This window comes from bacterium, assembly GCA_023150945.1.
Lineage (GTDB): Bacteria > Zhuqueibacterota > Zhuqueibacteria > Zhuqueibacterales > Zhuqueibacteraceae > Coneutiohabitans.
Genome location: JAKLJX010000006.1, coordinates 173,015 through 230,685, shown reverse-complemented (window position 1 = coordinate 230,685; position 57,671 = coordinate 173,015). Strand labels below are relative to the sequence as shown.

The window sequence follows — 57,671 nt, the reverse complement described above, 5'->3', positions numbered from 1 at the left end:
GCTTTTTGATCTCGTGCGCGAATTGCCGGACACCCCACTGGGTCTGGAAGCGGACAGCAGCCACCGCTTGACCATTCAAACCGATCGCGGCAACTACAAGATCGCCGGGGAATCGAGCGATGAATATCCCCATATCGCCACGGAAAAACAGACGACGCAATTGATCTACCGCGGCAGCCGTTTTGTGAATCTGGTCGAAAAAGTGATCTTCGCAGTCAGCGCCGATGAACTGCGCACGACCCTGATGGGCGTCCTGCTGGAGATTCGCAAGGATGAGTTGCGCCTGGTGGCCACCGATGGTCATCGCCTGGCCAAGGTCAGAGATCTCAAATTTACGCATGACGGCGCCGCCGATCAGGTCGTCATTCCGGTCAAAGCGCTGCATCTCCTCGGCCGCAATCTCGATGGTGTTGACGACATGACGATCGGGATGAGTGCTGAGCACATCACCTTCCAAGTGGGACAGTCGACGATCTACTCCAAGCTGATCAGCGGCCACTACCCCGCGTATGAGCGCGTGATTCCGACAGCGAATCCCCTGACTATGACCGTCGACCGCGAGCTGCTGAGCGCCACGGTCAGACGATCGAGCATCTTTGCGAACCAACACACGCGCCAGATCAGATGGGAACTGCAGCCGGGCAGTCTGACGATTCATGCCCAGGACGCCGAAATGAGCGGGGATTCCCATGAAACCATCGCCGTGGAATACAGCGGTGACCAGATGGAGATCGGCTACAACGCCAACTATGTTTTGGAAATTCTGCGGCATATTGACACCGAGCAGGTCGTGTTCAAACTGAAGGACACCAGCAGCGCCGCCATCATCGAGCCGTTACCGCAGCCGCAGGATCTGGACGTGATGATGCTGTTGATGCCGATCCGCATCAATGAATGAAATATGATCCTGCGCCGGATGTGCCTGCGCCAGTTTCGCAACTACGCCACGCTCGATCTTGAGTTTTGCGACACCCTCAACTTCATCTGTGGCCGCAACGGCCAGGGCAAAAGCAATTTTCTGGAAGCCGTTCATCTGCTGGGTGTGACCCGCAGTTTTCGCGCCAGCCCCGATCGCGAACTGGTCCAGTTTGACGGCCGCGGTTTCGAAATCATGGGAGAGTTCTTTGACGAAGCGATGGTCAAACGCCAGGTGGCAGTGTGCTACAGCTTTGCGGCCGGCAAAGAGATCAGCCTCGACCGCAAACGCCTGGCGAGCAGCGCTGCGTTGATCGGCAAGTTTCCCGTGGTACACTTTGCTCCGGAAAGCCATCGCATCACCAGCGGGGCGCCGGCCGAGCGCCGCCGATTCGTTGACATGTTGCTGTCGCAAAGCTCGGCGGCCTATCTGGCGGATTGGCAGGCATATCACCGCGCGCTGAAACAGCGCAATGCGCTGCTCAGCCAGAACCAGGGCAGCAGCCCAGACTTGTCAGCGTGGAATCAAACCCTGGCCATTCACGGTTGCAGGATCATCGCCGCGCGGTACCAGTTTGTCGAATCATTCGCGACTATCGTGTTGCAGGCCTATCGAGACATTTCGGCATCTTCTTCCTCCCTCCATCTGAGGTACCACAGCCAGCTCGCGGTTACCGAGGTGACGCCTGACCACTATCACAAAATGCTGGCCGGCTCCCGCGTGCTCGAGAAGCGCCGCCGACAGACCCAGGCCGGGCCGCACCGTGATGATTTTGGTTTCATCCTCGACGGCCATGATCTGCGCGGATTCGCCTCCCGCGGCGAGCACAAATCCACGCTGCTGGCGCTTAAAATGGCGGAAGCCACCTATCTCGAAGAAAAATCCGGCACCGCGCCCATCATTCTGTTGGATGATCTGCACTCTGAGCTGGATGCCACGAGATTTGCCGCAACGCTCGAGCACTTTCAGCGGCGCGGTCAGTTGTTTGTCACCTCGCTCGCACCACTGCCGGAAAACGTCGCGGCGGCGCGCTTTGAAGTGACGGAAGGAAGGATGACGAAAGTGAGTCACCGGCAGGCGGCGGAATCTTGACCAGCGGGCGGCCAATCAGTTGAGGGAACGCGAATGGCGAAATCCCTGGGAGATGTGCTGCAGGAATTGCTGCATCAGTACGGTCTGGCGCAACGCGTGAAAGAGTTCGAAGCCATGAATCTCTGGCCGGAGGTGGTCGGCGAGCAAGTGGCAAAAGTCTCTGCGGCCTGCGATGTGCGCGACGGCTGTTTGTACGTGGAGGTCACCAACAGCGTCTGGCGCAACGAACTGTACTACATGAAGCCGGAGATCATCGCCAAAATAAATCGCAAGATTGGACAAAATCTCATTCACGACATACTGTTGGTCTGAAGCCGGCGGCGATGAAAACGAGGTCAAGACCATGGCCACAATCAAAAAGAAATCGTCTACCCCCAAAAATGTGAAGCGGAGCGATGGCAGGACAACCGCCGCCCAAGTCATGCCGGAAATGGCCAGCAAAACGGCGGCACCGAATCAGCAACCCAAGCCCGAACCCAAGGTCAAGGACATCAAGACGAAGCAAAATCAGGAAAAACCCATGAAAAAAGTGGAAGTGTTGGAATACAAGCAGGCAAGTGCAGAACCGGAAAACGGAACGGCGAAAACAGGCAGTGACAACTACACTTCGGAAGCCATCACGGTGCTGAAGGGGTTGGAAGCTGTGCGCCGGCGGCCGGCAATGTATATCGGCGACACCTCGGTGAAGGGCTTTCATCATCTCGTTTATGAAGTGATCGATAACTCCGTTGATGAAGCGCTCGCCGGTTTTTGTGACACCATCGAGGTCACCGTCAACAAGGACGGCAGCGCCACGGTGGAAGACAATGGCCGCGGCATCCCGGTGGACACCCACAAGGAAATGAAAAAATCCGCCCTGGAAGTGGTGATGACGGTGCTGCACGCGGGCGGCAAGTTTGACAAAAAATCCTACAAAGTCTCCGGTGGTTTGCACGGTGTCGGCGTGTCAGTGGTGAATGCTTTGTCGGAATGGCTGGAAGTTTATGTCGCGCGCGATGGCAATCTCTATCACCAGAGATATGAACGCGGCAATGCCGTCACCCCGGTGAAAGTCGCCGGCAAGCGCAAGACCACCGGCACCAAAGTCGTCTTCTCTCCCGACCCCGAAATCTTCGGCAAGCGGAAATTCAGCTTCGACATTTTGGCCGAGCGCGTGCGCGAACTGGCGTTCTTGAACAAAAACCTCAAACTCGCGATCACCGACGAGAACACCGGCAAGGCCCACAAGTTTCAGTACAAAGGCGGCATCGCGGAGTTCGTCAAGTATCTCGACGAAGCCCGCGAGCCGATCATGAACAAGCCGATCTACCTCGAGGGCGAGCGCGAGGGCGTGCCGATCGAAGTTTCGCTGCAATACAATGACGGCTACAACGAAAACATCTTCACCTACGTCAACAACATTCACACGATCGAGGGCGGCACGCACATGGTCGGCTTCAAAGCGGCGCTCACGAAAACGATCAACACCTACGCCACCAAGAACAACCTGCTGAAGGAAAAGGACAACATTCAAATCAGCGGTGACGACGTGCGGGAGGGCTTGACCGCGGTGGTGAGCATCAAAGTAGCGGAGCCGCAGTTCGAAGGCCAAACCAAGACCAAGCTCGGCAACAGCGATATTCGCGGTATCGTGGAATCGTTTTGCAATGAAGGATTGGCGGCGTTCTTCGAGGAGAATCCCTCGATTACGCGCAAGATCGTGGAAAAGTGTAAAGTCGCGGCGCAATCGCGCGAGGCGGCGCGCAAAGCGCGGGAATTGACGCGCCGTAAATCCGCGCTCGACGGCGGCGGCCTGCCCGGCAAGCTGGCCGATTGTTCCATCACCGATCCCGAGCATTGCGAAATCTACATCGTCGAGGGCGACTCCGCCGGCGGCTCCGCCAAGCAGGGCCGTGACCGCCGCTTTCAGGCGATCCTGCCGATCAAAGGCAAGATTCTGAACGTCGAGAAGGCGCGCCTGGACAAGATTCTGTCGAACGAAGAAATCCGCACGCTGGTCACGGCGCTCGGCACCGGCATCGGCAGCGACGATTTCGACCCGGAAAGATTGCGCTACGGCCGCGTCATCATCATGACCGATGCTGACGTCGACGGTTCGCACATTCGCACGCTGCTGCTCACCTTCTTCTTCCGCTACATGAAGCAGCTCATCGAGCAAAGCCGGATCTACATTGCGCAACCGCCGCTCTACCGGGTCTGGAAGGGCAAGGAAGAGTATTATTGCTATGACGACGACGAAAAGGACGCGGTGCTGAAACGCTTCGACAACAAGGACAACGTCAACGTGCAGCGCTACAAGGGCCTCGGCGAAATGAATCCTGAGCAATTGTGGAAAACCACCATGGATCCCGAGCAGCGCGCCATGAAGCTGGTCACCATCGAAGAGGCGTATCAGGCGGACGTGCTGTTCTCGACGCTGATGGGCGACAAGGTCGAGCCGCGCCGCAAGTTCATCGAGGAGAATGCGAAGTATGTGAGGAATTTGGACGTGTGAGGAAAGTTAAGAATTCGCCAAAGTCAACGCCTGTCATAACCACGCCGGACGAAGCCCTCCCAATGATTACTGATCCCGATGGTAATCCGGTGGGGATGATTCAAAAGAAGGAATAGATTAACGAAATGACAGCCAGTGACCTGTCCTCTCTGAAAGTCGATCGCAACGCCTTTGCTGTGGGTTCATTGACTGAAGACTCTGATGAAAAGTCATACTGGCGCTCGCGCACGCCGGCTGAACGCCTGCAGCACATTGAGCTTTTACGCCGGATAAACTATGGAACTGCGGCTACCGCTCGACTTCAAAGAGTTCTTGAGTTTGCTCAACGCCAAGAGAGTTGAGTATTTATTGATTGGGGGATATGCCGTCGGGTATCACGGCTATCCGCGCGCCACAAACGATATTGACGTTTGGGTTGGCATTAGCCCCGAAAATGCCGAGCGCATCGTGGCGGCTTTGCGTGAGTTTGGTTTTCATGCGCCAGAACTGTCCGCCAGCCTGTTTCTCAAAGAAGATAGCATCATACGCATGGGTATTCCTCCCATGCGAATCGAAGTGATAACCGGGATTTCAGGAGTTCGTTTCGATGAGTGTTACGCGGAACGAGTCGTCGATACGCTGGAGGGCGTTCGCGTCGATATCATAAGTCTACACCACTTAATGAAAAACAAAAAGGCCAGTGGAAGGCACAAGGACTTGAACGATTTGGAAAATTTGCCGGGAGCCTGAAGCAATTGCAGCCAACCAGAAAAGCGATGCGTATTCCAATAATCACCTTAGGCCACGCCTTCGCGATGATCTCTGATCCCGAACGTAATCCGGTGGGGATGATTCAAAAGAAATCATAGAGTTTTGAAATGAATGCCGATATTTTTTCGCCTGTGCAAGATGACACCGAGTTCAAGACAAATGCACTGCGAATGGAAAGAGTGATTCATATCCTTCAGGATCATATCCAATCCCATGATGCTGAGCGGCACAGTCACTCGCTATAATGGTAGAATTGCTTTTTGAAATTTGAGAATCAGCAGGGAATCATGGACCTCAAACGCGACAAAATCATCCCGGTGTATCTCGAGGAAGAGATCAAGGATTCTTATCTCGATTATTCCATGTCCGTCATTGTGGCGCGCGCGCTGCCCGATGTCCGCGACGGTTTGAAGCCGGTGCATCGCCGTGTGCTCTACGGCATGCACGAGTTGAGTCTGCGGCCGAATGCGGCCTACAAAAAGTCCGCGCGCGTGGTCGGCGAAGTGCTGGGCAAGTACCACCCGCACGGCGATCTCGCGGTGTACGATACCATCGTGCGCATGGCGCAGGATTTCTCGCTGCGCTACCCGCTGGTCGACGGCCAGGGCAACTTCGGTTCGGTGGACGGCGATTCGCCGGCGGCCATGCGGTACACCGAAGTGCGGCTCACGGCGATCGCCGAGGAAGTGTTGCGTGATCTCGAAAAGGACACGGTGGCGTGGAATGCCAACTTCGACGAAACACTGAAAGAGCCGGCGGTGATGCCGACGCTGCTGCCCAATTTGCTGGTGAACGGCTCCTCCGGCATTGCCGTGGGCATGGCCACCAACATTCCGCCGCACAACCTCGGCGAAATCATCGATGCGCTGCATGCGATGATCAAGAACCCCGACCTCAGCATCGACAAGTTGATGAAGATCGTCAAAGGCCCGGATTTTCCCACCGGCGGAATCATCTATGGCACCGAGGGTATTGACGAGGCCTACCGCACCGGCCGCGGCCGCATGCAAGTGCGCGCGCGCACCGTGCTGGAAGAAGTGCGCGGCGGCCGCCAGAACATCATCGTCACCGAGCTGCCTTATCAAGTGAACAAGGCCTCGCTGCACGAAAAGATCGGCGAGCTGGTGCGCGATAAGAAGGTCGAAGGCATTCGTGACGTGCGCGACGAGAGCGACCGCGACGGCATGCGCCTGGTGATCGAGCTCAAAGGCGATGCCGTGCCGGAAGTGGTGCTCAACAATCTCTTCAAGCACACGCAAATGCACGTCACCTTCGGCGCGATCATGCTGGCGCTGGTCGACGGCGTGCCCACCGTGCTCAACCTCAAGCAGATGCTGCAGCATTTCCTCGATTTTCGCCATGAGATCGTGGTGCGTCGCACCAAATATGAACTCGACAAGGCCGAAAAGCGCGCGCACATTCTCGAAGGCTTGCGTATCTGCATCAACAACATCGATGAAGTCATCGCGCTCATCAAGAAGGCCAAAGATCCCCAAACCGCCAAAGAAGGCTTGATGAAGAAATTCAAGCTCACCGAGATTCAGGCGCAGGCGATCTTGGACATGCGGCTGCAGCGTCTCACCGGCCTGGAGCGCGAGAAGATCGAAGCCGAATATCGCGAAGTGCAAAAGCTCATCAAGGACCTGAAAGCCCTGCTGGCGGACAAGGGCAAGCGCATGGAGCTGATCGCGAAAGAGCTGAAGGAACTGCGCGACAAGTATGCCGATGAGCGCCGCACCGAGATCGTTTCGGAAACCAGCGAGTTCACCATCGAGGACATGATCGCCGAAGAAGACATGGTGATCACCATTTCGCACGGCGGCTTCATCAAACGCTTTCCGGTGTCGAGCTATCGCCGGCAGAGCCGCGGTGGCCGCGGCGTGACCGGCGCGAAAACCGGTGAAGAGGACTGGGTCGAGCATCTCTTCATCGCCTCGACGCATCACTACGTGCTGTTTTTCACCACCCAGGGCAAATGTTACTGGGTGAAAGTGTACGACATTCCGCAGGCCAGCAAGGGCGCCAAGGGCCGGGCGATTGTGAACATGCTCTCGCTGGCGCCGGAGGAAAAAGTCGCAGCCTTCGTCTCGGTGAAGGAATTCGACGAGAAGCATTTCGTGGCGTTTGCGACCAAGAACGGTATCGTGAAGAAAACGGCCTTGAGTGCCTTCTCCAATCCCCGCAAAACCGGCATTGCCGCGATCAGCATCGAAGATGGTGATGAGCTGATCGAGGCCAAGATCACCGACGGCAGCATGGATCTGATGCTGGGGACGCACAACGGCCAGGCCATTCGGTTTCACGAGAATGAAGTCCGTGAGATGGGCCGCGGCGCCAGCGGCGTCAAGGGCATTGACCTCGAGAAGGGCGACTTCGTGGTCGGTATGGTGGAGCTCAAGCGCGAAGCCACGATTCTGGTGGTGAGCGAAAACGGCTACGGCAAGCGCAGCGAACTGAAGGACTACAAAGTCCAGCATCGCGGCGGCTCGGGCCTGATTACGCTGAAAGCCACCGACAAGACCGGCATGATGGTGGACATCAAGGAAGTCGTCGATGATGACGATCTGATGATCATCACCGAGAAGGGCGTGGTCATCCGCCAAAAAGTGAAGGACATCAAAGTCATCAGCCGCAACACGCAGGGCGTCAAACTCATCAAGCTGGACAAGGATGATCGCATTGCGGCGGTGGCGCGTGTGGTGGCAGAAGACGAGGAAGAGAGCGAATAGCGAAAACGTTGCGCCTTCCAGCGCCGCGGGCAAATCGCCCGCACAACGTGTCTCATGATTGTGCCCGCGAGGGGTGATTGTGCCCCGCGGGCAGGACGACCATTCATGCCAGAGGACATCCAAAGCTCGGCGGCGCCGGCCGCCGCCAGCCGCACTCGGCGGCGCGCCAAGCGCGATTACTGGGAAAAAGAGCGGGAGAAGCTGGTGATCGCCCTGGAGGAGCGGCTGATCGCCAATCGTGACGGAATTCCCCTGCGCGAGCTGTTGGCCGCGGAGATTCCCGAGATTCTCAAAGGCTTGTTCCGCCAGCGGGCGCACAAGCTCGTGCGCGAAGAAAAGCCGCTCGGATTGCATACGCTGCGGGAATACGAACTGGATGATGCCGAGCTGCGCCAGCAATTGCGGCGGCTCCGCGATATGCTGGCGGAACGCCTCGTGTTTGACCGCTCCGAACTCCGGCCGGTGTTGACGTTTGGCGTGAGCCTGCAATTCGACGTGCTTGCCAAACCGCGCAGCGCGCTCGAACATTTGCTCTATCGCCACGAAGTGGAACGCGAGCGGAATGACATTGTCATAGTCTTGCGCGGCCTGGGCGAGGAGCAGCAGTATTTGCGCGGCCTGCTGGATCGCATTGCCGCCTACCCGCCGGGTCCGGTTACCAAAGAAGCGTTCCATGCCGCCTGCCACCAAGTGGAATTGGAGGTGTATGGCAAGGATCCGGTGCCGGCCCTGGTGCAAGACCTAAAGCAATACCAGCGCTATTGCGCCGCGCTGCTGGGCACCGCTGCGTCGCAAGATGGATTTCTCATTGACAATCAAACCGTACTCGCCATGCTGTTCGAGCGCAATCTGGCCGAGCTCGCGGAAAACCTGCTGCCGGAGTTCACCAAAAAGGAAGCGTGGGAAGTCACTGAAATCGAGTCCCTGGTGGCGCGGCACCTCGAGAATGGCACGGCGACGCTGCCGCTGGCGGCGCGCGAAGGCGCTGCACTGGTGTCGGTGGATATGACCAAGGTTTTGGAAGAGGCCGCCAGCGAAATCGAGAGTCAGCTCGTGCAGGCGGCGGTGAGCGATTTGCAGCACGCGCCCCCGACGACAACCGCGCCGGCTCCGGCCGGCATCGTGATTCGGGAGAAAGCCGATTGGTATCCTGCCGGCACAGAGCCCATTACGGTGAGTCAGGCGGTTGCGCCCGCCGAGGTGACTGTGCCGGTGCCGCAGCAGCCGGAGGCAGCCGCCGAAGCAGCGCCCGCGAACAAGCTCAAGATTCGTTTCGATACGGAAGAGCCGTTGGTGCATCGCGCCAAGATCGAGCAACAACCCGCCGGACCGTTTCCCTCGCTGTATCACCTCATCGACGACAAAAACCGCAAGGCCTTCATTCGAAAGATCTTTCAGCGTGACGCGGACGCCTATCTCGAATTCATCGACCGGCTGGAACCCCTGCAAACCTGGAAGGAAGCCAAAGCGCTGCTCGACGCCGAGCTGGGCCTGCGCAACGTCAATCCCTATTCCAAGGAAGCCGTGCAGTTGAGTGACGTGCTGTTTGGCAGATATTTCAGCAAGCGCTGAAGAAGTGAGCGCCCTGCGAATTTGATCGGTGGGCGAACAGGATAGGAAGAGTTTTCCTTTGCGGTTTTCTGCTTGGTTCTGCACGCATTCCATCGCAACTGCCTGGCCGCACGCGATCATTCTGCCCCCGTCTCCGTCGTCTGCAAACACCTCCTGACGGATTTTCCCTCGGCAACGCCCCCTGCAATCACACCCGTTTTTGCTGTTATGCCGCTGCGCCCTCCGCATTTCCTCGGTTCAGCCTTCGGGCTTTGTGATCAAGGATCTTTTGGAATCTTATTCTGACTTTGATCGCCGCAAGGCTTTTCATCCTTTGCGGCGGCGGCCGCGATTGGCGTCGTGAGCGCGCGGCGTTCCACCGCTCTGACGTGCGGGCCGCGTTCTTTGAATCGCAAATTCGGCTTGCTTTTGTTTCCCTGTGGCCTAGATTGCGGGCATTGCCACGAGGGTCGCGGGCGTGCCCAATGTTGGGAAATGTAAGGGGAAATGAATATGCCGAACTTCTACAAGTATTGTCTGGCGGCTGCCGTGCTTTGTTTTCTCCTTCAATCTCTCGGCTGCTATCGGAAATTTTATGAATCGGCGACGCCAACGATCAACGTAGTGGAGCCGTCCCAGTCGCCTACGCTCAGACGCCTGACAGTCGACATGATTGAATACTATCACGTCACCACGCCGAAGCTGTGGAAATTGAGATACTATCTGGAGAATACACTCATCTTGCAGCACGTCCGGCACGCAGGCAGCAGCACCGTGACTGCCAGCCGCGGGTTGATACTGAATCGGCGAATTAATCAGGATGAAATTGTCTTCAACAACATGTCTCCGGGCAGTGCGGTACAAATAAGGCAGTCGGTTGTTCCCTTCTACCGGTTTCCCTTTGTTCGGCTGGTCTACCGCATTTCTGTTCAATTTGAGCGTGACCGCCGGTACTCCCTGGAATTTGAGCCCAACTTCTGTGGAGAATACGTGCTGCGGAAAACGTTTTGGTGTGAGAAGGTCAATTACGAAGATCGCATGTTCAGCAGCTTGCTGTCCGGCATCGATAATTATCTGATGGTCGATGCCAACGCCATCGACGAGGTCAACCATAGGCGTCGCATCGTTTCCGACATCCGGTCAGACCGCTGAACGCGCTGAAGGTGCGGAATTGAAGCCGTGGAGGAATGCAGTGTCGAAGTACGAACAGATCGATCTCGCTCGCGTCAAAACCTATCCGGTGCAGCAGCGTCTCAGCAAGGTGCATCGTGAGGAGCTGGCACGGCCGTTTCGCCGCGGGGATTTCTTTGAGACTTTCTATGACTCACTGCCGAACATCCTGGCGGCAAAGGATCTGCGTGAATTCGTCGAGCATCTGCTGGCAGCGCGGGCTCAAGGCAAGCCCATCATCGTGATGATGGGCGCGCACGTGATCAAAGTCGGGCTGTCGCCCGTCTTGGTGGACTTGATGCAGCGCGGCTTCATCACCTGCCTGGCGATGAACGGCGCCGGCGTGGTGCATGACACAGAACTGGCACTGTTCGGCCAAACCTCCGAGGAAGTTGCCGAGGGCCTGGCTGACGGTTCGTTCGGCATGGCCGCTGAGACCGGCGAGTTCATCAATGGCGCGGTGGCGCGCGCCCGCGGCCGCGAAGTGGGCTTGGGCGAGGCGATGGGAGAGGCGTTGGTAAAGGCACCGGGCGCAGGCGTGAAACTGAGCTTGCTGGCGAATGCCTACGCACGTGAGGTGCCGGTGACCGTGCATGTCGGCATCGGCACGGACATCATTCATCAACATCCCAATGCTGACGGTGGTGCTTATGGTGAATTGTCATATCGCGATTTCAAGATTTTCGCTGCACACGTGGCGCGCCTCAATCAAGGCGGGGTGGTGCTCAACCTGGGCTCCAATGTTCTCCTGCCGGAAGTGTTTCTGAAGGCGCTGACGGTGGCGCGCAATATCGCGCCGCCGGTCAACAACTTTTTCACCGCGAACTTCGACATGTTCAACCATTATCGGCCGCGGGTGAATGTGGTGCAGCGGCCCACCCTGCAGGGCGGCAAGGGCTACAATTTCATCGGCCATCATGAGATCATGATTCCACTGCTGGCCGCCGCCCTGAAGGAGTTTTCCTGAACAGCGTCTTTCCTCCGCGCTCCGGTTCTTCAGAGCGAATCCCGTCGTGAGCCTTGCCCCAGGTCGGCGCTGCGGCAGGTCGCGCTTCAGGCGCCGCGCAGTTTGCGCACGCCGGCCGCCAGCACCGTGACCGCCCGGTCGATTTCTTCCTCTGTCGTGTATCTTCCCACCGATAGCCGCAACGTGCCCATGGCATACTCACGCGGCACTTGCATGGCCTGCAACACATGTGAGATCACAATTTCGTCCGCGGAGTGGCAGGCGGCGCCCGCCGAGGCAGCCAACTGCTCGCCGATTTCCGCCAGCAGAGTGTTCGCCTGCACTCCCCGGAAACTTACGCTCAGCGTATTGGGCAGGCAATGCTCGGGATGGCCGTTGCGCCGCATCTCCGGCATCCGGCTGTACAAACCTTGCCACAGCCGTTCACGCAACGCGTGCATGCGCGCCATGTTTTGCGCCAAATCCCGCCCTGCCAGCTCGCAGGCCTGGCCCAAGCCCACGATACCGGCGACATTCTCCGTGCCGGCGCGGCGTTGTTGTTCCTGCTTGGCGCCGTGAATCAGCGGCTCAAGCTGCAGGCTGCGCCGCAGCACGAGCGCACCCACGCCCAGTGGCGCGTAAAGCTTGTGTCCCGCCACCGAGAGCATGTCCACGCCCAACGCGTTCATTTTGACCGGAACCTTGCCGACTGATTGTGCGGCATCACAGTGCAGCACCAGGTTGTGGCGGCGCGCGAGCGCCGCAAGGTCTGCCAATGGCTGCAGCGTGCCGACTTCATTATTGGCGTGCATCACGCTGAGCAGCGCGGTTTGCGGCGTCAGCGCGGCTTCCAGCTCGGGCAGTCGCACCCGGCCGTGTTCATCCACCGGCACAAACGTGACGCGATAGCCGCGCCTGCGCTGCCAATAGCGGCAGGCCTCACTCACCGCCGGATGCTCGATCGCCGTGGTGACGAGATGATTTCCAGCTTCCGGATAGGCCTCGAGAAAACCTTTGATAGCCAGGTTGTTGGCCTCGCTGCCACCGCTGGTGAAGATGATTTCCTCCGGCGCACAGCCGAGCAGATCAGCCACTTGCTCGCGCGCCCGCGCAATCGCGCTGTGGCATTGCCGGCCATAAGCATGACTGCTGCTGGCATTGCCAAAGTTGACGGTGAGAAATGGTCGCATGCTTTCGAATACCTCGGCAGCGACCGGAGTGGAGGCGTTGTAATCCAGGTAAATGGGAGGCATGGTTGCTCACAATAGCTTTTTGTGGCGGGAGGGTGCGGCAGATTCCCGTCAATCCGTTGGAAGCTTTGCCCGCCCGCGGGTTTGATGGTTTTGATCGTGACTCGCGCTGCAGCCTGTCATCCCGCAGGAAGCTTGTGAATTGGGCCTCGCGCTTCATCAGATGAACTTGCTCCCGGCGGAATAGACTCATATGGTCGGCCCAGGAGGTAGACTTTGCAGGTATTGCTCACGCCTTTGAGGTTGATTTCAGCGCTGGCCACATTTTCCGGCGGCTGCGGCAGAAGATCAAAAGCCGCGGTAGACACCAGAAAACTGTTGTTGAGCTGTTTGGTGGCGGCTTGAATGCGCGCCGCGACGTTGACGGGATAGCCGATTACGCTGAGCGCGCCGTCCAGGCCGATGCCGACATGGCCGCAGATCACGCGGCCAAAATGAAAGCCCATGCCCACCGCAATATGATGCCGGAAATACGGCTCGAGGTAGTTGCGATTGAGAGCGGCGATCTCAGTTAGAATTTGCAGCCCGGCGGCGACACCATGCTCGGCGGCCGGCGCCGGCTCTTCCTCCAGGCCAAAGACCGCGTACAAGCCGTCACCGGCGACTTCAATGACGCGGCCACGATGGGCTTGGAGCGCGCGCCGCACCACCATGAAGAAGCGGTTGAGAATGTGAATGACATCGTAGGGCAGATGGGTTTCCGCAAAGGGCGTGAAATCGCGGATATCGAGAAAGAACAATCCCAGCAGGCGTTCTTCGCCCAGGCTGTGCCTGGCCTGGGAGGGAGCGCCCGCCGCGATCATGTCATAGTCGGTATCATCGATGATCAAGCGATGCAGCCGCACCGGTCCGCCGGTGACCCGGGTCTGGCAGGCCAGCCGCACTTTCGGCGGGAAGCCCATCTTGGCCGACAGCGCGAGCTCCGCGGGCGTTGGCGGCGTGAGAAATTCGGAACCGCTCTCGACCAGTACGCGACAGGTGGAGCAACGCGCGTTGCCGCCGCAGACGTGGTAGTGCGGCAGACCGGCATCAAGCGAGGTTTCCAGCAGCGTTTGGCCGGGCTGGATCTCCAGCGTGCGTTCGTTGACGAACTCGACGGTATGGGAAACTTCTGCGCTCATGGAGGCGAAGGCAGCGAAAGTGATTTTTGAAAAACTGCCAGAATATTGCTGCGTATGGCCGCAAATCCCGGCAGGCGCGTGAAGGCATACCACAGCCCAAAGAGCATTGCCGGCGCGAGCTGCGAAAACGAAGTCTGTTCCAGCAGCGTAATCGAAACCGCCTGGAGAGTGCCGGCGCCCCGCCGCATGCGGCGAACAGTATTGAAACGATGCTGCGTCGGGAAAACCTCGTGCTCAGCAACGCCGAACATTTTGCACAGCAGCCATTTCTTCCACTTGAATGGCAATAGGCGCGGCAGCAGCACCAGTGGGCTGTGCGCATTGGTTGTCAGCACCAACAGCCTGCCCTCGGGTTTGAGAATGCGTTCGATTTCCTGCAAGTCTTGTGGAATGCGCTCGAGATGCTCGACCACCATGCGCAGCGAGACGAGATCTGCGCAACTCGAGGCCAGGGGCAAATGCCGCAGGTCTGCCTGAACAAATGGTGCATTGGCAGCCGGAATGAGGTCGATGCCCACTGCCAGGCGGCAGTTCCCGCCCAGGCTCGCGGCCAGCGCGTTGCTGCCACAGCCGGCATCAATCCAAACCGTTTCTGGTGCCAGCAGTGAGCGCAGCACGGCCTCGTAGACCTCCCAGCGCGGGCGATAATCCGGAAAGCGGCGGCGGAACCAGCGTTCGAATTTTTCTACCAATAGTCAGAAATTCCGGGCTTGCTTGGCAAGAACTCAACTTTGTGGAGCCTAACTCAAGCGCGCGAGGCGCACGTGCAGAGGCCAGCGCACGTGCCTGGCCTGTTCGGGGTTGCCCCAAAGCGGCGCAAGCCCTCCACCCAATTGCGGCACGGGATCAAAGCCGCGCGCCGCGATGAACCGCTGAGTTGCTGACCAGGTACGGACATAGCCGAGCAAATCATGCAGGCGCCAGTGCGCCGCCATTTCGAACGCGGGTGCGGTGAGCTCAGCGAAGGGCAGGGGCAATTCGGCAAACCGGGCGCCGATCCATTGGCGCTCTGCCGGCCAGAAGGAGCCGACGACATTCAGATTGAAATCATCGAGCAGCGCGTCGATCGCCGGCGCAATGCGGAGCAGATCATAGCTCCACACTGCCAGGGCGCCGCCGGGCTTGAGCGTGCGCCGCACTTCGTCATAAAATGCTTCGAAACGAAACCAATGCAGCGCCTGCGCGACGGTGATCATGTTCACCGCTCGCGAGGCAAGGGCGGCGTGCTCCGCCGCCGACACCAGGTAGGTCACACGCGCATGCGGCTGCGCCTGCGCAATTTGCCTGATGCTGGGATCGGTGGCAATGACGCGGGCAAAATGCCGGGCGAGTGCCAGCGCGGCCTGGCCGCTGCCGGTGCCGCAATCCCAGGCACTGTCATGCTCCGGCACCAGGCCGGCGAGAAAGGCAAACAGCTCGTCCGGGTAGCGCGGGCGATACCTGGCATAATCTTCTGCTTGTTTGGAAAAATGATCTTTGAACGCCATCTCAGTTCGGTAATTGTTTTTCCTGGCGAATTTCGGCGACGCCTTTCAAGTTGAGCGCGGCCACGCCGGCGCGCACTGCGGTCATGAAACGGTCGCCGGGGTCGATCTTTTCCGTGCGATAATTGGGGTCGCGCTCGCGCCACAGCGGATGTCCGACGAATTCCAGATACTCATGATGGCCAATCAGATACTCGAGGGTGGGGAATTTCTGCACCAGGTAGCGCACCAGCTTGATGTTTGCCTCCACCTGCTGGCTGGTAAGATTGTCCAGGCCGTTTTGACCGCCGACATTTTCCACCCCGATCGCCTCATAATTCAAACCGATGCAATGGCGCGCCATCCAGTTTTCCGGCATGAGGCGGAGAATGCTGCCGTCTTGACCGACGAGAAAATGAATGGCGACGTTCACCTCGCCGGCGCTGCGCAACTCGGGGCGTGAAGCCGGCAGCCGCTCCGGAGCAAACGCGGCAAATGATTTTTCGAGATCAGCGATCGCGGTCCAGTGCAGGACGATCACGCGCGGCGTAATCGTGATGTCCGGCACGGTCAGGCCGTAGTGGCCGGCAAGATAATCACGGGTGAGCTGCACGCGTTCTTCCGAAAACGGAATGGGTCGGTCAATGATCTTGATTGCCGGACCGCAACCGCAGAGGGCGCCGATCATCAGAGCGGCAGGGAAAAGGCTGCGAATTCGTGTTGGCATGGTCAGACTCGGATTAGAAATAGCATCGTCGTGAATTTGCCGGCGAAGATGGCAAGAAAATCTCTTGCTTTCAAGGGGAATTCGCGGAATGGCGTATCGCTCCAGGCCGGGGCGCAGGGGCACAGGAAGCGCGCGTGTCTCGTTTGCAGCAGACTTGTTGTCTGCGTTACGCTATGTCACTGAGGCAATTCCGAACGCCGGGGCCATGGCGCGGTGTGTGCCACCGACTTGAAGGACCGCTGGTTGCGAGCGCAGCTCGTCTCCGTCCGGCACCGCAGCCCATTTGCCAAGATGTTTCTGCGGCAGCTTTGCCGGCGGGTCAGAGTCTTCGGAGTTTCATGACACGCGACGTCTTTGCATCCTCGGCGTCGCCGAAGTTGCGAACATTCTCGGACTGGTACTGGCTGTGCTTGAACTTCCCTCTGCATACTCTGGCACGTTTACTGCAGGTTTGTTAGGGCAGTCGTCCAAAAACAGGATTTGCACTTGCAATTGTGGTTGGACTTACAAATCTGAATCACGCTGTCTCAAGGTGTTTCAGATTCGTATGGCAAGCAGGACGCACAGATCACCTCTCGCCGGGCAGTAGAAAGAGCAGCCCGGGGATTCTCAAGGAAGTTTGAACCTCTGCCAGGAGGGCGTCGTTCAAACCAGCAGCGGATCAGGATGATCGCGAAGTTCGCTCTTGATCTTTGTTTCGTTGTTTGGGCTGGCCGGCAGCACAGTCGGCGGCAGGGAAGCCGCCAGGGAATGGATCAAATGCCCACGCATTGCACAGGACAGATTCGGCGGGCGATTGAGCCACGGCGCCAGGCACGGCGCCGCTGCTGATTCCGGCAAGCCAAACAACTTCACAACGGCAGCGCGCAAGCGTTGCCGGGCTCAGGCAGGAGCCCAGGGCCAGGGACGACCCGAACGCGCTTCGGCGCATTCTTGGTACCACAGCTTTGCACTGCATCCGAACTGGCGCGGTGACCCACGGAAGGTGAGCCGCGCCTTTTTTATTTTCTGCACGAATGGCACGCCCGGTTCGGGCGCTTCCTGTGATCATCATACCTCTTGCGCCGGCAAAGCATGGGCGGCTGCGTTATTTTCATTGCAATTCGTGCGCATTTCCTCTATTTTGCACGTTCAAATTCCGGACAATCTTCCTGACTTCACGCGAAATTTCAGCCACTAAAGTGCACGGTTATTGACGGATTCCTATGGGACTTTACCAATCGCCTATCCGCCGTTTCTTGCAATACCTCAGCCTGTTTGCATTCCTGACGTCCACTGCGCTGGCGCAAGACCTGATGCCACTCGACCAAATCAAAGCGGGCATGAAAGGCAAGGGCCGCACGGTGTTCAGCGGCTATCAGCCTGAAGAGTTCGACTTCGAAGTGGTCGAAGTGATGCGCGATTTCTACCCCAAGCGCAATTTGATTCTCATCCGGCTGGACAGTGAGAATGCGCGCTTCACCGGCGTCGCCGCCGGCATGAGCGGCAGCCCGATTTACATTGACGGCAAACTCGCCGGCGCACTCTCTTATTCCATCAGCGTATTCCTGAAACAGCCACTCGCCGGCGCCACGCCGATTCATGAGATGATCGAGATCATGGAGCGCGAAGCCGCGCGCGAGCAGGAACTTGCGGCGTTCACTGCGGCCGGCGACAATCCGTTTTTGGAAATGGCGCTGGGTCTGGCCGAACCGGCGTGGGAAAATTTCATCCCGCAAACGCTCTTCCGCAAGCGCATGCACGCCGCCGACCAGATCAAACCGTTGCCTTTGCCGCTGGCATTCTCGGGCTTTCAATCCGCTTTGGTGCAGCAAGCCGCCGGATTGTTGCAGCCCGCCGGCCTGCTGGCGGTGAATGGCGGTGCCGTGGCGGGTGAAACCGTCACCGCCGATCAACTGATTCCCGGCGCGGCAGTTGGCGCCGTGCTGTTGCGCGGCGATGCCACGGTCGACGCCATCGGCACCGTCACCTATCGCCAGGGCAATCGCGTGCTGGCTTTTGGCCATCCGTTTTTTGATCTCGGGCCGGTGGAGATGCCGATCGCGCTCGCCAAGATTCTCACGGTCGTGCCGAGCGAATTGAGCGCTTTCAAAATCGGCGCGAGCACCGAAGTACTCGGCACGTTGCGCCAGGATCGCACCACCGGAGTCTATGGTGAGGTGGGCGGCATGGCGAATCTGGTGCCACTGGCCGTGACCTATGCCAGCGAAACCGGCAGGGAAACCCGCTTCCATTTCGAGTTCACCGATGAGCGCGCGATCAGCACGCTGATGCCGCTGGTGTTGCGTTTCGTGCTGGTGAACACGCTCGAATCCGCGCGGCTGGCCACCGGCGAAAACAGTCTGCAGCTTAGCGGCGAAATTCGGCTGCGCGACGGCGCCAAAATCAAATTGGAGAATTTCTATCCCGGCATGTTGCCGATCGCCGGCCAGGGATTTTTGAATGGCATTCTGCAGGCGACCGGCGAGATTGCCGCGTCCCTGGGCACGGTGATGGCCAACGACCTCGAGCCGGTGAAAATCGCGGGGGTGGATTTGCGTTTCACTTCGCTGCCGGGCTGGCGTTACGCCACCGTTGAGCAGGTGTGGCTGGACCGCAGCCTGGCGGGGGCGGGCGACAGCATCAACGTGTTTGCGCGAGTCAAAGCCTATCGCGGCCCGGAGGTGGTCGTGCAGCAGCGGCTCACCCTGCCGAAAGTGCTGGAGGGCAATGTGCTCACGGTCACGGTTGGCGGCAGCCGCGAGTTGACGCGCCAGGAGCAGCAATTTTTCCCGGGCCGCTTTTCCCCGCGCAGCTTCGCGCAATTGGCGGCGTTGCTCAATGAGCGCCGGCGCAACGATGCGCTGTATGTTCAGGTGAGCACGCCCGATCGCGGTCTGATCGTCGAAGGCGATGAGCTGAGCTCCCTGCCGCCCACCGCTTTCGCGATTCTGCAGGCGCAGAACTTGAAGGGCAACACCTCGTTTGCGCGGCAGCGGGTGCTGGCAGAAGCGGCGCAGCAGGTGGTGTTTCCGGAGACTCCGGCACGAAAGAAAACAGAAGCCAGACCTTATGCCATTGCCGGCATGAAGATGATTCGAGTGAGGGTGAAGTAGTGACGTTCTGACCACTGGGTTGATTGAGGCCGTGCCGCGAGGTGATTACAGCATGGAACGTGAGGCGGAATATCAAGGCGCATCAATAAATCAATTGCCCACGTATCTGCTCTATATCCGGGTAACTCAGCTTGAAATGATTTCAACACTGGAATCCCGGCTGCAGAGGAAATCTCTCTCGGGGTTGAAGAGGAGGGGCGGATTATTTTGAAGAAAGTACCCACCCGAGAAGTTCAGGACGGGGATGAGATCAAATAGCGGCATGGCGTTCAGGGCACTTCAATCTGATGACGATCATACGAGTCAAGATGAGATACAATACAGAGGTGATTCTGCAACTTTGCACCGAGGAACCCTCCCATGGCCGAACTGAAAACCAAAGCCCCCGGCAATTGTATGTTTTCAGTTTTATGCTATATTCAAAGATTGTCTAGTGGTTGTTGATCATGCTCTAGGTTGCCAACCCGTCTTTGGGAGATTGAAATGGAACAGATCGTATTTGATGAAAGCCGACTAAAGGATGTATTGAAGACGGCTTTAATTGAAGTGCTGGAGGAAAGAAGAGCTTTGTTCTCGGAGCTTTTTACCGAGGCCTTGGAGGATATCGCGCTTATTCACGCCATTAAAGAAGGTGAGACGGCAAAAGCAACGAGCAAAGAAGAAATCTAAAGAATAATCGAGGCGAAGGCGTGACGCTGGAATTCAGAAAGAGTTTTGCTTGAGATCTCAAGAAGTTCAAAGAGAAACAATTGCTGCAGCAGATAAGGGAGATTATCGAAGAATTTGATCAAGCGACGAATAGCGGGGCAATCAACAATCTCAAACAGCTTAAAGGCGGAGAAAGCTACTATCGTATCAGAATTGGGGATTATCGGATTGGATTGAAACTAGAAAACGAGCGTGTTGTGTTCGTTCGGTTTCCGCATCGAAAGGGAATCTACAGATACTTTCCGTAAGCTAGCCAATCATACTGCGCCAGTGTAAAACATCAACATATTGCGATCATCTAAGAGTATCGTAGCTTGAAATGGCAAGCATTACGCTCGCGACATAAAAATTCGAGCAGTAATGTGCTAGTGATGATCGGTTCAGTCGAAATAGATTTTCTACAGAACGAAGGCTGCCTCATTCCACCCAAGGACTCTCCCATGGCCGAACTCAAAACAAAAGTAAACAAACAAAGTGTCACCAAATTCCTCAACAGCATCACGGATAAACAGCGCCGGCAGGAATGTCTCACGGTGCTGGAGATGATGAAGAGGGCCACCAAGGCTGAGCCGGAGATGTGGGGCAGCAGCATCGTCGGCTTCGGCCGCTATCACTACGTCTATGCCAGCGGGCGCGAAGGCGATTGGTTCCTCACCGGGTTTTCGCCGCGCAAGCAGAATTTGACGCTCTACATCATGGGCGGGCTTACGCCGCACCAGGCGCTGCTGCAAAAGCTGGGAAAGCACAAAACCGGCAAAGGCTGTTTGTACGTTAATAAACTGGAAGACATTGATCTGCCGACGCTGCGCAAGTTGATCGTGGAAGGCACCAAGCTTGCGCGCAAACTCGATCGTGCACACAAAACGCGGAAAAAATAAGATCGAGGATGAAACTGACTGCTGTTCATCAAAAAGTACCTAAAGGCTCCATCGGATTTGTTGAAGAATTACCTGGCGCGAATACGCAAGGTGAGACATTAGAGGAAACAAGAAGCAATCTGCAAGAATCCATTGTCATGGTATTGGACGCCAATCGTACGCTTGCGGAGGAATCTTTGCAGGGCCAGCAAGTCATTCGTGAGTCATTAACCGAATAGAGGCGCAGTCGTGCCAGCCCAAGACGCCACGCAATCGTTTGACGAAAAACGCCGCGCCCTGGCGCGCTCGGTGCGCCAGTGGAGCGTGACGGACCTTCATCGTCAGTTGGAGCAGGCCGGCATCTCTCGCGCCTGCGTCTTGTTCGAGAATGGTGAATTCACGCTCTCGCATCCGCAAATTTTGGCGCCGGTGCAGGCGTTCTTTGAGCTGTCCCAGGATTTCAGCAATCATGAAGGGGTTTTCATCGGCCGGGAAGACGGCATTCCCACATTGTTCTTCGCGTTCGTGCACGACACCCGCCGCGGCCTGGCACAGGGCGGACTGCGCTTCTGGCGCTACGACAGCGTCGCGGAAGTCCTGATGGACGGCTTGCGCCTGGCACAGGGCATGACCCGCAAGAATGCGCTCGCCGGTCTGTGGTGGGGCGGCGGCAAGGGCATCATTCCGCTGCCGCCCAATCTCAAAATGCCGGATGAACGGCCGCCCGGGCCTGAGCGCCGCCGGTTGTTCGAGGCTTACGGCCGCTTCGTTGCCAGCCTGGGAGGCATTTACTACACCGCGGAAGACGTCGGCACCAAAACCGCGGACATGGACGCTATTCTCAGCCAGAATCGCTTTACCACCTGCATTTCAACTGCGCTCGGCGGCAGCGGCAATCCCTCGCCGTTCACGGCGCAGGGCGTGTTGCGCGGCATGCAGGCCGCGTGGCGCTTCATCACCGGTTCGGATGAGCTGCGTGGTGTGCGGGTGGCAGTGCAAGGCGCCGGCAACGTCGGCCGGCCGCTGATCGAAATGCTGGATGATTTGGGCGCGGCCGTGTGGATTGCTGACGTGAATGAGCAAGCCATTCAGTCACTCAAGGCCAAGCGGCCACGGCTGCATGTGGTTGGGCCGGAGGAGATTTTCGATCTCGTGGCGGATATCCTCGCCCCCTGCGCGCGCGGCGGGGTGATCAATGCCCATACCATTCCGCGGCTGAAAGTGCGATTGGTGTGCGGCGCGGCCAACAATATCTTGTTGGAAGAGCGCTACGATCCCGAACGGCTCTGGCGGCGCGGCATCACTTTCGTGCCGGATTACGTCTGCAACCGCATGGGCATCACCAATTGCTGCGATGAGTGGCACGGCTATCTGCAGGACGACATCCGCGTTGCCGCCGAGCGCGTTTATCCCGATACGCTGCGCGTGCTGCGGCATGCCCGCAATTTGTTCATTCCGCCCACGCAAGCGGCGAATGAACTCGCCGATGTCGCCGCCAGCGAGTTGCATCCCATTCTCGGGCATCGCGGCCGCCGCATCGTCGATCATTTGCTGGCTTCGAATTGGAGCGGCGCCGGGCGGATGCGCGCGCACGACGCCACTCGCCCGATTTTCGATCCGCCGCTCGATGAGCCGGCGCTGCGGCTGGCGTGGGACAAACAGGGCCGTTTTCGCGGGGAGCATGGCAGTCTCGCCGCCGCGCCGATCTCCGCAGTTTCCAGTCCGAATTTGGCCTCGTTCACTTCGCCCCTGCTGCTCGATGTGCGCGCCCGCGCCCGCGAGTTGCTCACCAATCAGCGGCCGCGGCGCGTGCTGGGCACGGACCACGGCGGATTGGCGCTGCAGCTCGCGATCGAGAACTCGCTGCCCTACGAGCGCGAGGAAGTGGGCCGGCCGGAATTCACCGCGATTTGCCGCGATTTTTTCAATCGCAATGATGCTGCGATTCGCGAACAAATGCAGCAGCTCGGCATTGGCTTCGATCAGGCCGGCTGGCTCAATCCCATGGCCGAGGCGGGCCGGCGCGCAGTCGAGCGCTTGTTCTTTAGCCTCAAAGATGCCGGCTTGCTCGTGCGCGAGAAGCGCTGGGCTTACCAGTGCCCGCGCTGCAAAACCGTGCTGGTGGCCTCGGAGGTCAGCCGCGCCAAGCTCAAAGTCGACCATCATTACAGCATTCGCTTTCGCACCAAAACCGGCGCACTCGAGACCAAGACGCATTTTCCCGAGCTGGTGCTGGGCGCGGTGGCGGTGGCGGTGAAGGCGGCCGGCCCCTTCGGCCATTTTGCCGGACAAACGGCCTCGCATCCGGTGAGCGGCGTGGCGTTGCCCATTCTGGCGGTGCAAGAGCTTGCCGCCGATGCGGTCTTTTTGGTGCCGGCCCACCATCGCAGCGATGAGCAGATCGCGCGCCAGGCGCACCTGGAAGAGGCCATCGTGGTGTTTGATGAGAAGGGTGCGGTGAGCGTGCCGGGCTATGAGCCTCTCTCGCCGACGGAAGCGCGGCGCAAGGTGCTGGAACACATCGGCGCGGATGCAACTCAGATCCCCGGCCATGAGGCGATTGATGCGCATCGCTGCCAGCGTTGCGAATCGGTGGTGTATCAACGCAATTCCGCGCAGTTGTTCGTGCGCGTGGAAGCCGGAGCCGGCCACTTGCGCCGCGGCATCGAGACCGGCGCGGTGCGGTTTTCGCATCCGCGCTGGCAGGAGCGCGTGCTCGCTCACCTTGCCGGATTGGAGCCGTGGTGCATTTCCCGGCAGCATTGGTGGGGCAACGAGATTCCTGAAAACCCGCAGGAAGTCTTGTCCACCTGGTTTTCGCTGGCGGCCTGGTCGCTGCAAGGCGCCGGTTGGCCGGCCCAGCCCGTGCCGGCGGCCATCGAGGAAGTTTTCGTTGATCCGGATTTGTTGCTGCGCTGGGTGGTGCCTTCGCAGATCGTCGCCTATCTGATCACCGGCCGGCCGGTGTTTCAGCACATTCAAGTGCACGGCAGTCTGCAAATTTCCGAACGCGCATTGTTGCCGCAGCCCGGCGCCGCCGAAGATCTGGCCGATGAAGAGCGGTTTCACTTTCGCATGGTACGCCGGCCCATGCGCCACAGCCTGGGCAATGTGGTGCAGCCCAGCACGCTGATCCGCCGGTTCGGCGCCGATGCTCTGCGTCTGGGCTACTTGCTGTGCGTGGAAAGTGGTTTTCAGGAAGTGGCCTCCGCTTCAGAAAGCAAGCTGCGCCGTGGCCGCAAGGCGGTGCATTTGCTGCTGGCCAAGCTGGCGGGCTTGCACAACCTGCTTGGCGAGGCGAAGCCGGGCGGCGAAGCGCGGCCGGCTGACCGCTGGCTGATCGCGCAGACGGTGGCCGCGGCAGACGCCGTGCACAATGCTTATGAGGCGCAGCACTACGCCGCAGCCGCCGTGGTTCTGATCGAGATGATCGAGGCGTTTGGCCGCTATGCCAATGTCGTCGCCGCGCGCAAGCAGGCGGGCAGCAATCCCGGCGTCCCGCACGCGACCGTGGCCGCAGTCATCGCTCGCCTGGCCACGGCCTTCAGTCCGATTTGCCCGTTCTTGTTCGAGAAAGTTGCCGCGTGGACCGCGGACCGCTTTGCGGACGCGGGCCCGGCGCCGGCGGCGGAGCCGTGGATGGATGATCTCGTGCGCCAGATCGCGCAACGCCGCAACGATATCGATCTCCTGCAAACGCCGCTGCCCAAACTCGCAGATCGCGATCGTGAAGAGATCATGAAGCTAACCCGGAGTTTCTTGAGATAGAATTCGTCAATGAAGCGGCGCCGCCGCACACCTCATTTTCAGGAGCAAGTTCACCGCATGCCTTTCGCAGAATATTTCGACCATAAAACCTGTGAGCCGGAGCTTTACCGCCGCTGGGAGCAAAGCGGCTGCTTCAACGCTGACCGCGATTCCAACAAACCGGCCTTCACCATCTCGATGCCGCCGCCCAATGCCACCGGCACGCTTCACCTCGGCCACGCCATCATGCTCGCCCTCGAAGATCTGATGATTCGCTGGCGCCGCATGGCCGGCGACGAGGCATTGTGGGTGCCGGGAACGGATCATGCCGCCATTGCCACGGAAAACGTGGTCATCAAGATGCTGCAGAAAGAAGGCATTGCCGATCCGCGCAAAACGCTCGGCCGCGAGGAATTGGTGCGCCGCATCATCGACTACGTCGCCGGCGCGCAATCCACCATCCGCGCGCAGATTCGCGCCATGGGCTCGAGTTGCGACTGGTCGCGCGAGCGCTACACCATGGACGCCGCGCTGTCGCGCTGCGTCACCGCCGTGTTCAGCCGCATGTTCCGCGACGGTTTGATCTACCGCGGGCCGCGCATCGTCAACTGGGATCCGGCGCTGCAAACCACGGTGTCGGACGATGAGATCGATCACGTCGAGCGCGAGGCGAAATTCTACACCATGCGCTACGGCCCGTTTCTGGTGGGTACCAGCCGGCCGGAAACCAAACTCGGCGATACTGCGGTGGCAGTGCATCCCGATGACCCGCGCTGGCAGGCCTATCTCGGCCAGACCATTGCAGTGCCGTGGCCCAAAGGGCCTACCATCACCGTCAAAGTGGTGGCGGATGCGGAGTTCGTCGATCCGGAAACCGGCACCGGCGCGCTGGGCGTGACTCCCGGCCACAGCCAGGTCGATTTCGAGATTGCACGCAAACACGGCCTGCCGCTCATTCAAGTGATCGGCGAAGACGGCCGCATGACCGAGGCCGCAGGTCCCTACGCCGGCATGACGGTGCTGGAGTGCCGTGAGGCATTCGTGCGCGATCTACAGGAAGCCGGGCTCATGGCCAAGATCGAAACCTACACCCAACCCATCTCGATTTGCCATCGCTCGAAACAGCCCATCGAGCCGTTGCCCAAAGAGCAATGGTTCATCGACGTCAACAAGCCGGCGATGCCCTGGCGCGGCAAGTTGCTCAGCCTGAAGCAGGTGATGAAATCCGTGGTGGAATCCGGCGAAATCCGCATCGTGCCAGATCACGAGGAGAAGAAGTATTATCACTGGATCGAAAACCTGCGCGACTGGTGCATCTCGAGGCAGATTTGGTGGGGCCATCGCATTCCGGCATGGTATCGCGGGCCGGAGGAGTTCTACGTCGGTCATCGCCCGCCCCAGGGCGACGGCTGGGTGCAGGATCCGGATACGCTCGACACCTGGTTCTCATCGGCGTTGTGGACGTGGAGCACGCTGGTCGATCCCAAGCGCGCGGCCGATCCGCAGCTCGACCTCAAACAGATTCTCGCTGCCAGCCCGGATTTCCAGCGGTTCCATCCCACCTCCGTGATGGAAACCGGCTGGGACATTCTGTTCTTCTGGGTGGCGCGTATGATTCTGATGACCACCTACGTCACCGGCCAGGTGCCTTTCCGCGTGGTCTATTTGCACGGCATGGTGCTGGACAAAGACGGCGAGAAAATGTCGAAGACCAAGCCCGAGACCAGCATCGATCCGCTCGACGTGATTCGCGAAGACGGCGCTGATCCGCTGCGGCTGGCGATGGTGTTGAGCAGTTCCGCCGGCCGGGACACGCGCCTCTCCAAAGAGCAGATCACCGCCTGCAAGCGGCTGGTCAACAAGATCTGGAACGCCGCCAAGCTGGTGGAGCGCAGCCTCGCTGCCGCGCCGGCCGCGGCGGGAACGCCCGCGCAGGTAGAGCATCCCGTGAATCGCTGGATGTTGATGCGGCTGAAGACGCTGATCGCCACCGCCAACAATCGCCTCACCGGCTATGCGTTCAACGATGCCGCCGAACACATACGCGCCTCGTTTTGGGGCGAATTCTGCGATTTCTACCTCGAAGCGATCAAACTCGAGTCGCTCAAGCAACTCGGCGAGACCGCGGCGGTACTGCGGCACGCATTCGATTGCTATTTGCGGCTGTTTCATCCGTTCATGCCGTTCGTGACCGAGCAGGTGTGGCAGGAGCTGGGGCGGCCGGAGTACTTGGTGCGCGCGGCGTGGCCGGAGATCGAGGCGGCGCACGATTGGCCCGCGGAAGTGGAAGGCGTTGATGCCGTGGTGCGGCTGCTCACCGAGATTCGTCGCATTCGCTCGGAAAAGGAGATTCAGCCCAACGCCAAGGTCGATGTTTTGATTCAACCGCGCCAGCATGCCCAAATTTTCGCAGCCTGCCGCGAGATCATTTCCCGGCTGGCACGCACGACCGAGCCGGTAATCGAGAACGCGCCGCAGAGTTCCGCCACCGCGTTGCGCAATGCCGTGGTGGCGGTGGATGCCGCGTTCACGGTGGCGGTCAGTCTGAGCCAGGCCGACCTCGCGGTGGAGCGCACGCGCCTGGCCAGGCAACTCGAGACCGAGCAGCAGCGATTGGCGCGCCTCGAGCAGAAGCTGAAGGATGAACGCTTCCTGCAGCAAGCCAAGCCCGAGTTCATTCAATCCACCAAAGCGGAAGCCGCCAAGATCGGCGCCACCATCGACTCGCTGCGGGAAAGACTGGAATCGCTGGCCTGACTGCCGGGCGCATTGCCGCGCGGAAAAATCTCAGCTTTCTCGTTTCCAAAAGTTGAACGCGGAGAATGCGGACCTCTTGTTTTTGAATGATTGATGCGATGTGAGATCAACCAAACCGTTTCGTGATGACTGACAGGATTACAATGCACAAGCGATCGTATGCTGTTCTTTTGGCCGGAATGCTCACCACGAGTCTTCTTGCCGCTACGGCCACCTTCAAAACCTTCTCAACACAGGAACAATTGGAAAAAGGCAAGGCGCAGGGCATCGCGATCAACGCGCAGGGCCAACTTATCCTGGCGCCCGCGGTGCAGGAGCTTCACCGGCCCAGCCTGCCCGCGATTTGGTGCGCAGCCGCCGATCCGCAGGGCAACGTCTATCTCGGCGGCGGCAACCCCGCGCTGGTGTTGCGCCTCGCTGGCCGGCAAAAGGCCGATACCGTCTTCGCCGGCAAGGAAGTCGCGGTGATGGCCATGACTTTTGCCGGTGACCGCCTCTACTTTGCGACCTCGCCGGACGGCCAGATCTACCGCTACACGCCCGGCGGCAAAGCGGAGCCCGTTCACCAGCCCACGGCCAAATACGTGTGGGCACTCGAATCGGGTGTCGGCGGCCGCGTCTTCGCTGCAACCGGAGAGCCCGGAACCGTCTTGCAGATTTCGGCCGCCGGCCAAGTCGAAACCTTTTTTGAATCCGATGAAACGCATTTGCGTTGCCTGCGGTGGGACGAGCGCGGCCAGGTGTTGTATGCCGGTTCGAGCGGCAATGGTTATCTCTATCGCCTGACCGCAGACAAAAAAGTTTCGGTGCTGTACGATGCGCCCTCCGCCGAGATTGTCGCCCTCGCGTTGCACAACAATGGCGATCTTTATCTCGCCGGCGCTGCGGCGGGTGTCATGCCGTTTCTGCCGGCGACGACTGCGCCAACCGCTGCACCGTCCGCGGGCGCGGAAGTGAGCGAAGAAGATGATGAAAACGTGATCATGATTCCCGCGAGCGGCGAGGTGACTGTTTCTGTCTCGGAGGTGTCCACGCCCGGCGGTGCCACTCCGGAGGCCGGCGTGGGCGCGATTTACCGCGTTTCTCCCCACGGCATTGCGAAAACGTTGTGGTCCTCGCGCAGCGAGCGCGTGCACGCCATGCTGTTGACCACGGCTTATGCCACGAAAGAGGAGAGTTTTCACCTGCTGGTCGGCACTGGCGACAAGGGCAAAGTCTTTCTGCTAAATGCCGAGGGCAGCCGTACTCTGTTGCTGGAATCTGATGCCAGCCAGATCACCTCGGTCGGTCCGGAAGCGAAAGGTCAGATTGTTTTGACCACGGCCAATCCCGGCGTGGCTCAATTTCTTGGAAAAAGCCCGCGCAGCCAGGGAGAATACCTGGCGGAAGTGATCGATGCCGGCGCGCCGGCGCAGTGGGGCGCGGCCGCCTGGCAGACGAATGCGGCCGCGGCCGTGAAGGTTTTCACCCGCAGCGGCAACACCGGCAAGCCGGACCGGACGTGGAGCGACTGGACGCCGGTGCCGGCCACCGACGCCAGCGGCGCGATTGCCAGCCCGGCCGGCCGTTTTCTGCAATGGAAAGTTGTACTCTCCAGCAGCAGCGAGCCGGCGGCCTCTGTGCGGGAGATGCGCATTTCATATTTGCAGGCGAATCTCGCGCCTGAGATCACGCAAATCAAAATCTATCCGGCGGGCGAGGCTTTTCCCGACGCGGCGCAGAATGCCAACGATCATGCTGCCGAGAGCAGCAGCGGCGAGGCCAGCGCCGGCACGCCGCCGGCCGGCCGCAAGACCAATCAAAAGGGCGCGCAATCCTTCGGCTGGAAGGCGCGCGACGAGAACAAGGATCAGCTCGAGTTTCAATTGGAGATTCGCGGCAGCGGCGACCAATCCTGGCGCGAGCTGGCGAAGAAATATCGCGGCCAGGTTTATACCTTTGACAGCCAGTCGCTGCCCGACGGCGAATATCACGTGCGCGTCACGGCCAGCGACCGCCAGAGCAATCCGCCGGCCGCAGCGCTCAGCGTGCAGAAAACCAGCGAGATGTTCCTCATCGACAACACGCCGCCGGCCGTGAGTGCGCTCACTTTTGCCGCCACCGCGACCGGCCGCGTGGCCACGTTTCAGGCCAGTGATCGTCTTTCACGTTTGAGCGAGGCGTGGTACAGTCTCGATGCCGGCGAGTGGCAGCTTCTCTATCCGGTTGATCAGGTGGCCGACCAGTTGAGCGAGCGTTTCCAAATTCCGCTGGCGGCGGAGGCGCGCGGCAAATTGCTCGCGGTCAAAGTCGCGGATGCCAACGGCAACGTCGGCTTCAGCAAGGCGGTTGTGCCCCAGTGATAATCTCTGCGTCAGCAGATCCGATTCGATTCGAGCAGCAAAGGACCCTGATGATTTCGACCAACGAACTACAGCAGATCAAATCTCTCATTCACTCGAACCATCGCTTTATTCTCACCACGCACGTCAATCCGGACGGTGACGGCATCGGCTCGGAGATCGCGCTGGCGACCTATCTGCGCAATCTCGGCAAGGAAGCGCTGATTCTCAACCACAGCGAAACGCCCGACAATTGCGAGTTTCTCGATCCGCTGGGTGACATTCAACTCTACCGGCCGGAGCGGCACGAGCAAAGCGTGCGGGAAAGCGACGTCGTTTTTATTCTCGACATCAGCGATTGGAAGCGCCTGCGCGATTTGGGTGAGCTGCTGCGCACGCTCGCGCTGCCGAAAGTGTGCATCGATCACCATCCGGTCAATCAGCCCTTTGCCGATCTCGATGTCATTTATCCGCCCGCTTCTTCCACGGGCGAGTTGATTCACCGGCTGCTGGTCTATCTCGGCGCCAATCTGCGCGGCCGCATTGCCGAGGCGTTGTACACTGCGGTGATGACCGACACCGGTTCCTTTCGCTATTCCAACACGTCGCCGGAGGCGCACCGGGTGGCGGCAGAGCTGCTGATGGCCGGCGCCAATCCGCATCAGATTTATCAAAACGTTTATGAGAATCAGCCGCCGCACAAGATGCGGCTGCTCGCCTACATTCTCAACAATCTGAAATACGAAAAGGACGGCCGGCTGGTGTGGTTCGTGGTCAACCAGGAAACCATGAAAGCCACCAACACCACGCCGCTCGACACCGAAGGCTTCGCCGATTTTCCGCGCACCATTCGCGGCGTGGAAATCTGCATCATGTTTTTGGAAACCAAAGACGGCAAGACCAAGATCAGTTTTCGCTCGAAGGGGCGCATCGTGATCAACGGCCTGGCCAATCAGCTCGGCGGCGGCGGACACCCGTTTGCGGCCGGCGCGCTCGTGGACGGCACGTTGAAGAACGTGATCCCGCAGGTGATCGAAGAGGCCAAGTCCCTGTTCTGAGCGGCGCGTTTTGCATTTGTCACGGTTTCGGGGTCTTGCCGTGAAGTCGTATCGTCTTTCAGCCGAGTGAACAGCCTCATTTGCCTGTATTACCCAGGCAACATACTCGCACACCGGCAAATCTTGACCGAGTGAGAATCTCAATCTCAGGGAAGATTCCGCTGGCCTGACCGCCAGAGTAAAAGCGCTTCCTACAGCCCAGCAGCGTTGCCGCGTAACCAGGCTCGGGACTGCACAGGCCGACCCTGAAAGCACAGCAGTGATATCTCACTCCGGCCGTATTAAATCTTCGTAACAATGATCTTCCCGCTTGCAAATCAGCGCCAAAGCCGTATTTTGCGTCCCGGTTTGCTCCGGGAAGAATCGTTCATTATCAAATCTTGCCGTTTGCAAGCCGGAATCATGAGGTCGCAACATGAGCGCAAGTCCGGCACGTTCCCGCAAAGTTACCCCCCCGGGCAGTACTGCCACGCCAACCGCCCAGAATCGCTCGCAGCCCGCGCAGTTTGGTCCACAAAAGGCGCCGCCGTTGCTTTCCGCTTCCGCCCGCCACTATTGGCGTTTGGGTGTGCCGGAACAGCTCGCCGTGCTGCTGGCCGAAAGCGGTGAAGCGATCATCAGCGCTGACAGTCAGGCTCGCATCGCACTCGTCAGCCGGGGTGCGGAGAAGCTGCTGGGCTATTGCGCCGCGGACTTGTTCGGACAGCCGGTGTGGCAGCTCTGGCAACCGCGCAGCCGCGACCGGCGCCGCCTGCTTTCCCGCTTGCGCCGTGAGAACGGCAGCTTGCAGCATTTCGAAACCAGCGTGGTGCGCCGCGACGGTGCGCGCCTTCCCATCCGCGTATCGATATCCTGCGGCTTCAATCCCAGCGGCTGGCCGGTGACGTTTCTGGTGATTCTCCAAGATCTTGCCGCGCAACGGGCCGTCGAGGCCCGGCTGCAACAGCGCCGCCAGGAACTGGAAAGCTACGTGCATCTCATTACCCACAGTCTGAAGACGCCGCTGCTTTCGGTGCAGGGCTTCGCCGCGTTGCTGCGCGAAGAACTGGGCGCACAGCTCAACAAGGAGCATGCGCACTTTCTCGACCGCATTCAGCACAACGCCGCGGTGATGGAACACCGCATACTCGACTTGTTCGAATTCTCCCGCATCGGTGTGGCACCGTCCCAACGCGAGTGGTTCGATCTCGGCGAGACCATCGCCGGCGTGCTCGAAGATCTCGCCGCGTTGGCGCACGCCGCGTCCGGCCCGTCTTCTTTCTCGAATGCCGAAAGCTGGCTGGTATTGCCGCCGCGCTGGCCGCGACTCTTCGCAGACCGCCAAGCCCTGCGCACCGTGTTTGAAAATCTGTTGAGCAATGCCATCAAATACCGGCGGCCGGAAGTGCCGCTGCGCCTGGAAATCGGCTGGCAGGAGCAGCCGGCGGGCCATGATTTCTGGGTGCGCGACAACGGCATGGGCATGCCGGCCGAGTTCCTGCCGAAGGCCTTCGAGTTGTTTCAGCGCAGCCCACAGGCGCATCACATCGCCGGCACCGGCGCCGGCCTGGCAATTGTGCGGCGCCTGATTGAGAACCATCAGGGCACGGTGCGCCTCGAGTCCACGCCGGGCGCAGGCACAACCGTCTTTTTCACGCTGCCGAAGCTGGAATTGCTGGTGGGGTGAGATGATTGGCGAGGGGAAATAGCGACAGGTCCGTTGGAAAAGCTCCCGCCCCAGCGCAGAAAAACGGAACCGTTCGTTAGGCCAACGGGCGTTGACCGCGATCACTTGCCTCCGCGCAGGCCGCCAGGAGTTCCGTCCTTCCTTCGATCATTCCGCACAAGATTTATTGCCAATTATCTTGGCGGCAACTTTTTGCCAGGGCTTTTGCTCACCTTCTGCGGCTTTCCCGAACTGCGGCGGTGAACGCGCGCTGCAGGCACGTGACTGTAGGCGGCGCGGGCTGTGGCGGCGAGCTGCCGGAGCGCGGGGCCGAGCGGCGAGCGGCTGCGCCACACGAGCGCGATGGTCCGCTTTGGTGCCGGCTGCGCAAAAGGCCGGATCGCAAGCTCGGCACGCCTGGCCTCGGTCGCCACCGCGATTTCGGGCAGCAGCGTTATGCCCGCGCCACCGGCCACCATCTGCGCCAGCGTCGAGAGGCTGGTTGCCCGAAACTCAAGCTCGTGCGCTTTTGCATTCGAGCAGAAGGCAAGCGCCTGCTCCCGGAAACAGTGGCCATCATCGAGCAGGAGCACGTTGGCGCCCTTCAACTCCGTCGCCTTTGCAGGCGAGGACTTTGCCCCGAGCGGATGGCCCGCCGGTGTGGCGAGCACAAACGGATCTGATCCGATGATCTCGTGCTCAACATTGCCAATGTGGGCTTCGAGCGCGAGGAGAGCAGCGTCGAGCGTGCCGCCTTTCAGGTTCTGCATCAGGGAGTCGGTCTTGTCTTCCGCCCAGAGCACGGTGAGGCGCGGGTAGGCTTCACGCAGCGCGGCAGTCAACCGCGGCAGCAGGTACGGCGAGAGGGTCGAAATCACGCCGATGCGCAGCGTACCGGAGAGCGGATCGGCGGAGCGGTGCGCGGACTCCAACAAGTCGACGGTCTCGCGTAGAATGAGGCGGGCACGCTCGATGATCTTGCGGCCGGCAGCCGTGACCAGCACCCGCCGCCGGTCGCGCTCGAAGAGGCGCACACCCAGCGCCTCTTCCATCTGCGCGAGCTGCGCGCTCAGGGACGGCTGTGAGACGTGACAGCTTTCCGCTGCTTTGCGGAAGCTGAGCGAGTCGGCGACAGCCACGGCGTATTGCAGTTGCCGCAACGTGAAAGGAGGCGGCCCGAGGTTCATAGGCATAACCTATCACATTCATTCAAACTGTGTCTTGGACATATCAAGCCGGCATCAGTAACTTTAATTTCTGATCAACGCGAGCAGCCGTCGCGATAAGCAGGTAAATGCCGATCAATTACGCGAGGTGAATTCATGTCAACAGAATCAAAATGCCCCGTCCACCACACCGCCGCTGCCGGCGAGGTCAAGACCATCCGCGAGTGGTGGCCCAATCAACTCAATCTTAAAATCCTGCGCCAAAATTCTTCGCTCTCCGATCCCATGGGCGAAGACTTCGACTACGCCACGGAGTTCCAGAGCCTGGATTTGGCGGCGGTGAAGAAGGATTTGGCGGCGCTGATGACCGACTCACAGGACTGGTGGCCGGCGGATTTCGGCCATTACGGCGGGCTTTTTATCCGCATGGCCTGGCACAGCGCAGGAACTTATCGCATCGCCGACGGCCGCGGCGGCGCTGGTGCCGGCCAGCAACGCTTCGCGCCGCTCAACAGTTGGCCTGATAACACCAACCTCGACAAGGCGCGCCGGCTGCTGTGGCCGATCAAGCAAAAGTACGGCCGCAAGATTTCCTGGGCCGATCTCATGATCCTCGCCGGCAATGTCGCGCTCGAGTCCATGGGCTTCAAGACGTTCGGCTTCGCCGGCGGCCGGGCAGACGCATGGGAACCGGATGAATCCGTCTATTGGGGTGCAGAAGGCAAGTGGCTCGAAGACAAACGCTACTCTGGCGACCGCGAGTTGGCGAATCCTCTTGCTGCCGTGCAGATGGGTCTGATCTACGTGAACCCCGAAGGCCCGAACGGCAATCCCGATCCCCTCGCTGCAGCGCGCGACATCCGCGAGACTTTCCGGCGCATGGCAATGAACGATGAAGAAACCGTGGCGCTGATCGCCGGCGGCCATTCCTTCGGCAAGGCTCACGGCGCCGGATCGGCGAGCCTTGTCGGTCCCGAGCCGGAGGCCGCACCCATCGAAGCGCAGGGGCTGGGCTGGCTGAGCAGCCATGGCACCGGCAAGGGCGCTGACACCATCACCGGCGGCCCAGAAGTCACTTGGACCACGACACCGACGAAATGGAGCAACAACTTTTTCGAGAACCTGTTCGCCTACGAGTGGGAGCTGACCAAAAGTCCGGCTGGTGCATGGCAGTGGGTTGCCAAGGGCGCGCCCGCAGTGATTCCTGATGCGCATGCCCCGAACAAGAAGCATCCGCCCACCATGCTGACCACCGACCTGTCGCTGCGTTTCGATCCGATCTACGAAAAAATATCGCGGCGCTTCCACGAACATCCGGAGGAGTTCGCCGATGCTTTCGCCCGCGCCTGGTTCAAGCTCACGCATCGCGACCTGGGTCCGCGCGCCCGCTATCTTGGCCCCGAGGTGCCGGCGGAAGAACTGATCTGGCAAGACCCGATCCCGGCGGTCGATCACAAGCTGGTCACCACCCGGGACGTCACGGCGCTCAAGGCCAAGGTGCTGGCCTCCGGCTTGTCGGTCTCGGAACTTGTTTACACCGCCTGGTCGTCGGCTTCCACCTTCCGCGGCTCGGACAAGCGCGGCGGCGCCAACGGCGGACGGATTCGCCTGGCACCGCAAAAGGATTGGGAAGTCAATCAGCCCGAGCAGCTTGCGAAAGTGCTGAACACGCTGGCAGGCATCCAGAGCGAATTCAACCGCGGCCAGAAGTCCGGCAAGAAGATCTCGCTGGCTGATCTGATCGTGTTGGCCGGCTGCGCGGCGGTAGAGCAAGCGGCGAAGAATGCGGGCTACCATGTGACGGTGCCGTTCACGCCGGGCCGGATGGATGCTTCGCAAGAGCAGACTGAGGCCGAATCCTTCGCCGTGCTCGAGCCTTTCGCCGATGGTTTTCGCAACTATCAGAAGGCGAAGTCCAGCGTGCCCGCCGAGGCGCTGCTGATCGACAAAGCGCAATTGCTGACGTTTACGGCGCCGGAGATGACGGTGCTCATCGGCGGCATGCGCATGCTCGACGCCAACTTCGGCGGCAGCCGCCACGGCGTGCTCACGCAGCGGCCGGGTGCGCTCACCAACGACTTTTTCGTCAACCTGCTCGACATGGGTACGGAGTGGAAGGCCGTTGGTGCAGACCAGGAGGTGTTCGAAGGCCGCGACCGCAAAACCGGCGCGCCCAAATGGACCGCCACCCGCGTCGATCTCGTCTTTGGTTCCAACTCCGAGCTGCGCGCCCTGGCGGAAGTTTATGCCAGCACGGACGCCCAGGAAAAGTTCGTCCACGACTTTGTCGCGGTGTGGGACAAGGTGATGAACCTGGATCGCTTCGAGATGGCGTGATTTCATGGTTTCCGCGCTGCGCCGCTCGCTCTGGCCGCAGTAATCTTTCGGCCGGAGCGAGGCCGCGCGGATTCCGCACCTCATCCACTGGCGGCCGGATGACTGCAGTGACATTGTGCTCCCCAACGCATGCCTCCGCCACCGCGGGCACGCATCATGGAACGTCCAGGAGCATGCTGGGCTGAGTAGCACTCCGCGGTCGCGAGTGGATTGGGTTCCTTGCGTTCAGTTACCTCCTCCCGTACAGTATTTCCAATACTCCCCCACCCATCTGGTCGAACATATCCGGTGCGATGATTTCGAAGAAACCCAACGCCGTCGCGCCCACTCCCACCATTCCCAGAATCAGCGCCGGCAACCGGCGGGAAGCCAGCAGGCTCAAAATCACCATCCAACGCGGACCTTCCCGGTCTTCCAGCGAACCGGCGAATGAAATCACGGCTTGCATCAGACAAAGCGCCCCGAACAGGATCAATAGCGGCCCGGGGCGGCGTGCAAAGTACAGCAGGAGTTCACGCCCGTTGTTCAAATGGATCAGGACGGTCAGGCTGATGAGAAAGAGCCCGAGCAGGTTGAACAGAATGCCCTGCAGGATTGCTGCTGCGCCGGAGTAGGTTTGCTGCGTTCCTCGAAATCGGCTGCCCAGGACGATTTTGCGGGTGAGGATAGCTTCCCAGCCGATTGCCACGGAGGCCAAGGCAAAACAGGCGATACCGGCAGACGTCGCCATCGGCAGGGACAATCTGCTTCCACCCAAGGCCAGCAACACACCGAGCAAGCCCAAAACGATCTGGATGGTTGCCCACATTTTCAAACCCGAGATTTCAAAACGAAAGGCAAGGACAAAACCACAGAGTAAGGTCTGTCGGAAACTGGCCGCACGGCAGCGAGCGGGAGCGTGCCTTGAGTTTTGCCGAAGGGGTCAGGAACGTCGCCTGCCTGTTAGGGTGCTGCCTCGAAGGCTGAGTCTGGGTCCAGTTCATTGGGATTCGCAGTTCACTCCGTGGGATGTCCCTTCAAACAAGGTCGTATATCGTATATCCGGTGGTGTGGGACGCTGGGAGAGAATCCTGACCTGAACCGGTTGGCCGCGGCAGTTGACTTGGTCAAGAACGAAATGTTGGTCTTACAATATGATTTTGTGTGCGGCTGAATTTCAGACAACTACGTGCTGAGGACGGCGGGCAGGAACACCGGAAAGCATACCCTTGGCGCTAATGTCCTCATCAATATCAGGCCAGTGGACGCCTTGACCGTCACCAATAAGTTCCCAGTTGTTCCGTTGCTCCGCCGTTGCATCGGATAGACGCCATGACCATGCCAAAGGCACACTGATTACACGGCCATCAACGAGATACGCCGTAACCGTATCCTCGGTCACTTCAACATGCTTGATGCGGGGTTCGATATTGTCAACCACAGTGTTCATACCAGGCCTTGATGATTCTGTCAATGTTGGATTGCACCATTCGACGAATACGATTCAGTTCATTTGGCGAAAAGCCATGATTCTCGCTGAGCGCGATGGGTTCAAGCCAGAACTTGCACGTCATTCCTTCCCGCCGTGCATGGACATGCATTGGTTCGTTGCAATCGAAACTGTAAAAAAAGAACCGATACGGGCCGGAAACATTTCGAACAGTTGACATCCGAGGTATTAACGCTTGAAAGTTTGTACGCCCAGCATGGGTATGAACTCAGGGGTGCCAGTCCCCTGGCGCTGACCACTTGCCCGCCTTACGGAGCAGCAACGGCTTGCGAAGGGCAAGGGCAAAGCCGCCGCTAATGCCGCGGCCGCTGGGCGGAGGCTTCGTCAAGCTCAGCCGTGCCACTCACGTCAAGGCGGCAACCACTCTTGGGCGGGCTGCGGCGCATCAGAGCGAAGCGGCCATGCCATGTTCTGAGCGGCACCGAAGGGCAGCGCCGCTAAAACAGCTTGATCTTCTTCGCGATGCGTTTCAGGCTGCGGCCGAACTTCTTGGGGTGAATCTCGATGTGGCGCTCGGCGCCTTCGCCCACCGACGAGGTTTCGATGCTGCCGAATTCCTTGAGCACGTTGTGCACGATGAAGCGCTCGTAACTGCTCATCGGCGGCAGCGCGACGTCCTCCCCGCTCTCCAGGGCCTCCTGCGCCTTGCCTTCCACGAATTTCTTGAGATTGGCCACCGGGAAAATCCACAGCACGTGATCATCGCCGTCGCGGTAGGTCTTGGTTTCGTAGAGCGTCTTGTTGCGTTCGAAATGGCGGTGCACTTGCTTGCGCTCGAAGGGATTGAGTTGCGGGAGTTGCACCGGCCCGTGCGAGCCGCTGAGTTTTTCTTCGACCTCGTGAATCAGTTGCGTGATTTTGGGATCGGGCGGTTCTTCCTGGCGGTCACGAAAACGCCCGCCGCCAAAGCCTTTGCCGCCGCGCCGGGGGCCACCGCGCGGCCGTCCTTCTTTGAATTCCCGCCGGCCGCCGGCAGGTCTGCGACGCTCGGTTGGTTCGGAATGACCGGCTGCCGTCGAACTGCCTTCCGGGTTGACCGCCGGTGCTTCATGATCATGTTGTTCGGTCATGGTTCTCCTCGTACCGATAGATGTTAACTGTCCCGGCGGGCGGCATTGGCAGCCTCCGCCGCGGACATGAGTCGGCTCGCCAACAGCGCCGGTGTCCCGCCAAAATCGCCGTTGCTCATGAAGAGCACGACGTCACCGGTTTGCAGTTGGCGCGCGATGAAATTAGCCATTTCACTCCCCGCCGGCACGAGGTCAACCGGTATGCCCTGGGCACGGATGCCCTCGATTACCGCCGGTAGGGAGAGCCGTTCCGCCTCCGGCACCTTGTCAACGCGGTGCATGGGGGCAAACACGACGTGATCAGCCGCGGCAAATGCCGCAATGAAATCTCGCTCGAAAACTTTGCGCTTGGTGGTGGCGGTGCGCGGCTCGAACACCGCCCACAGCCGGCGCTCTGGGAACCGCTGCCGCAAACCCGCCAGCGTGGCCTTCACGGCGGTGGGGTGATGGGCGAAATCGTCGAACACGAGATGCTGGCCGTCATCCAACCGCAATTGCAGCCGCCGCTGCACGCCGCGGAAGGAAGCGAGCGCCGCCAAGCGTTGCTCCAGCGACAGGCCCAACACGTCGCCGGCGGCGAGCACGGCCAGCGCGTTTTTGACGTTATGTTCGCCGGCCAACGGCAGATAGGCGCGCGTGAGCGTGGCACCGGCGCGCACGACGGAGAACTCCACACCTTGCTCGCGGGTGCGAATATCCACCGCCCGCCAGTCGGCGGGTTCGGTGGTGCCAAAGGAGATGACTTTGCAGAAGGCGCGCTTGACCAACGTGCGCACGATCGCGTCATCCTGATTGGCAATCAGAAAACCGTTGGCGGGGATGATATTGATCAGGCGTTGAAAGGCGAGCTGGATTTCGTCGAGGTTGCGGTAGATGTCGGCGTGGTCGAATTCGACGTTGTTGAGTATGACGAGATTGGGCAAATAGTGCAGGAACTTCGCGCGCTTGTCGAAAAAGGCGGTGTCATACTCATCGCCTTCCAGCACGAAATGCCGGCCGCTGCCCAGGCGGTAGCCCTGCCCGAAATTTTCCGGAATGCCGCCGATGAAGAAGCTGGGCGCCCAGCCAGCGTGATGCAGGCTCCACGCCAACAGGCTGCTGGTCGTGGTTTTGCCGTGCGTGCCGGCCACTACGCAGGAGTATTTGCCGCGGACGAAATATTCCCGCAGCAATTCCGGCAGCGAAACGTAGCGAAGCTGTTCATTGAGCACATGTTCGACTTCGGGATTGCCCCGCGACATGGCATTGCCCACCACCACGAGATCCGGCGGCGGCTGGAGATTTTTCGCGGCAAATGGCGATACCACCGGAATGCCCTTCGCTTCCAGAAACGTGCTCATCGGCGGATAGATATTCTCATCCGAACCGGAGACTTCATAGCCGCGTTCTTTCAGCATACCCGCCAACGCGGCCATTCCTGTGCCGCAAATCGCAATCAAGTGAATCCTTTGAGACATCGTCGTCCTTATGCGAATTGAAGAAGCAATTGCAGTATAGAATTCTGAACAATCATGACACGGAGCCGTGTGCCGAGAGAGGAGAGATTTCTGAGAAATCAAGCCATTCTCAATTCGGCCGTATGCGCACCTCGGGAATCTGGCGTTCGGTGCGGCGCTGCTGCGGCAGGCGCAAGTGTTTATCGATGATGCCCGCCGGCGTGATCACGAGATCCGCCACTTGGCCGGCCTCCCCGATCTTGCCCAAGTCCTTGCCCTCGAGGAGAAACGTGGCGGCGCCGGCATTGCCCATGCGAATGCGGAATTTCCGCTTCGCCGTCCAGCTTTGCGGCAAGCCAGGCGGATAAATGGAATCCGTGGTCAATGAATCATCGATCGTCACTTGCAGCCAAACCCGTTCCTTGATTCTTGCCTGCAAGGTGACCTGGGCGGGTTTGGGCACAGCCGTGGAATCCGGTTGGGCCTGGCGGGCAGCATCGGCCGCCATCTGCGCCAGCGAGATTTCCTGCACCGGTCCGTCGCTCACTTGCGGCTGTGGTTGTTCGGCGGCCGGCAAGTCCCGGACTTGCGGTTCATGCGGCCTTTGCGCCACCACGTAGAGCAGCAGCGCCATCAGCGCCAGTACGCCGAGGCCAATCACCACTTCTTTGAGATAAGGAAAACCCGGACGCGGGATTTCAAGCTTGGGCTCCTCCGCCTCGCTCGGTGCCGAGGCAGGGGCGGCCAGCGCCCGTCCGGTTTGCGGCTCCGCCTCTGGCAGGGCCGGTGGCGGAGGCTGCAGTGCCAGCGCCAGGGCATTGCCATCCAGCCCCACTTCCTTGGCGAATGTCTTCAAAAAGCCAACCACAATCGGTTTGGGCAGAAAATCGAAGCGGCCCTCTTCCATGCTCTTCAAATAAGCAAGATTGATGCGCGTGCGGTTGGCGAGGTCTGTGAGTTGAAGTCCCTTGCTGGTGCGCGCTGTCTTGAGTTTCTCACCAATTTCGATCATGCCTTCACCTGCGCTAAGCTCTCACAAAACTCCTGCAAGGTTTGGTAGAAACGCGTGAGCGGAAAGCCCACGACGTTGTAGAAGCAGCCGGAGATGCGCTCGACAAAGACCGCGCTGAAATCCTGGATGCCGTAGGCCCCCGCCTTGTCCATGGGTTCGCCGCTCGCCACGTAAGCAGCGATCTCCTCGCGCTGCAGCGCGCGAAACGTGACCTCGGTTCGTTCGATGCCCTGCGCCAACCGGCCGGTGGGTTGGTCAACGATGGCGAAGCCGGTGTAAACCTGATGCGTGTGGCCGGCGAGGCGGGCGAGCATGGCGCAGGCCTCCTCCGGCGTTGCGGGCTTGCCCAGCACGGCGTTGTCGAGCACGACCGTGGTATCGGCGCCGATCACGAGCGCGGCGTCATAGTGCTTGGCCACCGCCAGCGCCTTGCGCCGCGCCAGTTCCGCGACCATCTCCGCCGGCGGCAGATGATAGACGCCGTCTTCCTCATCGACGTGACTGGGATGAACCTCGAATTGCAGGCCGATCTTGCGCAGCAGCTCGGCCCGGCGCGGCGAAGAAGAAGCGAGAATGATCGGCTTGTTGGGCATGGCCAGCGGGAAATTCATGCAGCGGTACTTTTGTCGGTTTGTGGTTTGGACTCGAGCAGGAACGTCACCGGACCGTCGTTGTGGATTTCGACCAGCATCATGGCGCCAAACACGCCCTCGGCCACGGTGAAGCCGTGCTGCTGCAACTGCCGGATGAAAGCGCGATAGAGCGGTTCGGCCTGCTCCGGACGCGCCGCCTCCTCGAAGCCCGGCCGCCGTCCTTTGCGCGTGTCGCCATAGAGCGTGAATTGCGACACCACCAGGATGCCGCCGCCCACTTCGAGCAGGGAGTGATTGAAATGGCTGTTCGAGTCTGCGAAAATGCGCAGGTTCACGCATTTGTTGGCGAGCGCGATCGCCTCCGCGCTGGTATCGTGCCTGGCGACGCCCAGGAGAATCACCAAACCCTGCTCAATCGCGCCGACGATTTGGCCATCGACTTTGACCGAACCTTTTTGCACGCGTTGGAGAAGTGCTCGCATGGCTGTCTGATCATCAACTCGAGACGCAAGATCTGTTTAGTGTCCGTCCCAAATTGCCAAGATTTCGAAAACGTTCCTGTAACAGCTTGGCCGTTGCTCTTCAAAACTCTCAGAGTTTTCACGCCCTCCGAAGTCTTAGAAACCTCGGCTCAGCCGAGGTTGGAACGTTTTCGGACGGACACTATGAGAAGTGATTCTCGGTGACATTCAGGAGGAATCCTGTGAAGGGCTCGGCGCCACGCTCGAGGCTTCACTGGAGGTTGTGAAAGTTGGGGCACAGTACCGAGTATTTCACAAGATTCGTCCGAATGACAGAATGAGAGGCCACTTCAACCAATCAAGTCAACAGCTCCCTAGTTCCCCGCATAGATCGCCAGCAGCCCCACCAGCATATCGGCTTTGAGCACGCGGCTCGCCAGCCGCATGCGAGTGACGCTCGGATTTTTCCAGAGCTGCCAGAGGGTGAAGCCGATGGCGGGATAGACGCCGGCCAGAATAATCCACAAATAGGGCTGACGATACATGCCGGTCAAGTGGGGAAGCCAAACGACTCCCGCCAGGAGGATGAACGCTGACGAGGCGATGAGTTGCGCCGGCCGCAGGCCAAAAGCCAGGGGCAGGGTTCGGGCGCCGGCCGCATGATCTCCCGCTTGGTCTTCAATGTCCTTGATGACTTCCCGGCCGAAGTGGAAGAGGAAGGAAAGCACGGCAGGAAAAACTCCTGGCCGCCAAGTGCCGAACGGGAGGTTTGCGTGCTCTAACGCCACTGCCCCCTCCCCGGCGGCAAGCGCGCCAAAGATGAATGACAACGCAGTAGCCAGACTGACCGCCAGATTTCCGATCACGGGCTGGCGCTTGAACCAGCGGCTGTACGCGATGAGCAGCAGACTGGTCGCGAACGCAATCACAGCGCCGAAAAGGCTGGCAAATATACTAAAAATTACGCCGCAAGCAAACAGAAATATCGCGTAGCGCTTGGCCTGGGCTGATGACATGCGGCCCGCCGGCAGGATGCGGCCGGGCTTGTTGATGCGGTCAATGGCGAGATCATAAACGTCGTTGATGACGTTGGCGCCGGCTGTGATCAGCATGCCGGCGAGGATGGCACACACGACATTGGTGCTGAAAACGAAGGGCCGCACCAGCCCCGCCGCCAGCAAAATCGACAGTCCGGCGATTGCCACATTGGCCGGGCGGGTGATCAGAATCGCAGCGGCGAGATCAGCCATTTTTCTTCCTTCTCAAAAACTGTTGACCAGGCTCACGTGCACTTTGCCGTTGAGCAAATCATCCCCCTCTCCCAGGCCATAGTCGAGGCCCACGATGCCGAGCGGTGTGTCAACCCGCGCGCCGAGTCCGTACGAGCGCTTGAATGCTTCGCTGGTGGCCAGCGCCGGCGCCGCGCCCGCCACCGGTTCCTCGCGGAAGTAGTAGCCCACATCCAAAAACACGAACGCGCGGGATTGGCGCGAGAGCAAGTAGCGATATTCCAGATTGCTCCACGCCACCCGGCTGCCGCGAAATTGCTCCTCACGATAACCGCGCAGCGTGGTGGCGCCGCCAAATCGAATCTGATCGGTAATCGCGAGATACGGCTCGCCTGAAGTGACTTCGCGGCCGCGCAAAGCCAGGCTCAGCACCTGCGACCAGCGCACCGGCAGCAGCCACTCGAAATCGATGGTGAGTTTTTTGCGGGAAAACGATCGGCGGCCTGCGCTGACGGCCACGCGCTTGCGGCCGGTTTCGAGGGAAGTCGCGTAGTAGACGCCGCTGCGGGGATTGATCAAGTCATCGCGCGAATCATAGCGCAGGCCGGCCACGACGCTGGCGACGCGGCTCTCCGGCAGGCCGAGCTGCACCGCTGCCAGCGAGTCCGGCGAAACCGTTGCGCGCACAAGCTGGCCGATGAGCGTGAGGCGGCCGCCTGCGGGAATCTCCGCCGTCATCTCCCAGCGCCGCTCGACGTAGAGCGTGTCTTGAATCAACTGCTGAAAGCCGCCGGCAAGATGCAGCGGCCAGCCCGCCACCCACGGCTCGCGATAGCGCAGCCCGAGTTCCTGCGTCTCGCGGCTGCGTTTTTCCCAGCGTGCGTTGACCAGCCGGCCGGTGCCCAGCAGGTTGCCGAATTTCAAATCGATCAAACCGGTGAGGAAGCCCTTTTCGCCGCCGCTGCCGGGATTGTAGCCGGCCACGCCATTCAGAAAATTGCTGTTGCCTTCGGTCACGGTGAGATCGAGCAGATAGCGGCCGGCGCTGGTACGGCGCAATTGCGGCGGCGCCACCGCCTTGAGGAAACCCAACCGCAGCAGCCGGCCGGGAATGCTCTCGACTTTCTCCAGGTTGAATTCATCCCCGGGCTGAATCGGCAGCTCGCGCAGCAGCACGTTGGGCCGCGTGACTTTGTTGCCGTGCACGGCGATCGAATCGAGGCGCACCGCCGGACCGGGATCGAGCTTGAAATGCAGCAGCGCCTGGCGTTCGGCAGCCTGGTGAGACGGAGCAACGGTGACGGAGTCGAGCTGCAGAGACGCCAGCGGCCGGCCGGCGCGCGCCAGACCGGTGAGAATATTTTGCAGGCGCTCGCGCCATTCGGTTTCATCACGCCGGCCGCGCAATTCGCGCAGCCATTCCGGCTCGCGGCGCAGGCTGTCGCCGGCATGCAGTTGCGCCGCCAGCTCGAAGCGCGGGCCGGAGCTGAGATACAGATGAAGGCCTGCCGTCTTGGCGCCCGGCGCGCGGCGCGCGATGATGCTGTCGATGCCGGCGAAATAGAACTGTTGCTGCCGAAGCTGTTCCAGTACTTGCCGCTGCACTTCCGCAAGGCCGGCCGGTGTTTGCGCCACGGACTTGCCGAGGCCGGCTTGGTGAAGTGGGATGACCTTGCCATCGCGCACAATGATCAAGTCGGCCGCGGCGCTGTCGGGTTTGGTTTGCGAGAGGCACATGCCAGGCAGGAAAGAAACAAGCAGCAAGAGAGCGGCAGTTGCAGTTCGTCTCTGTCGAGAAACGGGGAGACCGCCCGGGCGGTCAACGATGAAGCGTGTGCAAATCAAATAACCGCGGGGATCGTTCATGACAAAGCGCCCGGGCGGTGGTGTTTTTGGACGGAGACTCATGAGTCATCGGTCTTCCACGGCTCGCAACATCCGCTGCTTGGAGTCCGCCTCGACACGAGGTTTGTAGTAGCGCCTTGTGGCGCCTGCCTGCAATCACAAACGAGGCTCCCAAAGGAGCTACTACCACACTTCGGTTTTCCAAAAAATTTCGAGGCGCTCGCTTCGCTCGCGCCAAAAGGGTAGAAAGCGTAAAAAGAACTCAAAGGGTAACCTCATATCAACGACTGTCCTGGGCGCAGCGAAACCCCATAAGGTAGTTACGATACGTGGGACTGTTCCTGATACGATAGGCGCAGCGCACGATCAGTGGATTGTAGTCCCACGACCCGCCGCGCAAAACCCGTTGAGTACCTGTTTCCGGACCTATCGGATTCTCCTCCGGACTTTCGTCGTAATAGTCGGAATCATACCAATCCGCGCACCATTCCCAGACGTTACCCAGCATGTTCGCCAACCCAAGCGGATTGAGGTTCTCTTTGCCGGTATGGGGATTTGGTTCATTCACGGCATGCGCTTGGCGGCGGGCGGTGTCGCCGAACCAAGCGTGTTTGGGCAATTCCTCGACGGCATCGCCAAAATAGTACTGCGTGCGTTTCGCTTTTTTGCCACCGCGCGCCGCGTATTCCCACTCTGCCTCGGTGGGCAGCCGGCCGCCAAGCCACAAACAAAAATAATGGGCCTCGAACCAGGTGTTGCCTACTGCCGGGCAATCGTCGCCGCCGTGGCCGCACTTGTCGCCAAAGGGGAAGTCCTTTTGCATGCGATTGGTTACCGGATGCTTAGCCAGGCAAAAACTGTTCAGTTTGACTTGATGCGCGGGGCGTTCGTGGGGTTCGTGCTCATCATCGCCCATCCAAAACTCGCCGCCTTCCACTTCGATCCATTCAAAATGATTGTCGGGATCGCGCATCAATTTTTGCTGGCGTTCGGCGGCGTGGTCGAGATCGAACAACTCGTAAATCAAGCCGCCGGGTTGCAGCGGCTGCATGCCCAGCCTCTCCAACAATTCCTGGCCGTGGTAAATCACTTCGCAATCGCGTTCGGCGCATTTGATCAGCAAAATGTCCAGCGTCTCTTGCACCAATTTTTGCTGTTCGGTTGGCGCAATCAGGTGCAATGACTGTTCAAGGCTGTCAATGAGTAGCAGCTTGCTCTGGTTGCCCTCTTCTTGATCAATCAGAGGTTTGAGCAATTCCAGGGCCGGCGTTTTCACTTCGGTGGTCACGCGCAGGGCCAGCGGCCGATTGAGGTTCCACAGGCCGTTGACCAATTCGACAACATTTTTGTGGTCTTGCAGCAGCCCGGCATAAAGCCGCACCACTTCCTCCCAATCGGGATTGGCAGCGTGACGGATGACGAAGTTTGTCCCCGAGAGTTTTCGCCGAGGATCGTTAATTTTATCGCGCAAGGCCAGCGCGGTAAAATATTCCCACAGCGAGCGATGCACGAAGGTGAAGCCCTCTTTCGCGCGTTGAATCAAACCGGTTTCGCGCTCGAGGCGGTTGAGAAAATCTTCCGGCCGGCCCAGGGTTTCGGCTGAAAGCGCGGCCCGGCCGATCACATTCACATGGTCAACCGGAAAATCATCTTCCTTCCACAGGAAAAAGCGCAGGGATACATCTTTCAAAATTTCGATGGTATGCTCGTAATTGCTTTTGGCGGAGGCGCTGCTCTCGGGATCATAAGCGCGCCGCAGCAAATACTGGGTGCATTCTTCATAGAGATCGCTGCGGCGTTCGAGCAGGGCCGCGTCCCCGCCCTGCTCGAAGGTGAAGCAGATCATGCTGAGCAGAAACGGATTGGCGGCCAAATCGCGAATGCGGCGCCGCTGCGCCAGGCTCTGCTCGAGTGCGGCGATTTTCTCCGGCTCGCCGGCAAACCATTTTTCGACATAGGCCTGAATCATCGCCGGCGTTAACGGCAGCACGTCGAAGCGGCGAAATTGGGCAAAGTCACCCTGCCGCAACGCAATCGGGCGGCTGGCCACGATGATCTTCGCGCGCGGATACTTGCGGCCCAACTTCTCCAATTCCGCGGCGATGCGATTGCCGGTCTCCGCTTGCTCGATTTCATCGAGGCCGTCAAAGAGCAAAACCATGTTCTTTTCGAGAAAACGTTCTTGGGCGCACAGTGCTGCGAAAATCTCGGGGCTGTCACTGTCCTGATTGAGCTGCTGTTGCACAAAATTTTCCAGCGTGGCCTCGCTCAAGTCGAGAGATTTGCAGCGCAAGTAAACGGGAATGCAATCGCTGTCCGCGCCGACGTAACGATGCGCCAGGTAGCGCAGCAACGTGGTTTTGCCGCTGCCGGGCAGGCCGCGCAACAAGAAGTGCCGCGGCGGGGTGTCATTGAAAAACACATTGTCAATGTCGAGCGGCACGGCGGGCGGTCTGTTTTCCTCCCGCCAGTCCAACAAATGCAGCGGCACGAAGCCGTGCTCGATATCCGCCATGTCGCCCGCGTCTATTGAGCGCCGGCGTTTTTCGCCGAAGAGATGGATGGTCGAGAACTTATGCTGCAAATTCCGGCGGTGGCTGCGGATCAATTCCTGGACGCGTGTTGCCGAGCTGGCCGTAGTAGGTTCCCCTGCGGTGGGATGGATGTGATCGAGAATATAATGCGTCAAATGCTGGCGCACTTTGCGCTCGAAATCAGCGGTGTCCTCAAACGTCCAAAACAAACCCAACGGCGAGATTTCCTGTTTGAACTCGAGCACAGCGGCATATTGCCGCAGCTCTTCCGGCGTCTTCAGCGGACGATCGGCTTCTTTGAAATAGATCATGATCCACGGCCGGCCGCTATCTTGCCGCGCTTTGATCGCGGTTCTGATCTCATGCTCCGCGCCGGAGGCAGCGCCCTTTGCCGGCGTGCCAAACCGTTTCCAAAAGATCGCGAGCAAAATATCGCAATCCTGAATATTCAAAATCGGGTCGATGACGCCCTGCGGGCCGTCGGGATGAAAACCGGGATAGGCGTCGGTCTGCCAGTGGGTCAATTCGAGGGTGACTTTGCGCTCGTGCGCCACCCCGCGATTCAATTCCGCGATGACGCCTTCCAGCGCGCGGCATTCATCAGCAACGTCGCTGGGGGAGGATAAAACGATGCGGAGGGCGCGTTTGGTTTGCATAGGCAATGCTATCGTGCACTCTGTACGCGTGCTATAAATTTGACATTACGGGTAAGGCAGCAAAGTCAAGCCTTTCGCGCCGCCGCAAATCACGCACCCAGGCCACGCTGCCGCTCATGTCTTCGCGATCCTTCCACATCCCGACAAAAGGCTCCTTCTTCAGTTTTGGTTTCCTCTTTTTCCCTTCGGCTGCTGGCCGCACATAGCGGATCTGCAGAAAGGCGATGAAGTCAATAACTTCGCGTTTGGCCTCGATCGGCAAGGTATTGAATTGCCGCCAAATACTCTCCTGTTCCATGACTTGCCCTCAAGATTATTCTTCTGATGAAAGGATTGATTTTGTGAAAGAGAAAGTACGCGATCACCCCACAAAAGTCAACAACCTCACCGGCGATCATAGCTCAAAAAAACGCGCGCATCTCCACCTTGCCCAGATGCAGCGTCTGCGGCCGGTCCGGCTCGCGGCGGCCGAGATAGGTCGCCGAGAAATTCACGTTGCTGCTCACGCGATATTCGGCGGACAGGTTCCAGCGCCAGGTGGTGCCGGCGCGATTGCCCTTTGCCAGCTCGTAGGGCAGCACCTGGCCGGCGGGCGCAGCGGTCACGCGCACCCACTCCACCTCACCCTGCAGCCGGCCTCTGCCGCGCAGCGAGTACGCCAGCCGCGGCCGCAGAAAGATTGCCTGCGCGCGCACCGGCTCGCGCGTGGCATCGGAATACAAATCCCTATCAATCGCCAAGCCGCCGCGCTGCGCCAGCTCGAGCAGCGGCTGCGGGCGATAGGACAGCTCAACTTCCACCTGCCGGCTGCGCACCAGCCGGTCGAGCCGGCGCGCGGTGTCGAAGGTGCGGTCCTCCCGGTTGAGCTTGAGTTCGCTCTGGCTGGTGAGGCGCGGCGACAGCGCCCAGGTGAGGCGCCATTCGTGCTGCAGTTGCGTGCGGCGCGAGCCTTCATCCAGCAATTGATTATTGCGCTCGCGCAGCGCGGTGAGACGATAGCGCAGGGACTGCTCGCGGCGGTTTTCCCAGAGATAAATTTCCTGCTGCACGCTCTGCGTGCCGAAGAGAGTCAGCTTCTCATCCTGAAAGCGCGAGAGCTGCAAGCGATAGATCTGCCAGACCTCCGGATCCTGCGTTTTTTCCTCCAGCCGCAAAAACGTATTCAGCGAAACCGGCATGAGCAGGCGTGCCCACCATGAGCGGCGCGGCGGCATGCCGGCTTCGGCCGGCCGGGGAGAGAACAGTTCTCTAAAGGTCAGACGAATGTTGCTGCGCAGCCGCACTTCTGCAACCGGCACGAACCGCTCGGTATTCACCAGCCGCAACACATAATCGCCGAACAACGGATCCGGAAGGTACTCGTTCTGCTCAGGATCGTAGCGATAGTTGCCCCGGCCTTGCTCAACTTTGAAGAAAACGCGCTGCTGCTGCGAGGCTTGCGTGTTGGTGATTTGGTACTGCCAGTCGGTGTTGAGCGCGCGGCGAAAAGGCGCAAAGGTGATGCGCAAATCAGCGAGATCGCTGCGGGTGGCCGGGATCGTGTCGCCGGCAAATACGCGCTCGCGGTGCGTGAAATTGAAATTGAGCGCCAGCGCGCGCCATTGCTTCAAATCCAGAGCATAGTTTTGCGTGCGTGCAGTCGAAGCGGGCTGCGGACCCAGGCGGGTGCGGGCCTCGTCCTGGCGTTCGTTCAGTGAAGCTTCCAGCGAGAGTTGGCGGCTCACCGCCACGCCCAGCCCGGCGGTGACGCTTTGAAAACGAAAACCACTGGCGGAATCGGCATAGGTGTCCTTGCGGTCTTCGGCCTCGTAGCCGGCAAGCGGCGTCCAGCGCCCGAGCTTCCACGTGAGGTTGCCGCGCTGCCGCAGCCAGCCGGAGGTGGTGGGCAGATCGGCGGTTGCCGTGGCAACCGAATCTGTTTCCTTTTCTTCACGAGTGATGTTTTCGATTTTGTAGCGCAGCTCGGGCCAGCCTCTGCGCCGCAGGTCGGTGTTGATTTCCCAGCGTGCTGCCGCTTGCGAACTGCCGCGCGCGAGACGGCCCAGGCTGCCCTGCCAGCGCCAACCCGTAGTGGGAAGATAGGTGACGGTCGATTCCAGCAAGTCTTCTGCATGGGCGGCAGCAGCGGCGGCAAGATTCCATTTGCGGTTGAATTCCACCACCTCGCTGCGGTCGAGGTCGCGATAGCGCGCGGTTTTGTTGCGGTAGTTGAGTTGGAGCGCGATTTGTCCCCAGTTCGAATTGCCCACCTTGAGCGGCCGCTGCTCGACCTGCAGGGCAGTCAACCAGGCCCGGCCGCTGTTGTCGGCGTCATCCTTGCCGGAATAGAGATTTTGATCGAGGCGGCTGAGCGCCAGTTCGTTGATCAACGACACGCCTTGCCAGGGCGCGAGCGCCAGACGATTGTCGATGACGGAATGGCTGCGCGCGGGCGTGAGCAGGATCACGGGCAGATAGCGGCCTTGGTTCCTGCCGGCGAATTCATAGTGGCCGAAGCTGCGCAAGCGATAATCGCCACGGCCCTCGCCGACGTCGGAGAAGGTCACGCGATAGTCGCCGGAATCCGGGCCGACGTATCTGTAAATGACGGCCGTCGTGTCGAGGCGAATGTAATCCCCACGTGCCGGCGGCGTCACCCGCACTGCGCCCTCACGCACGGCGAGCTGATCGCCGGCCTGCGCCAGCGCCGCCGATTCTTCTTCGCCGAGCGTGAAGCTCAGGGGATTGTCTTTGTTGTCGCCTTCGTGCAGCACGGTGGTTTGCCATCTCACTTTGTCTTGCAGGGCGGAGAGCAGGCCCTGGCCGCTGTAGAGGCTGCGGCGAAAGCGTTCATCGGAGTACTGGAAATCGACAGTAATGCGCGAATCGGCGGTGATCAGGCGCCGTCGCGTGAAGGTGATTTGGCCGTTGGCGTATTCGATGACGTAATCGTTGTTTTCGCCGCGCGTCATCAGCTCGCCGTCGATCCACACGCGCTCGGTGCCGCCCAGCACGATGATGTCGATCTGGCCGCGCTCACCCTTGAGCTGATACGGCCCTTGATTGCCCTCGATGCCGTTGAATTCATTCGTTGCGTATTGCCCTTTGGAAACCGCGGCGGAGAGCGTGAGTTCGAATTGGCGCGGCCCGCTTTCACCCGGCGAAGATGCAGCCGGGGCTTTGCCCAGGCTGAAGCGCGCGCCTTGTAGCTTGCGGCCGTAGCGGGCAAACTCGCTGCCGCCATAGGCGATTTCAAAATCACCCAGGGTGGCATTGAAGGTCGGGCTGCGCAACTGCACGTAGACTTTGTCGATTTCCTGCAGCGTTTGGGTATTGCCCTCCGGTTGAATCGGCGTGTTCTGATCCGTGAGCGCGGCCACGACCTCCACGCCTTCGGCAATTTGTCCGGCGATTTGCATGCGCAAGCCGGAATCCACGGTGAGCGCTTGATTCGTGCCCAGGCTCAGGCCGCGCGTTAGGCTGCCGCGTTTGACCAGGTTGGCGCCCAAATTCCGCGTGAAGCCGGCCGCCGGTTGGGTCGTGCTTACCAGGCTTTCAATTTCACCGCGGGCGGTTTTCTGGCTGTCGGCGCTGAGCGGCTGCAGTTGAAAGAGTGAAAGCCGGGCCGGCAGCCGCACCGGCAGAATGCGATAGCGCAGCACCAGGCTGTCGCACGCGGTGCTGCCGCCGAGCCAGGTGAGGCGGGCGCGGCCGTAATCAATGCGATAATCCGGCCCGCGCGGCAAGCGATCGGCACCGCAAAACAGCGTGTCGGATTGGGTGATGATGAAGCTGTCCGGCAATGCGAGGGTGACGGTGTCGGCAACCGCGGCAAATTTGAACTGTCGCAGTGCCAACGACACGGGCAGTGAATCGGGGGGCGTGGCTTGCGCGAAAAGTACGCCGGAGAAGGTGAGACTCAGAAAGAAGCGCAACAGCCACAGGCACGGGCCTGGGCGGACCGCCGGCGAACGCACTGCATGTGAACGGCAAGAGGCAGGCATGAAGTCAGAATTCAAACGCGATGAACGATCATTTTACCGTCCGGGGTCTGGCGAAAACCGGAGCGAATTTGCTGGTCGCAATTTGCCTGAGGCCGTCCTCCTGGGTGCGTGCGGTAGAATACAGAATATTACTCTAAAAACCATCACGACCGCGAAGGCGCGAAGAACGCAAAGGAAAACGGGCCTGGCGTCCTTTGCGACTTCACGGTTGAATTTGGTTGCGGCTATTGCCCCGCTATGAGGTCAATTTGAATTTTGGGTCAATTCATAAACGAGCACAGCATTGTGGCCGGCGTCCAGCACAAAGGCGCGGCCGGAGGCATTTGGCGAACCGCCGGGCGGACTCGCTGACCGCAGCGCAAGCGCAACCGGCGCGCGCAGGCTTGGCGCTGCCGAGTCGGGCCGGCCGAATTCGAAAACCAGTTCGCCGCTGCGGCGGAAGCCGGCAATGCGCTGGTGGCCGCGATCCGCGACCCAAATGAGGCCGCGCCACTCCGCCAAGCCGCAGGGCCGGTCGAGCAAGCCCGCGCCGAGCGCGCCCACAAAATTGCCGAAGGCGTCATAAGTCATGATGGCGTGGCGCACGGAATCGCTCACGAAGATTTCGCCCGCGCCGGAGATCAGGATTTTTGCGGGCCGGAGCAGGCCGCCCTCGCCCCAGTTGAAATCACCGAAGCTGGCTTTGGGCTTGCCGAAAACATCGAAACGCAGCAGCCGCTTGAATTCATGATCCGCCACGAACAGCTCGCCCTGCGGAGAGAGGGCAACCGCGGCGGGATAGCCGAACTGCAAGCTCTGCTCCTGCGCTTCTGCACTGGAATAAGAGGCAATGAAATTCAAGTCCCGGTCAAAGCGCTGCAGGCGGTGATTGTTGTAATCGGCCACGATGACATCCAGTCCATTGCCTGCCCAAACATCGACCGGCCGGTCGAACTGTTCCTGATCGAAGCCGAAGCCACCCACTTCCCGCAGCAGCCGGCCTTGCGGATCGCATTTGAGCACGCGATGATTGCCGGTATCCGCGATATAGAGGTTGCCGTCGGGGTCGAGCGCCAGCGCGGCGGGCTGGGCAAGCGGCCGAGTGTTCAGCGTATCGCCGAGCAAACTGCCGGCGAAGCGCGCGTGCCACACCGGCTGGGCGGCGGCGCCGGCGGCAAGGATCTGCAGCAGCAGGAAGAGAATCAAAAATCGCACAGGCACTGGCCGTGAGTTCTCGCTGAAAAAGTTGGCTGACAGACGGGCACCGGAACAAACTCTCCTACCAGACCGAGAGATGCAGGCCGGCGTTGAGCAGGTAGCCGCCGACGCTCGATCCTTCAAAGCCGGTGCCGCCACCGATGGTGGCGGAGGTGATTTCGAATTCAATGAAGAAGGCGGCGCGTCTGACAAAACGATAATCGAGGCCGAGATCGAGAAAGAAACCGCTGGCGTTGCGTTCGACGCCCGCTTCACGAAACAGGCTGAGCGGGCCGCTTTCTTCGACGCGGAAAAAGGCCAGGCCGAAGCCGAAAAAATTGCCCACTTTGCCCGGGCCGCGATTGAGATAGCGCACACCCGCGTTGATCCAGCTTTCCTGCCACTCCAACTGCGCGGGCACGTCTCCGGCCGTCACCTCGTGTTCGAGCGTGAAGCGGCGGTATTTCACCACGAGATGGTAGGGCGTTCGGATCTTGACGACCGCGGCGCCGCCCAGCGCCAAGCCGCTGCGCCGGCCGTAGATGCGGGTGAAATTTTCGTGGTTGACGCGAAACATGCCGGCGCTGCCGGCGAGCATCAGCCGGTCTGCAGGCTGTTCGCCAAACTGGGCGGAGGCCACGCCGGCGCAGAACACCAGAGCAAAGAAGAAGAGTTTTGGGGTCACGGTGTTTTTCCTATCGGCATATTGGCCTGCCCAATGTTGACAGTGAGTGAGGCGATCCCGGCCTTTCGCGCCGCCAGCCGCTGGCAAGCCCAGGCGAGACCGGAGGATTGACCGGCCTGCGGCGCAGGGCACCGACCAAATTTGTCAAAAGATGAGACGGTTGAAAATGTAGAGAACCGCGGCGGTCAGCAGGATCGCTCGCAAGAATGGGGTGAAGAACGAGGCCATGCGCTCAATCTTTTCCTCGGTTTCTATCTGGCGAATATCCGCCTCGACCTGTGCGGTTGATTTTGGTCCATCGATTCGAGCCATCTTGGTGCCCTCCTGCGGTATCCGTTGAGAATTTTTTTTCAAGTCACGGCCGGATGGTCACCCGCCTCACCGGCCAGAATCTGCCGCACCGCCTGATGCAGATGGCCGTTCGTTGAAAACGCGTTGTCGCCGTGAATGGTGGCCTGCCCCTGCCAGTCGGTGAAACGGCCGCCGGCTTCTTCAATGATCGGCAGCAGCGGGCCGCAATCCCACACCGACATGCGCGCATCGAGCATGATTTCGGCGCGGCCGGTGGCGACGAGAAAATGGCCATAGGCATCGCCCCAGGTGCGTTGCAGCTTGGTATTGGCGCACAAATGTTCCCGCGCCGCGGTGTGCCCCAGCCGGTCCATGGCAAAGAAATCAGTGGCGAGCAAGGTGGCCTCGGGCAATTCTGTGATCGTGGAGACGTGCGCGCGCCGGCCGTTCCAAAAGCATCCGTGGCCGCGCAAAGCCCACACCATTTCTTCCAGGGCGGGGAAATTGATGACGCCGAGTGCCACTTCCTGATGGATTTCATAGGCCAGCAGGACGCCGTAAAACGGTACGCCGCACACGAAGCTGCGCGTGCCGTCAATGGGATCGATGTACCAGGTGCCGGCCTCGGACTTGGGCCCCGCGCCCTCCTCCTCACCGACGATGGCGTCTTGTGGGAAATACTTTGTCAGCCAGCCACGAATTTCCTGTTCGGCGCGCTTGTCGGCAATGGTAACCGGCGAGCCGTCGGATTTGATTTCGGTGAGGGGATGGGCCTGATAATATTCCAGCGTGATTTTACCGGCACGCCAGCAGGCTTCCAGCGCGGCATCGAGGCGGGTTTGCAGGTCTTTGGCATTCATGGCAAGCGACGCAATGGGGCGGGCCCGAGGGCGACCGGACATTCGAATCAGTTTGATGGCAATTTCCCGTCAAAGCAGCGGGCCTGCTGGTGCAGGTCCAAAACGAATTACCCTCCGACCCTTGCGCCGAAGGCAAGGAAAATGAGCGGAGGGTAAGTGCAATCGCGACGAGGGGCAGCGCACCGCCGCCGGCAAAGCGAGTTTCACAGGAGCGGAAGCGGCTCTAGCGACGACGGGCTTTTTTCTTGGCCGTCTTCTTGACCGCTTTCTTGGCAGTCTTTTTGGCTGTCTTTTTCTTGGCAACTTTGACGGCTTTCTTCTTGGCTGTCTTCTTGGCCGTCTTCTTGGCTGCCTTCTTTCCAGCTTTCTTCTTGGTTGCCTTCTTGGCAACCTTTTTGGCGGCTTTTTTCTTGGCAGCGGCTTTCTTCTTCACGGCCGGTTTGGGAGCGGCTTTGGCTGGCATCGGCGCAGGAATGGGTTCCATGCCGGCTTCCGGCATGCCGGCGCTCGTGTCCTCCTCTTCCTCCTCTCCCTCCGACCAGGTCGAATCCGACAACGAGCTGCCAAACGGTTCGTCTTCGTCAGACTCTGTGGGGTTCAATTCAGAATCCGCGGGATCGTAGCTCTCCTCGTCGTCGTCATCTGAGGGGGAATAAGGCCAATTGTCCATCGCTTCCTCCACAAAAGAGTTTGGAAATTGCGTATCACACGCGTGATTTAGGCTCGCTTGACGCGGCAAAAAATAATCGTTCAATTTGCGATATGCAAGACGAATTTTGCAGCGCACAAAAATAGTATGCGCACCCGGCATGGCCGCCAGCGCGATTTGGCGCGCTATTTTTGCGGGTCGGCAATCGCTGCGCAGCGCGGCGCCGCGGCCGTTGTCGCAACCCGCCAGGCGAAATCCGCAAAAAACCCGCATTTTTTGCGGTTTTCCGCGCAGGCACATGAGAAAATGCTTGCCTTCACTTGAATTTCTGCCTATCTTAGCCGCGTCAATTGGCACGTGAAAACATCGCCGCACGCATGCGGCGCGCCTGTTTACCTGCTGTATCACCTTCTATTCACAACCTAATCGAGGAGAGAAGAGCATTATGGCAAGCGCAGGTCCCATGACCAAAGGACAATTGATCAAGCATTTCGCCGAGAAGTTCGAAATGACGCGCGCGCAATCCATGGAGTGGTTTCAGGAGCTTGCCCGCCTGGCGGCCAAGGAAGCCAAGAAGGGCTTCACCATCCCCGACATCGGCAAGCTCGTGGTGGTAAAGCGCAAAGCGCGCATGGGACGCAACCCGCAGACCGGCGAAGCGATCAAGATTCCCGCCAAGACCGTGCTCAAGTTCCGCATCGCCAAAGCGGCCAAAGACGCGGCGCTCAAGAACTGAGCGGGCCGACGGCCCACGTTCCCGGCGATCACGCTTCGACCGGCATGGCAATGCCCCTCCCGCGCCGTTGCGGTGGGCGTTGCCCGTGCCTTCATGAACGCGTCTGATTCCAAAACCCATCCCGGTTCGCCGTGATGGGTTTTTGCATTCAGACAGGTACAACCATGATCCAGCATCTTCGCATTGGCCTCGCCCAAATCAACCCGACCGTCGGCGCTCTGCGCCGCAACCTCGAGCTGATCCTGAAATATCTGGAGGCGGCGCGCCGCCAGGGCGTGCAGCTCGTGCTCTTTCCCGAACTGGCCGTCACCGGCTATCCGCCTGAAGACCTGATCTTGCGCGACGACTTCGTGCGCGCCAATCTGGCTGCCCTCGAGCAAATCGCACACGCCAGCCGGGGCCTGGTGGCCATCGTCGGCTTTGCCGAGCCCCTGGCGCACAGAATCCACAATGCCGCCGCGGTTTGCGCCGACGGCCGGCTGCTCACCACCTATCACAAAATCTGCCTGCCCAATTACGGCGTGTTTGACGAGCGCCGTTATTTCGAAGCGGGCACGCGGCCGCTGGTGGTGCAGTGGAACAAGCTGCGCATCGGCATCAACATTTGTGAAGATATCTGGACCTCGGCGCCGATTGCCGAGTTTGAAGCCTCGGCCGGCGGCGCCCACCTGCTCGTCAATCTCTCCGCCTCTCCTTATCACTTTCGCAAAGGCTTCGAACGCGAGCATTTGGTGGCGACACTGGCGCGGCGCTCACAAGCCTTTTTTGCCTATGTCAACATGGTCGGCGGCCAGGATGAACTGGTGTTCGACGGCCAAGCCTTCCTGTTTGATCCCGAGGGCCGGCTGCTGTTGCGCAGCGAACAATTCGAAGATCGATTGATCGTCACCGAGGCGGCCATCGATACCGGTCTTCCCCGGCCGGCGCTGGGGCTGGCAGGCCGGTACGAGTTGGCCGAGGCGGTGATTCCCATGCCGCTCTTGCCCCCGTCCGGCTCGCCGCCGGCGCCCATCGTCGCGCGCGTGCGCGCGGAGGCCGATGAAATCTTCGCCGCGCTGGTGTTGGG

The 57,671-nt window shown here is 59.8% G+C and carries 47 protein-coding genes (2 of these 47 running past the window's edge); 23 read left to right on the top strand and 24 right to left on the bottom strand.

What is annotated here, in order from left to right; translation table 11 throughout:
- The 9 genes from dnaN to L6R21_10450 all read left to right on the top strand — a co-directional run.
- Positions 1–898: the 3' portion of a DNA polymerase III subunit beta gene (dnaN, locus tag L6R21_10490; GenBank protein MCK6559615.1), read on the top strand. 218 nt of this gene lie to the left of the window's left edge; only the last 898 of its 1,116 coding nucleotides appear in the window; its start codon lies beyond the left edge, outside the window; its stop codon occupies positions 896–898.
- Positions 899–901: 3 nt separating this feature from the next.
- Entirely contained in the window at positions 902–2,008 is a 1,107-nt protein-coding gene (locus L6R21_10485) for a DNA replication/repair protein RecF (protein ID MCK6559614.1), read from the top strand.
- A 33-nt stretch (positions 2,009–2,041) separates the two neighbouring features.
- The gene (locus tag L6R21_10480) at positions 2,042–2,320 is read left to right on the top strand and encodes a DUF721 domain-containing protein (GenBank protein ID MCK6559613.1); all 279 of its coding nucleotides are present in this window, start codon (positions 2,042–2,044) and stop codon (positions 2,318–2,320) included.
- Positions 2,321–2,351: 31 nt separating this feature from the next.
- Complete coding sequence (gene gyrB / locus L6R21_10475; protein ID MCK6559612.1) at positions 2,352–4,502, top strand: DNA topoisomerase (ATP-hydrolyzing) subunit B; 2,151 nt, start codon at positions 2,352–2,354, stop codon at positions 4,500–4,502.
- 276 nt (positions 4,503–4,778) lie between these two features.
- Complete coding sequence (locus L6R21_10470) at positions 4,779–5,231, top strand: hypothetical protein (protein MCK6559611.1); 453 nt, start codon at positions 4,779–4,781, stop codon at positions 5,229–5,231.
- A 308-nt stretch (positions 5,232–5,539) separates the two neighbouring features.
- Positions 5,540–7,981, top strand: coding sequence for a DNA gyrase subunit A (gyrA, locus tag L6R21_10465; GenBank protein MCK6559610.1), 2,442 nt, complete (start codon positions 5,540–5,542; stop codon positions 7,979–7,981).
- A 105-nt stretch (positions 7,982–8,086) separates the two neighbouring features.
- Positions 8,087–9,553, top strand: coding sequence for a hypothetical protein (locus tag L6R21_10460; protein MCK6559609.1), 1,467 nt, complete (start codon positions 8,087–8,089; stop codon positions 9,551–9,553).
- Between the two features lie 492 nt (positions 9,554–10,045).
- Entirely contained in the window at positions 10,046–10,684 is a 639-nt protein-coding gene (locus L6R21_10455; GenBank protein MCK6559608.1) for a hypothetical protein, read from the top strand.
- Positions 10,685–10,724: 40 nt separating this feature from the next.
- Positions 10,725–11,669: a hypothetical protein gene (locus L6R21_10450; GenBank protein ID MCK6559607.1), complete on the top strand. Its 945-nt coding sequence runs from the start codon at positions 10,725–10,727 to the stop codon at positions 11,667–11,669.
- A gap of 86 nt (positions 11,670–11,755) precedes the next feature.
- On the opposite strand, the gene L6R21_10445 is transcribed toward L6R21_10450, so the two are convergent.
- From L6R21_10445 to L6R21_10425, 5 genes are all read right to left on the bottom strand, one after another.
- Positions 11,756–12,901 (bottom strand): cysteine desulfurase, encoded by a 1,146-nt coding sequence (locus L6R21_10445; GenBank protein MCK6559606.1) that lies wholly within the window; start codon positions 12,899–12,901, stop codon positions 11,756–11,758.
- 116 nt (positions 12,902–13,017) lie between these two features.
- Positions 13,018–14,019: an adenylate/guanylate cyclase domain-containing protein gene (locus L6R21_10440; GenBank protein MCK6559605.1), complete on the bottom strand. Its 1,002-nt coding sequence runs from the start codon at positions 14,017–14,019 to the stop codon at positions 13,018–13,020.
- A complete protein-coding gene (locus tag L6R21_10435) occupies positions 14,016–14,711 on the bottom strand; it encodes a class I SAM-dependent methyltransferase (GenBank protein MCK6559604.1) in 696 nt (231 codons plus the stop codon). The genes L6R21_10440 and L6R21_10435 overlap by 4 nt, the downstream gene beginning before the upstream one ends.
- A 48-nt stretch (positions 14,712–14,759) precedes the next feature.
- Positions 14,760–15,506 carry a class I SAM-dependent methyltransferase gene (locus L6R21_10430; protein ID MCK6559603.1) on the bottom strand — a complete coding sequence of 249 codons (747 nt, stop codon included), beginning with the start codon at positions 15,504–15,506 and terminating at the stop codon, positions 14,760–14,762.
- Position 15,507: 1 nt separating this feature from the next.
- Entirely contained in the window at positions 15,508–16,209 is a 702-nt protein-coding gene (locus L6R21_10425) for a peptidoglycan recognition protein family protein (protein MCK6559602.1), read from the bottom strand.
- A gap of 685 nt (positions 16,210–16,894) precedes the next feature.
- On the opposite strand from L6R21_10425, the gene L6R21_10420 reads away from it, so the two are divergent.
- The 11 genes from L6R21_10420 (at position 16,895) to L6R21_10370 (ending at position 32,418) form a co-directional block, all read left to right on the top strand.
- Complete coding sequence (locus tag L6R21_10420; protein ID MCK6559601.1) at positions 16,895–17,389, top strand: hypothetical protein; 495 nt, start codon at positions 16,895–16,897, stop codon at positions 17,387–17,389.
- 115 nt (positions 17,390–17,504) lie between these two features.
- Complete coding sequence (locus L6R21_10415) at positions 17,505–19,304, top strand: hypothetical protein (protein ID MCK6559600.1); 1,800 nt, start codon at positions 17,505–17,507, stop codon at positions 19,302–19,304.
- A gap of 483 nt (positions 19,305–19,787) precedes the next feature.
- Positions 19,788–19,973 carry a hypothetical protein gene (locus L6R21_10410; protein MCK6559599.1) on the top strand — a complete coding sequence of 62 codons (186 nt, stop codon included), beginning with the start codon at positions 19,788–19,790 and terminating at the stop codon, positions 19,971–19,973.
- A gap of 80 nt (positions 19,974–20,053) precedes the next feature.
- Positions 20,054–20,260 carry a type II toxin-antitoxin system RelE/ParE family toxin gene (locus L6R21_10405; protein ID MCK6559598.1) on the top strand — a complete coding sequence of 69 codons (207 nt, stop codon included), beginning with the start codon at positions 20,054–20,056 and terminating at the stop codon, positions 20,258–20,260.
- A 192-nt stretch (positions 20,261–20,452) separates the two neighbouring features.
- Entirely contained in the window at positions 20,453–20,890 is a 438-nt protein-coding gene (locus L6R21_10400) for a DUF1801 domain-containing protein (GenBank protein ID MCK6559597.1), read from the top strand.
- Positions 20,891–20,898: 8 nt separating this feature from the next.
- A complete protein-coding gene (locus tag L6R21_10395; protein ID MCK6559596.1) occupies positions 20,899–21,108 on the top strand; it encodes a type II toxin-antitoxin system HicB family antitoxin in 210 nt (69 codons plus the stop codon).
- A gap of 10 nt (positions 21,109–21,118) precedes the next feature.
- The gene (locus tag L6R21_10390; protein ID MCK6559595.1) at positions 21,119–24,637 is read left to right on the top strand and encodes a class I tRNA ligase family protein; all 3,519 of its coding nucleotides are present in this window, start codon (positions 21,119–21,121) and stop codon (positions 24,635–24,637) included.
- A 57-nt stretch (positions 24,638–24,694) separates the two neighbouring features.
- On the top strand, positions 24,695–27,373 hold the full coding sequence (locus tag L6R21_10385; GenBank protein MCK6559594.1) for a valine--tRNA ligase: 2,679 nt from the start codon (positions 24,695–24,697) through the stop codon (positions 27,371–27,373).
- A gap of 143 nt (positions 27,374–27,516) precedes the next feature.
- Positions 27,517–29,715 (top strand): hypothetical protein, encoded by a 2,199-nt coding sequence (locus tag L6R21_10380; GenBank protein MCK6559593.1) that lies wholly within the window; start codon positions 27,517–27,519, stop codon positions 29,713–29,715.
- Positions 29,716–29,765: 50 nt separating this feature from the next.
- Positions 29,766–30,752, top strand: a complete 987-nt coding sequence (locus L6R21_10375; GenBank protein MCK6559592.1) for a bifunctional oligoribonuclease/PAP phosphatase NrnA — start codon at positions 29,766–29,768, stop codon at positions 30,750–30,752.
- A 415-nt stretch (positions 30,753–31,167) separates the two neighbouring features.
- The gene (locus L6R21_10370; protein ID MCK6559591.1) at positions 31,168–32,418 is read left to right on the top strand and encodes a PAS domain-containing sensor histidine kinase; all 1,251 of its coding nucleotides are present in this window, start codon (positions 31,168–31,170) and stop codon (positions 32,416–32,418) included.
- 173 nt (positions 32,419–32,591) lie between these two features.
- Here L6R21_10370 and L6R21_10365 read toward each other — a convergent pair whose 3' ends face one another.
- Positions 32,592–33,584, bottom strand: a complete 993-nt coding sequence (locus L6R21_10365) for a LysR substrate-binding domain-containing protein (GenBank protein ID MCK6559590.1) — start codon at positions 33,582–33,584, stop codon at positions 32,592–32,594.
- Positions 33,585–33,719: 135 nt separating this feature from the next.
- Between L6R21_10365 and katG the strand changes: the two genes are divergently transcribed.
- The gene (gene katG / locus L6R21_10360; protein MCK6559589.1) at positions 33,720–35,900 is read left to right on the top strand and encodes a catalase/peroxidase HPI; all 2,181 of its coding nucleotides are present in this window, start codon (positions 33,720–33,722) and stop codon (positions 35,898–35,900) included.
- 229 nt (positions 35,901–36,129) lie between these two features.
- Here the strand turns inward: katG and L6R21_10355 are convergent, their stop codons facing one another.
- From L6R21_10355 to L6R21_10270, 18 genes are all read right to left on the bottom strand, one after another.
- Positions 36,130–36,708, bottom strand: coding sequence for a hypothetical protein (locus L6R21_10355; protein ID MCK6559588.1), 579 nt, complete (start codon positions 36,706–36,708; stop codon positions 36,130–36,132).
- Between the two features lie 348 nt (positions 36,709–37,056).
- The gene (locus L6R21_10350; protein ID MCK6559587.1) at positions 37,057–37,329 is read right to left on the bottom strand and encodes a DUF2442 domain-containing protein; all 273 of its coding nucleotides are present in this window, start codon (positions 37,327–37,329) and stop codon (positions 37,057–37,059) included.
- Positions 37,313–37,480 (bottom strand): DUF4160 domain-containing protein, encoded by a 168-nt coding sequence (locus tag L6R21_10345; GenBank protein ID MCK6559586.1) that lies wholly within the window; start codon positions 37,478–37,480, stop codon positions 37,313–37,315. The genes L6R21_10350 and L6R21_10345 overlap by 17 nt, the downstream gene beginning before the upstream one ends.
- 346 nt (positions 37,481–37,826) lie before the next feature.
- A complete protein-coding gene (locus tag L6R21_10340; protein MCK6559585.1) occupies positions 37,827–38,459 on the bottom strand; it encodes a hypothetical protein in 633 nt (210 codons plus the stop codon).
- 23 nt (positions 38,460–38,482) lie between these two features.
- Positions 38,483–39,856: a UDP-N-acetylmuramate:L-alanyl-gamma-D-glutamyl-meso-diaminopimelate ligase gene (mpl, locus tag L6R21_10335; GenBank protein MCK6559584.1), complete on the bottom strand. Its 1,374-nt coding sequence runs from the start codon at positions 39,854–39,856 to the stop codon at positions 38,483–38,485.
- Positions 39,857–40,025: 169 nt separating this feature from the next.
- Complete coding sequence (locus tag L6R21_10330) at positions 40,026–40,907, bottom strand: DUF4115 domain-containing protein (protein MCK6559583.1); 882 nt, start codon at positions 40,905–40,907, stop codon at positions 40,026–40,028.
- Entirely contained in the window at positions 40,904–41,518 is a 615-nt protein-coding gene (locus L6R21_10325) for a Maf family protein (GenBank protein MCK6559582.1), read from the bottom strand. The genes L6R21_10330 and L6R21_10325 overlap by 4 nt, the downstream gene beginning before the upstream one ends.
- A complete protein-coding gene (dtd, locus tag L6R21_10320; protein ID MCK6559581.1) occupies positions 41,515–41,982 on the bottom strand; it encodes a D-aminoacyl-tRNA deacylase in 468 nt (155 codons plus the stop codon). The genes L6R21_10325 and dtd overlap by 4 nt, the downstream gene beginning before the upstream one ends.
- 353 nt (positions 41,983–42,335) lie before the next feature.
- Positions 42,336–43,211, bottom strand: a complete 876-nt coding sequence (locus L6R21_10315; protein MCK6559580.1) for a geranylgeranylglycerol-phosphate geranylgeranyltransferase — start codon at positions 43,209–43,211, stop codon at positions 42,336–42,338.
- A 12-nt stretch (positions 43,212–43,223) separates the two neighbouring features.
- A complete protein-coding gene (locus L6R21_10310) occupies positions 43,224–44,927 on the bottom strand; it encodes a BamA/TamA family outer membrane protein (GenBank protein MCK6559579.1) in 1,704 nt (567 codons plus the stop codon).
- 388 nt (positions 44,928–45,315) lie between these two features.
- Positions 45,316–48,225: an SUMF1/EgtB/PvdO family nonheme iron enzyme gene (locus tag L6R21_10305; GenBank protein ID MCK6559578.1), complete on the bottom strand. Its 2,910-nt coding sequence runs from the start codon at positions 48,223–48,225 to the stop codon at positions 45,316–45,318.
- Between the two features lie 31 nt (positions 48,226–48,256).
- Positions 48,257–48,523, bottom strand: coding sequence for a DUF2281 domain-containing protein (locus tag L6R21_10300; GenBank protein MCK6559577.1), 267 nt, complete (start codon positions 48,521–48,523; stop codon positions 48,257–48,259).
- 103 nt (positions 48,524–48,626) lie between these two features.
- Positions 48,627–52,139, bottom strand: coding sequence for a hypothetical protein (locus L6R21_10295; protein ID MCK6559576.1), 3,513 nt, complete (start codon positions 52,137–52,139; stop codon positions 48,627–48,629).
- Between the two features lie 312 nt (positions 52,140–52,451).
- The gene (locus L6R21_10290; GenBank protein ID MCK6559575.1) at positions 52,452–53,408 is read right to left on the bottom strand and encodes an NHL repeat-containing protein; all 957 of its coding nucleotides are present in this window, start codon (positions 53,406–53,408) and stop codon (positions 52,452–52,454) included.
- Between the two features lie 58 nt (positions 53,409–53,466).
- Positions 53,467–54,069, bottom strand: a complete 603-nt coding sequence (locus L6R21_10285; GenBank protein ID MCK6559574.1) for a hypothetical protein — start codon at positions 54,067–54,069, stop codon at positions 53,467–53,469.
- A gap of 144 nt (positions 54,070–54,213) precedes the next feature.
- Positions 54,214–54,381 (bottom strand): hypothetical protein, encoded by a 168-nt coding sequence (locus L6R21_10280; GenBank protein ID MCK6559573.1) that lies wholly within the window; start codon positions 54,379–54,381, stop codon positions 54,214–54,216.
- Positions 54,382–54,419: 38 nt separating this feature from the next.
- Positions 54,420–55,220 carry a histidinol phosphate phosphatase gene (locus L6R21_10275; protein MCK6559572.1) on the bottom strand — a complete coding sequence of 267 codons (801 nt, stop codon included), beginning with the start codon at positions 55,218–55,220 and terminating at the stop codon, positions 54,420–54,422.
- A 223-nt stretch (positions 55,221–55,443) separates the two neighbouring features.
- Positions 55,444–56,169: a hypothetical protein gene (locus L6R21_10270; GenBank protein MCK6559571.1), complete on the bottom strand. Its 726-nt coding sequence runs from the start codon at positions 56,167–56,169 to the stop codon at positions 55,444–55,446.
- A gap of 163 nt (positions 56,170–56,332) precedes the next feature.
- On the opposite strand from L6R21_10270, the gene L6R21_10265 reads away from it, so the two are divergent.
- Positions 56,333–56,605, top strand: coding sequence for an HU family DNA-binding protein (locus L6R21_10265; GenBank protein MCK6559570.1), 273 nt, complete (start codon positions 56,333–56,335; stop codon positions 56,603–56,605).
- 164 nt (positions 56,606–56,769) lie between these two features.
- Positions 56,770–57,671: the 5' portion of an NAD+ synthase gene (locus L6R21_10260; GenBank protein MCK6559569.1), read on the top strand. Its footprint extends 826 nt past the window's final position; only the first 902 of its 1,728 coding nucleotides appear in the window; it begins with the start codon at positions 56,770–56,772; its stop codon lies off the right edge, out of view.

Excerpts from the sequence above, each read along its gene's own strand:
- L6R21_10485 (MCK6559614.1), top strand. The coding sequence starts at position 902 with ATGATCCTGCGCCGGATGTGCCTGCGCCAGTTTCGCAACTACGCCACG.
- L6R21_10480 (MCK6559613.1), top strand. The coding sequence starts at position 2,042 with ATGGCGAAATCCCTGGGAGATGTGCTGCAGGAATTGCTGCATCAGTAC.
- gyrB (MCK6559612.1), top strand. The coding sequence starts at position 2,352 with ATGGCCACAATCAAAAAGAAATCGTCTACCCCCAAAAATGTGAAGCGG.
- L6R21_10470 (MCK6559611.1), top strand. The coding sequence starts at position 4,779 with ATGGAACTGCGGCTACCGCTCGACTTCAAAGAGTTCTTGAGTTTGCTC.
- gyrA (MCK6559610.1), top strand. The coding sequence starts at position 5,540 with ATGGACCTCAAACGCGACAAAATCATCCCGGTGTATCTCGAGGAAGAG.
- L6R21_10460 (MCK6559609.1), top strand. The coding sequence starts at position 8,087 with ATGCCAGAGGACATCCAAAGCTCGGCGGCGCCGGCCGCCGCCAGCCGC.
- L6R21_10455 (MCK6559608.1), top strand. The coding sequence starts at position 10,046 with ATGCCGAACTTCTACAAGTATTGTCTGGCGGCTGCCGTGCTTTGTTTT.
- L6R21_10445 (MCK6559606.1), bottom strand. The coding sequence starts at position 12,901 with ATGCCTCCCATTTACCTGGATTACAACGCCTCCACTCCGGTCGCTGCC.
- L6R21_10440 (MCK6559605.1), bottom strand. The coding sequence starts at position 14,019 with ATGAGCGCAGAAGTTTCCCATACCGTCGAGTTCGTCAACGAACGCACG.
- L6R21_10430 (MCK6559603.1), bottom strand. The coding sequence starts at position 15,506 with ATGGCGTTCAAAGATCATTTTTCCAAACAAGCAGAAGATTATGCCAGG.
- L6R21_10425 (MCK6559602.1), bottom strand. The coding sequence starts at position 16,209 with ATGCCAACACGAATTCGCAGCCTTTTCCCTGCCGCTCTGATGATCGGC.
- L6R21_10415 (MCK6559600.1), top strand. The coding sequence starts at position 17,505 with ATGCCACTCGACCAAATCAAAGCGGGCATGAAAGGCAAGGGCCGCACG.
- L6R21_10410 (MCK6559599.1), top strand. The coding sequence starts at position 19,788 with ATGGAACAGATCGTATTTGATGAAAGCCGACTAAAGGATGTATTGAAG.
- L6R21_10400 (MCK6559597.1), top strand. The coding sequence starts at position 20,453 with ATGGCCGAACTCAAAACAAAAGTAAACAAACAAAGTGTCACCAAATTC.
- L6R21_10395 (MCK6559596.1), top strand. The coding sequence starts at position 20,899 with ATGAAACTGACTGCTGTTCATCAAAAAGTACCTAAAGGCTCCATCGGA.
- L6R21_10385 (MCK6559594.1), top strand. The coding sequence starts at position 24,695 with ATGCCTTTCGCAGAATATTTCGACCATAAAACCTGTGAGCCGGAGCTT.
- L6R21_10380 (MCK6559593.1), top strand. The coding sequence starts at position 27,517 with ATGCACAAGCGATCGTATGCTGTTCTTTTGGCCGGAATGCTCACCACG.
- L6R21_10375 (MCK6559592.1), top strand. The coding sequence starts at position 29,766 with ATGATTTCGACCAACGAACTACAGCAGATCAAATCTCTCATTCACTCG.
- L6R21_10370 (MCK6559591.1), top strand. The coding sequence starts at position 31,168 with ATGAGCGCAAGTCCGGCACGTTCCCGCAAAGTTACCCCCCCGGGCAGT.
- L6R21_10365 (MCK6559590.1), bottom strand. The coding sequence starts at position 33,584 with ATGAACCTCGGGCCGCCTCCTTTCACGTTGCGGCAACTGCAATACGCC.
- katG (MCK6559589.1), top strand. The coding sequence starts at position 33,720 with ATGTCAACAGAATCAAAATGCCCCGTCCACCACACCGCCGCTGCCGGC.
- L6R21_10355 (MCK6559588.1), bottom strand. The coding sequence starts at position 36,708 with ATGTGGGCAACCATCCAGATCGTTTTGGGCTTGCTCGGTGTGTTGCTG.
- L6R21_10350 (MCK6559587.1), bottom strand. The coding sequence starts at position 37,329 with ATGAACACTGTGGTTGACAATATCGAACCCCGCATCAAGCATGTTGAA.
- L6R21_10345 (MCK6559586.1), bottom strand. The coding sequence starts at position 37,480 with ATGCATGTCCATGCACGGCGGGAAGGAATGACGTGCAAGTTCTGGCTT.
- L6R21_10340 (MCK6559585.1), bottom strand. The coding sequence starts at position 38,459 with ATGACCGAACAACATGATCATGAAGCACCGGCGGTCAACCCGGAAGGC.
- mpl (MCK6559584.1), bottom strand. The coding sequence starts at position 39,856 with ATGCTGAAAGAACGCGGCTATGAAGTCTCCGGTTCGGATGAGAATATC.
- L6R21_10330 (MCK6559583.1), bottom strand. The coding sequence starts at position 40,907 with ATGATCGAAATTGGTGAGAAACTCAAGACAGCGCGCACCAGCAAGGGA.
- L6R21_10325 (MCK6559582.1), bottom strand. The coding sequence starts at position 41,518 with ATGAATTTCCCGCTGGCCATGCCCAACAAGCCGATCATTCTCGCTTCT.
- dtd (MCK6559581.1), bottom strand. The coding sequence starts at position 41,982 with ATGCGAGCACTTCTCCAACGCGTGCAAAAAGGTTCGGTCAAAGTCGAT.
- L6R21_10315 (MCK6559580.1), bottom strand. The coding sequence starts at position 43,211 with ATGGCTGATCTCGCCGCTGCGATTCTGATCACCCGCCCGGCCAATGTG.
- L6R21_10310 (MCK6559579.1), bottom strand. The coding sequence starts at position 44,927 with ATGTGCCTCTCGCAAACCAAACCCGACAGCGCCGCGGCCGACTTGATC.
- L6R21_10305 (MCK6559578.1), bottom strand. The coding sequence starts at position 48,225 with ATGCAAACCAAACGCGCCCTCCGCATCGTTTTATCCTCCCCCAGCGAC.
- L6R21_10300 (MCK6559577.1), bottom strand. The coding sequence starts at position 48,523 with ATGGAACAGGAGAGTATTTGGCGGCAATTCAATACCTTGCCGATCGAG.
- L6R21_10280 (MCK6559573.1), bottom strand. The coding sequence starts at position 54,381 with ATGGCTCGAATCGATGGACCAAAATCAACCGCACAGGTCGAGGCGGAT.
- L6R21_10275 (MCK6559572.1), bottom strand. The coding sequence starts at position 55,220 with ATGAATGCCAAAGACCTGCAAACCCGCCTCGATGCCGCGCTGGAAGCC.
- L6R21_10270 (MCK6559571.1), bottom strand. The coding sequence starts at position 56,169 with ATGTGCCTGCGCGGAAAACCGCAAAAAATGCGGGTTTTTTGCGGATTT.
- L6R21_10265 (MCK6559570.1), top strand. The coding sequence starts at position 56,333 with ATGACCAAAGGACAATTGATCAAGCATTTCGCCGAGAAGTTCGAAATG.